Raw genomic sequence first — 56,196 nt, forward strand, 5'->3', positions numbered from 1 at the left:
CCCGACCATGTCCCCGACCTCCGGAGCGTTCCGCAGCGCGCACGCCGCCTCCAGGCGCGGCGCGTTCTCCGGCTGGAGGTGGACGGCGACGTGGGTGCCGCGGAAGGTGCGGGCGGCGACCGTGCAGCGCAGGCCGGCGTCGGCGGGCACGATCCTGACCCCGGCGGGCCGCACGAGCACGGTCCGCGTGCCCTGGGGGGCGTCCTCGGGGACCGGCACCTTGCCCCAGGGGGTGGCGGCGGCCTGCCCGGTGACGGTCGCCTCCACCACGTTGTCGAAGCCGAGGAAACGGGCCACGAAGGCGTCCGCGGGCCGCTGCCACACCTGGAGCGGCGTCCCCTCCTGGGCGATCCGCCCGTCCCGCATCACCACCACCCGGTCGGCGAGCGCGAAGGCCTCCGCCTGGTCGTGCGTCACGGCGAGCACGGTGGTGCCCAACAGGCCGAACAGCTCACGCAGTTCCACCACCAGCCGCTCCCGCAGCGACCGGTCGAGCTGGCCGAGCGGCTCGTCCAGCATCAGCAGCCGGGGCCGGGGGGCGAGGGCGCGGGCCAGCGCCACCCGCTGCTGCTCGCCGCCGGAGAGCGCGGCGACGGACCGACGGGCGGCCCCCGGCAGCCCGACCAGCTCCAGCAACTCCCGTACGTCCTGCTGCTGCCGGGACCGCGACGCCCCGCGCATCCGCGGCCCGAAGGCGATGTTCCCGGCCACGTCCCGCTGCGGGAACAGCTGGTGGTCCTGGAACATCAGCCCGACCTCGCGCTTGTGCGCGGGCACCCCGGACTGGTCGCGTCCGTCCAGCTCCACCCGTCCGGCGTCCAGCCGCTGCAGGCCGGCGACCGCGCGCAGCAGCGTCGACTTGCCGCTGCCGCTGGGCCCCAGCACGCACACGACCTCGTGCTCGGCGACGTCCAGGTCGACGGCGTCGAGCACGGCCCGCCCGCCGAAGCGGACGGTCGCGTCCCGCAGACTCAGCAGCATCCCTAGAACTCCCCGCTCCGGTCGGTCCGCAGCCGCTCCAGCACCACGAGCGCCACGGCGCACACCACCATCAGAATCGTCGACAGGGCCATCGCCTGCCCGTAGTTCAGGTCCCCGGGGCGCCCCAGCAGCCGCGCCACGGCGACCGGCAGCGTCGGGTTGTCGGGCCGGGCGATGAACACGGTCGCCCCGAACTCCCCCAGCGACACCGCGAAGGCGAACCCGGCGGCGATCAGCAGCGCCCGCCGCACCATCGGCAGGTCGACCTCCCGCCACACCCGCCACGGCGACGCCCCGAGCACCGCCGCCGCCTCCCGCAGCCGTACGTCCACCGCCCGCAGCACCGGCAGCATGGTCCGTACGACGAAGGGGACGCCGACCAGCGCCTGGGCGAGCGGCACCAGGATCCAGGAGGATCTGAGGTCCAGCGGCGGCTCGTCCAGTGCGATCAGGAACCCGAAGCCGACCGTCACGGCGGACACGCCGAGCGGCAGCATCAGCAGGGCGTCGAAGCCACGCACCAGGCGGCCCGTGTCGCGCCGGGTCAGCGCGGCCGCCGCCAGACCGCCGATGAGCACGGCGACGGCGGTGGAGGCGACGGCGTACTGCAGGGAGTTGCCGACCGCCTCGATCGGCGGGACGAGGAAGGTGCCGCCGTCCTCGTGGGTCAGCGCCCGGTAGTACGTGAGGCCGCCGGCGCCGAACGACCGCTGGACCAGCACGGCGAGCGGCAGCACGACGAGGACGGCGACGGTGACGAGCACACCCGCCAGCAGCGCCCACTGCCCGGCCCCGCGCGGCCGGCGCGCGGTGCGGGCCGCGTCCACCAGCCGCAGGGCGCTCTCGCGCCGCCGTACCGTCCAGGCGTGCACGGCGAGGATGGCGCAGACCGCCGCGAACTGGATCAGGGTCAGCACGGCGGCCGTGGACAGGTCGAACACGTGCGAGGTCTGCCGGTAGATCTCCACCTCCAGGGTGGAGAAGGCGGGCCCGCCGAGGATCTGGACGACGCCGAAGGAGGTGAAGGTGAACAGGAACACCATCAGCGCGGCGGCGGCCACGGCGGGCGCGAGCGCCGGCAGGGTGACCCGCCGCCAGGCCCGCAACGGGGAGGCGCCGAGCATCCGCGCCGCCTCCTCCTGGCGCGGGTCGAGCTGCGCCCACAGCCCGCCGACGGTGCGCACGACGACGGCGTAGTTGAAGAAGACGTGCGCGAGCAGGATGGCCCACACCGTGGTGTCCAGCCGTACGCCCCACAGCTCGTCGAGCAGCCCGCCCCGCCCGACGAGCGCCAGGAACGCCGTGCCCACCACGACCGTCGGCAGCACGAACGGCACGGTCACCACGGCCCGCAGCAGTTGCTTGCCGGGGAAGTCGAGGCGGGCGAAGACATAGGCGCCGGGCAGGGCGATCAGCAGGGTGAGCGCGGTGGACGCGAGGGCCTGCCATGTGGTGAACCACAGCACGTGCCGGACGTCGGGCTGGGCCAGGACGTCCCCGATCCGCCCGAACCGCCAGACGCCGTCGACCTGGAGTCCGCGCGCGACGATCGCGGCGACGGGGTAGGCGAAGAAGACCGCGAAGAACGCGACGGGGCCGGCCATCAGGGCCAGCCGCGCCGCGCTCCCGCGCCACCGGGTGCCGGCGGACCGGGCGGCCTTGGTCACTTCGGTCACTTCGGTCACTTCAGGAGGAGCGAGGTCCACGACTTGACCCACTGGTCACGGTTGTCGGCGATCTTCTTCGGGTCCAGGGTCTGCGGGTTCTTGGCCTGCGGGCCGTACTTCACGAACTCCGGCGGGACCTGGGCCGCCTCCCGCACCGGGTAGACGAACATGTTCAGCGGCATGTCGTCCTGGAACTTCTTGCTGACCAGGAAGTCCAGCAGCGCCTTGCCGCCCTCGGGGTTCCGCGCGTTGCTCAGCAGGCCCGCGTACTCGACCTGGCGGAAGCAGGTGCCGGTGGCGACGCCCGTGGGAGCGGTGGCCGGCTTCGGGTCGGCGTAGATCACCTCGGCGGGCGGCGAGGAGGCGTAGGAGACGACGAGCGGGCGGTCGCCCTTCGCCTTCTTGCCGCCGGACGAACCGGAGAACTCCTCGTTGTACGCCTGCTCCCAGCTGTCGACGACCTTGACGCCGTTCGCCTTCAGCTTCTTCCAGTAGTCCTGCCAGCCGTCGTCGCCGTACTCGGCGGCGGTGCCCAGCAGGAAGCCGAGACCGGGCGAGGAGCTGCCGGCGTCCTCGGTGACGAGGAGGTTCTTGTACGCGGGCTCGGCGAGGTCGTCGAAGGAGTCGGGCGGGGTCAGCTTGTGCTCGCTGAAGTACGCCTTGTCGTAGTTGACGCAGATGTCACCGGTGTCGACGGGCGTGACCCGGTGCTTGTCCTGGTCGACCCGGTACTCGGGGAGGATCATGTCGGAGCCCTTGGGCTCGTACGACTGGAACAGCCCGTTGTCGAGCGCCCGCGACAGCAGCGTGTTGTCGACGCCGAAGAAGACGTCGCCCTGCGGGTTGTCCTTGGTGAGGACGGCCTTGTTGACGGCCTGCCCGGCGTCGCCGTCCTTCAGGACCCTGACCTTGTAGCCGGAGCTCTTCTCGAAGTCCGCGATGACGTTCTTGGACGCGGCCCACGAGTCGTGGCTGACGAGGGTCACGGTCTTGTCGGACCCCTCGTTCTGGCCGTCGGACGACGATCCGCAGGCGGCCAGGCCGCCGACCAGACCGAGCCCGACGACCAGGACACTGGCCTTCTTGGTGATGCTCACGGAATTCCTCCTGGGTCACCAGGAGAAGACGCGGCCCTGCCCGGGATCCCTGGCGAGGGATCCCGGGCAGGGCGCAACAGCTCGAGTGATGACCGATCTCCCTACCCAGAATGACCTGGGCCAGGTTCGGAGGGTCTGCGGCCGGTGCCGCACTCTCAGCGCTGTGGCGCTCCCCTGTCGGAATATGAAGATGTCGGAATACGAAGATGTACGCCGGTCAGATTACCGCTCGCTCGCGGCGAGCTGACCACACGCCCCGTCGATCTCCTGCCCACGGGTGTCCCGGATGGTCACCGGCACACCGTGCGCCGCGATGGCCTCCACGAACGCCTTCTCGTCCTCGGGCCGCGATGCGGTCCACTTCGAGCCCGGCGTCGGGTTGAGCGGGATGAGGTTGACGTGCACCGGCTTGCCCTTGAGCAGCCGTCCGAGCCGGTCGCCGCGCCACGCCTGGTCGTTGATGTCGCGGATCAGCGCGTACTCGATGGACAGCCGGCGCCCGGACTTCGCCGCGTACCCGAAGCCGGCGTCGAGGACCTCGCGCACCTTCCACCGCGTGTTCACGGGGACGAGGGTGTCGCGCAGTTCGTCGTCGGGGGCGTGCAGGGAGATGGCGAGGCGGCACTTGAAGCCCTCGTCGGCGAACCGGTGGATCGCCGGGACCAGACCGACCGTGGAGACGGTGATGCCGCGCTGGGACAGCCCCAGCCCGTCGGGCTCGGGGTCGGTGAGGCGGCGGATGGCTCCGACGACCCGGTTGTAGTTGGCGAGGGGCTCGCCCATGCCCATGAACACGATGTTGCTCAGCCGCGCGGGGCCACCGGGGACCTCGCCGTCCCTGAGCGCCCGCATGCCGTCGACGATCTGGTGCACGATCTCGGCGGTGGACAGGTTCCGGTCCAGTCCGGCCTGCCCGGTGGCGCAGAAGGGGCAGTTCATGCCGCAGCCCGCCTGGGAGCTGATGCACATGGTCACCCGGTCCGGGTAGCGCATGAGCACGGACTCGACGAGCGTCCCGTCGAACAGCTTCCACAGCGTCTTGCGGGTGGTGCCCTGGTCGGTCGACAGGTGCCGGACGACCGACATCAGGTCGGGCAGCAGCGCGTCCCGGAGTCCCTGGCGCGAACCGGCGGGGATGTCGGTCCACTGCTCGGGGTCGTGGGCGTAGCGCGCGAAGTAGTGCTGCGAGAGCTGCTTCGCGCGGAACGGCTTCTCACCGATCGCGGCGACGGCCTCCTTGCGCTCGGCGGGCGACAGGTCGGCGAGATGCCGCGGCGGCTTCTTGGCTCCGCGCGGGGCGACGAAGGTCAGCTCACCGGGGACGGGACGGGCCACTGTCGGACAACTCCTCATGACGACGGGCCTGTGGCAACCCCGCGTCGGCGGGGACAACGGCAGGACCATGCCGAAGCCAGGAGACCTCACTGGAACATCCCCGCGTCGGCGGAGACGATGAAAGGGCCCGCGGCCATACGCCGCGAGCCCTTCCAGACTACCCGACCGCCGTCAACCCGCCCCGACGAAGATCACCAACAACAGCCACACCACCGGCGCCGTCGGCAGGAGCGAGTCCAGGCGGTCCATGATGCCGCCGTGGCCCGGCAGCAGCGTGCCCATGTCCTTGATGCCCAGGTCCCGCTTGATCATGGACTCGCCGAGGTCGCCCAGCGTGGCGCTGGCCGCGACCGCGAGGCCGAGCAGCAGGCCCTGCCACCAGGAACCGCCGTCGATCAGGAACTGCATGCACAGCGCGCCCACCGCCATCGCGAAGGCGACCGCTCCGAGCAGACCCTCGCGGGTCTTGCCGGGGCTGATGCGCGGGGCGAGCTTGGTCCGGCCGAAACGCCAGCCGACCGCGTACGCGCCGGTGTCGCTGACGACCGTCAGCAGCAGGAAGGTCAGGACGCGCCAAGGGCCGTCGTCGGCCGCCAGCATCATGGCGACGAACGTGGCCAGGAACGGCACGTAGAAGGCGGCGAACAGGCCCGCCGTGACGTCCTTGAGGTAGTCCTCCGGCGGTTCGGTCATCCGCCAGACGAGGACCGCCAGCGCCGTGAGCGCCATGGCGACCCACGCGCCCTCGGCGCCGCGCACGTACCCGGCGACGACCATCGCCGCGCCGCCGACCGCGAGCGGCACGAGGGGCGCCTTGATGCCCTTGCGCTCCTGGAGCCGCGTGGTCAGCTCCCACAGGCCCACCACGACGGCTATGGCGATGACCCCGACGAAGACGGCCTTGACGAAGAACAGCGACGCGACGATCACCGCGCCGAGCCCGACGCCGACCCCTATCGCGGCACCCAGGTCGCGCCCCGCGCTCTTCTTCTGCGGCTGGGGCTGCGGCTGCGGCTGCGCCGGCTGCTGGGCGTCGGGCATGGGCTCCGGATTCTGCGGCACAGCCGCATACGGCTGCGCCGACGGGGTCTCGCCGCGGTACGTGTCGTCGCGCAGCGGCTCGTCTCGGACCAGGGGGCCGCTCAGCCGAGCGGCCCCCTGGTCGTCATCCTGGTCTCCGCCGTGTTCGGGTACGTCGGGCACGATGGGCATGGGGCGAGTCTGCTGCGCGTTGTGCGCATCGTACGCGGGACCCGCCGGGGCCGCCCCCTGGACAGGTCCCCGGTCGGACGGCCCCCAGTGCCCGGCTTGTGGCGGCGCTCCCCAGGAAGAGTCGTTCATCAGACCTCGAGCAGTTCGGCTTCCTTGTGCTTCAGGAGCTCGTCCACCTGGGCGACGTACTTGGCGGTGGTGTCGTCGAGCTCCTTCTCCGCACGGCGGCCCTCGTCCTCGCCGACCTCGCCGTCCTTGACCAGCTTGTCGATGGCGTCCTTGGCCTTGCGGCGCACGGAGCGGATGGACACCTTGGCGTCCTCGCCCTTGCCCTTGGCGACCTTGATGTACTCGCGGCGGCGCTCCTCGGTGAGCTCGGGGAACACCACCCGGATGATGTTGCCGTCGTTGCTCGGGTTGACGCCCAGGTCGGAGTCGCGGATCGCCTGCTCGATGTTGCGCAGGGCGCTCTTGTCGAACGGCGTCACCACGGCCATGCGCGGCTCGGGCACGGAGAACGAGGCCAGCTGGTTGATCGGCGTCGGTGCGCCGTAGTAGTCGGCCACGATCTTGTTGAACATCGCCGGGTGCGCACGGCCGGTGCGGATCGCGGCGAAGTCCTCCTTGGCGACCACGACGGCCTTCTCCATCTTCTCCTCGGCCTCGAGGAGGGTCTCTTCGATCACCACTTGCTCCTGCGTGTCTTGAGTAGGCCCGGCTGCGCTTCTGTCTGAGCTGCGGCCGGCTGCGTCGCGTCTTCTTCCTGCACGGTTCCCGACCGGCGGGACATTGTCCATCCCCCGGCCCGGCCCCGTCCCGTCCGTCCCCCGGACAGGTGGCGTCCGCGGACAGGGGTGGTTCTCCGGTCAGTCCCGGCTGTCCTGGACTCCCACAAGTGTGCCGATCTTCTCACCCTTGACGGCGCGGGCGATATTGCCCTCCTTCAGAAGCTCGAAGACGACGATCGGGAGGCTGTTGTCGCGGCAGAGCGTGATGGCCGTGGCGTCGGCGACCTTCAGGTCACGGGTGATGACCTCGCCGTAGCCGAGCGCGTCGAACTTCACGGCGTCCGGGTTGGTCTTCGGGTCGGAGTCGTAGACACCGTCCACGCCGTTCTTGCCCATGAGCAGCGCCTCGGCGTCGATCTCGAGGGCGCGCTGGGCGGCGGTGGTGTCGGTGGAGAAGTACGGCATGCCCATACCGGCACCGAAGATGACCACGCGACCCTTCTCCAGGTGGCGCACGGCGCGCAGCGGGATGTACGGCTCGGCGACCTGGCCCATGGTGATGGCGGTCTGCACGCGGCAGTCGACGCCCTCCTTCTCCAGGAAGTCCTGGAGGGCCAGGCAGTTCATCACGGTGCCGAGCATGCCCATGTAGTCGGAGCGGGCGCGGTCCATGCCGCGCTGCTGGAGTTCGGCGCCGCGGAAGAAGTTGCCGCCGCCGATGACGACGGCGATCTGGGCGCCGTCGCGCACGACGGCCGCGATCTCACGTGCGATCTTGTGCACCACGTCGGGGTCGACGCCCAGGCCCCCACCGCCGGAGAAGGCCTCTCCGGACAGCTTCAGCATGAAGCGGCCGCGTACTTTGCCGTCGTCGCTCTTCTCGGCCTTGGTGGTCATGGGGATCTCGCCTCTTCTACGTGGGTCACACACACGAAGAAGGCCATTGCCGGTGGGGGCGTGTTTCGCATCCCGTACGCGGCAATGGCCTCCTCGTCAGATCTGCTGTCGTCCGCCGCCACGCGCGTGTGCGCGGTGGCGGACGGCAACGGCGCGGACGACTGCTGTCGACCCTACCGGGGTCGTGCGTCCGTCGCGGTACGGACTCAGATGCCGACCTTGATGCGCGTGAAGCGCTTCAGGGTGACACCGGCCTCGTCCAGCACCTTCTGGACGGACTTCTTGTTGTCGAGCGCGTAGGGCTGGCCCAGCAGCGTGGCGTCCTTGAAGAAGCCGTTGAGGCGACCCTCGACGATCTTCGGCAGGGCGGCCTCGGGCTTGCCCTCGGCGCGGGTGGTCTCCTCGGCGACGCGGCGCTCGGACTCGACGACCTCGGCCGGGACGTCCTCCTTGGAGAGGTACTTCGGCGCGAAGGCGGCGATGTGCTGGGCGACGCCCTTGGCGATCTCGGCGTTCGGCTTGTCCAGCTCGACGAGGACACCGATCTGCGGGGGCAGGTCGGGCATCGTGCGGTGCATGTACGCGGTCACGTAGCCGCCGGAGAACTGCGCGAAGCGGTCCAGGACGATCTTCTCGCCCAGGTTGGCGTTGGCCTCGTCCACGAACGCCTGGACGGTCTTGCCGGGCTCGATCTCGGAGGCGAGCAGCGCCTCGAGGTCGGCCGGGGCGGCCTTGGCGACGTGCTCGGCGATGGCCGTGGCGACGTTCTGGAACTTCTCGCCCTTGGCGACGAAGTCCGTCTCGCACTTCAGCTCGACGAGGACACCCGAGGTGTTGTCGTCGGCGATGATCGATACGACGGCGCCGTTCTCGGCAGAGCGGCCCTCGCGCTTGGCGACGCCCTTCTGACCCTTGATGCGGAGCGCCTCGACGGCCTTCTCGACGTTGCCCTCGGCCTCGTCCAGCGCCTTCTTGCAGTCCATCATGCCGGCGCCGGTGAGCTCACGAAGCTTCTTGACGTCGGCGGCGGTGTAGTTCGCCATGATTCCGGAATCTCTCTCGAAGTCTGAAGATCTACGGGCCGGACGGCGGGGACTGGTGTGGTCCCCGCCGTCCGGCACCCGAAGGTGGTGAGGGGTCAGGCCTGCTCGGCGTCCGCGGCGGGGGCCTCGGCCGGAGCCTCGGCGGCAGCCTCGGCCGGGGCCTCAGCGGGGGCCTCGGCAGCGGCCTCGGCGGGCTTCTCGGCCTCGTCGGCCTTCTTCTCACCCTCGAGCAGGTCGCGCTCCCACGCGGCCAGCGGCTCGCCGGCGGCCTTGTCGCCCTTGCCCTCGGTGGCGGCACCGGAGCGGGCGATGAGGCCCTCGGCGACGGCGTCGGCGATCACACGGGTGAGGAGGGTGACGGAGCGGATCGCGTCGTCGTTGCCCGGGATCTTGTAGTCGACCTCGTCGGGGTCGCAGTTGGTGTCGAGGATGGCGACGACCGGGATGTTGAGCTTCCGGGCCTCGCCGACCGCGATGTGCTCCTTCTTGGTGTCCACGATCCAGACGGCGCTGGGCACCTTGGACATCTCGCGGATACCGCCGAGGGTCTTCTCCAGCTTGGCCTTCTCACGGGAGAGGACCAGCAGCTCCTTCTTGGTGAGGCCGGAGGCGGCCACGTCCTCGAAGTCGATCTGCTCGAGCTCCTTGAGGCGCTGCAGGCGCTTGTAGACGGTCGAGAAGTTGGTGAGCATGCCGCCCAGCCAGCGCTGGTTGACGTAGGGCATGCCGACGCGGGTGGCCTGCTCGGCGATGGCCTCCTGCGCCTGCTTCTTCGTGCCGACGAACATGACCGTGCCGCCGTGGGCGACGGTCTCCTTGACGAACTCGTAGGCGCGGTCGATGTACGACAGCGACTGGAGCAGGTCGATGATGTAGATGCCGTTGCGCTCGGTGAAGATGAAGCGCTTCATCTTCGGGTTCCAGCGACGGGTCTGGTGACCGAAGTGGACGCCGCTCTCCAGCAGCTCCCGCATCGTGACGACGGCCATGGCCGTATCTCCTTGAGTTCTCGGTTGTGCCGCGGAAGCCGGACGGCTCCCACGCCTGACGCCCGCGATGCGCCGTGCCACTGGGGACCGAGGGGCGCTGGCACGAGCCTGGGGGGCTTCGTGTCGGGGCGTGCGAAGTCGACCCGGTCACCCGGGTCGCCATCAGAAGTGTACGGGACCGGAGGGGCGCCGGGTGACGCGGCTGTCCACAACCGGCGAGTGGTCCACAGGCCCGAACGGTGGCCGGCGCCGGTGCGGGACGGTTCCCGTATGCGAGCGAGGCGATGTGCGGGTGTGTGTGCGTGGGTGGCGGTGCTGTCGGCCGTCCTGGTCCCGGGGCCGCCGAGACCGGAGCGGCCGGCATCGCCGGTGGCGCCGGTGGCGGTCGCGGTCGCCGCGGCGGGGCCGGGGCGGGAGCCGGGCCCGGCGGTGCCGGCCGTGGCCCGGTTCTGGCCGGTCGGCTCACGGCCCGCGGTCCTGCGGGGCTGGGAGCCTCCGTCGACGCCGTACGGACCGGGGCACCGCGGCGTGGATCTCGCCGCGCCGGCCGGAGCCCCGGTGCGGGCGGTGGCCGCGGGGAGGGTGTCCTTCGCCCGGCGGGTCGCGGGCAGGGGCGTCGTCTCGCTGGAGCTGACGGGAACGGGTGACCCGCCGCTGCGGACGACGTACGAGCCGGTGCGGGCGTCGGTCCGCAAGGGCGACGAGATCACCGCGGGCGAGCCGCTGGGCACGGTGGAACCGTCGGGGACCCACTGCTCGGCGTGTCTGCACTGGGGTGCACTGAGGGGGGACGTCTATCTGGACCCGCTCGCGCTGCTGCCGCCGTGGCTGCTCGGCACCGGTCCGTCGAGGCTGCTGCCGGTGCTGGGAGTCCCCCTTCCCGCCGAGCCGCGGCCATAGGCGCCTCCCCGTGCCCGAACGGGGCCGGAAGGAACCCCGAGGGAAGTACGGGCGTGCGCCGCGGCCCCTCCGAGGCGACTCCGTGACACCGGGCCGTCCACCCGGCCGGGGGACACGGCACCGGGCACCCGGTACGCGCTGCGGCCTCTTCGAAAGCCCCACGGCGCCGGGCCGTGCAGCGGCCGGGAGACGCGGCACGCGCCGCGATCCCTCCGCGGCCCCCGCGACGCCGGGCCGCGCACCCGGCTCCGGGACATGGCGCCCGTCACTCGCCGGGGCCTCGACGGTCAGCCCTGGACGCCTCGCAACGCCATGGAGACGGCCGCCTCCGTGACCACCTCCGGCTCCTCGGCCGCCCCGAGCTCGATCCGCCGCACCGCCGCGTCCACGACTCCCTGGAGCAGCATCGCCGCCAGCCGCGGCTGCTCGTGCCCCATCTCGCCCAGCGCCTCGACGATCATCGCGACCAGACCGCCGTGCGCCGCCCGGATCTTCTCGCGGGCCCCGGCGTCCAGTTCACTCGCGGAGATGGCCACCACGGCCCGGTGCCGCCGGTCCCCGACCAGGTCGAGCTGCCGGCGTACATACGCCTCGACCTTGCCCTCGGGTGTCGCCTCGCGCTCCATCGCCGCCTCGACCTCCGCGGCCCAGACGGGGAAGTCGACGGCGCACAGCTCCTCGACGACCGCGGCCCGCGACCGGAAGTACTCGTAGACGGACGAACGGGCGAGCCCCGTCCGCTCGGCGAGGGCGGGGAAGGTCAACGCCTCCGTCCCACCGTCGGACAGCAGGGAGCGGGCCGCGTCCAGCAGGGCGGCACGCTGCATCGACCGGTGCTCGGCCACGGAGGCCGCTCGAATCCTTGGCACGTCACCACTTTACGGAGGCGTTCGCCCGTACGGGAGTCGCCCACCCGGCCGCGGGACGGCCACCCCGGCCACCGGCGCGGCCGCTCGGGGGTCGTCGGGGCAGGTCAGCGGCCGAATGCCGCCAGCTTCGCCCGCAGCTGCAGTACGGACTTGGTGTGGATCTGGCTGACCCGGCTCTCGGTCACGCCCAGCACGTTGCCGATCTCGGCGAGGGTGAGTCCCTCGTAGTAGTACAGGGTGACGACGGTCTTCTCCCGTTCGGGCAGCGTGTTGATCGCCCGCGCCAGGAACCGCCGCAGCTCCCGGTCCTCGGCGATCTCCACCGGGTTGTCGGCGGCGGTGTCCTCCAGTGTGTCCATGAGGCTGAGCCGGTCCCCGCCCTCGCCCCCGGCGTGCAGCAGCTCCTCCAGGGCCACGACGTTGGCCAGTGACAACTGGCTGAAGACCGCGTGGAGGTCCTCCACCGCGATCCCCATCTCACCGGCCACCTCGCTCTCCGACGGGGTCCGCCGCAGCCGGGCCTCCAGCGTCGCGTACGCGCGCTCCACGCTCCGCGCCTTCTGCCGCACGGACCGCGGGATCCAGTCCAGCGCGCGCAGCTCGTCGATCATCGCGCCCCGGATCCGGGTGATCGCGTACGTCTCGAACTTGATCTCCCGGTCGACGTCGAACTTCTCGATGGCGTCGATCAGTCCGAACACCCCGGAGGAGACGAAGTCCGCCTGCTCGACGTTGGGCGGGAGCCCCACGCTCACCCGGCCCGCCACGTACTTCACCAGGGGCGAGTAGTGCAGGATCAGCTGTTCCCGCAGCCGCTCGTCCCCCGTCGCCTTGTACGACCGCCACAGCTCGTCGAGCGTCGAGGGGGCGGGCGGTCGCACGCTGCCACCGTCGCGGGCGGCTGGGGGGAGCGCCGCCCGGTCGGACCCGGAGGTGTGCTGGGGCATTCGTCGCCTTGTGCCGTTCTGCCGTGATGTCGTGTGCCTGGGGTGAGGCCACCGGCCTGCTGTCCGGTTGTCGCCTGTTGTCGCCTGTCTGCGTGGGGGGCACCGTGAGCGTAGCGTGACTGGGCTGTCGCGGTGCGCGAAGAGCGGTCGGGGGGTCGTACGCAGATACGTTCCGCTGGGCATCCTGCAGAGGGGACGCCGATCGCTCATCGTGAACATTCGAATCCCCCAACTGCGGGAATCCCCAAGGACTTAGGGCTTCCCCCGGACGGCCGAACACCCTCGGTCAGCACGGGCTCCGGCCGCCGCGGACCGAGATCATCGCCTGGCGTGTCAACTTCCAGCCGTCGCCGTGTCGTTCGACGTAACCGAGTGCTCGAAGCTCGTACAGTCTCGCGACCGCGTCGTCCTGTGTGGTCTGTGCGCGGCGCGCGACGTCGGCCGCCACCGCCGTTCCGCGCGCCGGGAGCCCGGCCAGCACCTGCCGGGTCCGGGGTTCCAGCAGGTCGGTGGGCAGCACCGGACCTCGCCGGTCCGGGGCCAGTTCGCCCATGTCACCGACCAGTTCGACGACCTCCGCGGCGTCGGTGACGAGTACGGCGTCGCCGCGCAGCAGCTCGTGCACTCCCGCGGAGAGCCCGCTGGTGGCCGGCCCGGGCACTCCCATGGTGTGCCGGCCCAGACGCTGCGCCGCCCGTGCCGTGGCCAGCGAGCCACTGCGGAGGGCGGCCTCGACGACGACGGTGCCCCGAGTGAGCGCGGCGATCACGCGGTTGCGCAGGACGAATCTGCTCGGTGTCGGGTGATCACCCGGCGGCAGCTCCCCGACGACCAGTCCCTGCTCCGCGATCCTGGTGATCAGCCCCGTGTGCCCGGGCGGGTAGGGGCGGTCGACGCCGCAGGCGAGGACGGCCGCGGTGGCGCCGCCCGCGCCGAGGGCGCCCCGGTGGGCGGCGCCGTCGACGCCGTAGGCTCCGCCGGACACCACGACCCAGCCGCGTTCGGCGAGGCCGGCGGCGAGGGTGGCCGCCATGTGGGCGCCGTACTCGGTGCAGGCGCGGGCGCCCACGACCGCCACCGACCGCAGCGCCCACACGCGCAGGCTGGGCCGGCCGCGCACCCACAGTCCGAGGGGCCGGGCGTCCCCCAGGTCGTCGAGCTGCCGGGGCCACTCGGCGTCGCCGGGCGCCACGAACCGCACCCCGGCCGCCTGCGCGACGGCGAGGTCCCCGCGCGGGTCGGCCCGGCCGGCCCGGGCGCAGAGCCCGGCCCACCGTTTTCCGCTCACCCCCGGCAGGGCGCGTCCGCCCTCCCTCAGCCGCCGCACCACTTCCGCGACCCCGCGCTCCCGCACCCATCGTCCACCGGTCTCGTCGCCGGGCTCGATGACCCGCGTGAGGAAGACCCGCCCGAGCAGCTCGCCCTCCGCGGTCTCGTCACCGACCCGCTCCTCCTGGCCCACGCCGCTCTCACCGTCCCCCGCGCTCGCGCCACCGTCTCCGGTCACGCCGCCGGCCGTGTCGCCGATCCCGATGCGGTCGCCCTTCCCCGCCGGGCGACCGCCGCCGGTCACGGGGGTGTCCCCCACGAGGCCGTGACCGGCGCCCGCGTCACCGTTCCCGGTCACGCCGTCCCCCTCCTGGCCGCCCCGGTCGCTCCCGGCCGCGCCCTCTCCCCCGTTCACGTCAGTGCCCCCAGCTCCATGGGAACGCCGCGCGGCACCCCCGTGCGGAGCTGGAGTGCCAGGGCGACGTCCCGCGCGTCGGGCCGGTCGTGGCCGACGAGGTCCGCGACGGTCCAGGCGACGCGCAGGACCCGGTCGAGGCCCCGCGCCGTGAGCACGCCCCGTTCGAGGCAGCGTTCGGCGTCGTCCAGCGCGCCGGGCGCGGCGTACCAGCGGCTGCGCAGCTCGCGTCCGGGCACCTCGCTGTTCGAGCGCCACGGGGTGCCGGCGAGGCGGGCGGCGGCCCGTTCGCGCGCCCCCCGCACCCGGTCGGCGACCGTCGCGGTGGAGTCTCCCCGGCTGCCGTCCCCCGCGAGCTCCCTGCGCGTGACCCGGTCCACCTCGACGCGGAGGTCGACCCGGTCGAGCAGTGGTCCGGACAGCCTGGCCTGGTAGCGGCGGACCGACGAGGGCGAGCACTCGCACAGGTCCTCCTTCTGCGAGAAGCGTCCGCACGGACAGGGGTTGGCGGCCAGCACCATCAGAAAGCGCGCCGGGAACCGCACCACGCCCGCGCTCCGCGCGATGACGACGTGTCCGGCCTCCAGCGGCTGGCGCAGCGCGTCGAGGGCATGGCTGCTGAACTCGGGAGTCTCGTCCAGGAAGAGGACTCCACGATGGGCGAGCGACACGGCGCCGGGCCGGCCCACGCCGGGGCCGCCGCCGACGAGGGCCTGCATCGTGGCGGAGTGGTGCGGCGCGCAGTAGGGAGCGACGTCGATGAGGGGTTTGCCCGGCGGCAGCAGGCCCGCCACCGAGTGCACCGCGGTGACCTCCAGCGACTCCGCCCGGCCCAGCCGGGGCAGGATGGCGGGCAGCCGCTCGGCGAGCATGGTCTTCCCGGCGCCGGGCGGCCCCTCCAGGAAGAGGTGGTGTCCGCCGGCCGCGGCGACCTCCACCGCCGTGCGGGCCGAGGTCTGACCGACGACGTCGGCGAGGTCGTGGCCGTGGTCGTGCTGGGCCGCGCCCATGCTGTGCATCCCCGTGGCCGCGCCCGTGCCGGGCATGCGCAGGCCGGCCATGAGCGGGTCGGGGCCGCCCTGCCGGTCCTGCTCCTCCTCCGGCACGGGTTCGTCGGAGAGGACGGCGATCAGCTGGCGCAGACTGCGCACGCCGAGGACGGAGACATCGGGGACCAGGGACGCCTCGGCGGCGGCGCACTCGGGCACGACCACCTGCTCGTACCCGGCCTCCGCCGCGGCCAGGACCGCCGGCAGGATGCCGCGCACCGGTCGCACCCGTCCGTCCAGGCCCAGTTCCCCGATCATCAGGATGTCGGCCAGCACCCGCGGGTCGATGCGCTCGGCGGCACCGAGCACGGCCGCGGCGACCGCCAGGTCGAACCCGCTGCCGCTCTTGGGCACCGACGCCGGACTGAGCCCCACCGTCAGCTTCTTCTGCGGCCACTCCGCACCCGAGTTCACCACCGCCGCCCGGACCCGGTCCCGGCTCTCCGTCAGGCTCTTGTCCGGCAGCCCCACCAGCGTGAACGCCGCCACGCCCGGTTCGAGGTCGGCCTGGACCTCGACCACCACGCCTTCGACGCCGACCAGCGCCACGGAGCACGTACGCGCGAACCCCATCACGCCACCCCCCGCGCGTGCTCGACGACGGGCGCGCCACGCCGTGGCAGGAGCACGCCCACCAGGTCGATGCGGACGCCCCCGGGCGGGGCTCCCCCGTGGGTCTGGATCCAGCGGTCGGCGAGCCGGCGCAGCCGCTCCGCCTTGTCGGGGGTCACCGCGGCCATCGGGTGTTCGAACACGCCGCCCCTGCGGGTCTTGACCTCGCAGACGACCAGGACGTCCCCGTCCCGCGCGACGATGTCGATCTCGCCCGCCCTGCCGCAGCGCCAGTTGCGTTCCAGGACGGTCAGTCCGGTCTCACCCAGCCGGCGGGCGGCGAGCGTCTCGCCGTACTTGCCCAGCGCACCTCGTGCGTTCATGTCGGCACCACCTCCGGCGCCAACGATCACGCAGACGGGCCGATCCCGTCGCTCACGGTGAACTACTCACCGGTTGTGGAAAACTCCGTCACCCGCCCGGAAGCTCCAGGTCGCTCTTGTTCAGCTCCTCGATGTTCACGTCCTTGAACGTCAACACCCGTACCTGCTTCACGAAGCGCGCCGGGCGGTACATGTCCCACACCCAGGCGTCGGCCATGGAGACCTCGAAGAACACCTCACCCTGGACCGAGTGCACCTGCATCTCGTAGTCGTTGGTGAGGTAGAAACGCCGCTCGGTCTCGATCACGTATTTGAACAGACCGACGACATCGCGGTACTCCCGGTAGAGCTTGAGCTCCATCTCGGTCTCGTACTTCTCGAGGTCCTCGGCGCTCATGGCATGTTCCCCTTCAGCCGTGCGATCTCCCCATTGTGCGCCAGCCCCGTGCTCCCCTAGACGATTTCGGTGTCCAGGATCACCGGTCCGGCCGGGGGGCCCTCGTCGAGCAGCGTGCGCAGCAGCTCGGCGAGTCTGGTCGGATACACCGTCTCACGTGCGTGGGCCAGTTCCCGACACGTCCACCAGCGCGCTCCGGCGACACTGCGCCGTTCCAGTTCGGTCAGGCCCGCGGCCTCGGTCGTGGTCTGGGCGGTGCGGGCCAGGTAGTACCACTCGTCCTGGTCCCAGCGGCGGCCCGCGAACGGGAAGGAGCACCGGCGCCGCCACAGCACGGGGCCGAGTTCGATCTCGGTGATGCCGGTCTCCTCCTCGAGTTCCCGCCGGGCGGCCTCCTCGCGGGTCTCGTCGCCCTCCACACCTCCGCCCGGGGTGAACCACCAGTCGTCGGCCGGGTCGTCCGGTTCGTGGCCGTGGAGCAGCAGGATGCGGTCCTCGGGGTCGAGCAGCACCACCCGGGCGACCCGGCGCAGGCCACCCTCGCGGGCGCCCTCCCCCGCCGGCGTCTCAGCGGCCACCGGCGGGCTCCTTCCGGGTCCGGGAGGCGGCGGCCCGTTCGGCGATCGGGCCGTAGGCGGCGCCGCCGAGGATGAGGACGGCCCCGGCGATCACCAGCGCGACGACCGTGCGCAGCGGGCCCGGCGAGGAGATGCCTCCCAGCGCCTCGAAGCCCGTCGGCCGTACGAGCATGCCGTTCATCGGCCACACGACGGCGTCCACGCGGGCGTCCACGGCGTCGCGCGACACGGTGCCGCCGGCCGCGTCGGTGAGGTGGGCGGTGGAGTCCACGGAGTTGTCGCGCTCGTCGCCGAGCAGGAACAGGCGCCCCTCGGGGACGGTCACGGTCGGGAAGTTGCTGATCTCGGCAGGCGTACCGGCCGGCAGGTAGGGCTCGTCGATCACCTTGCCGTTGACCTTGAGCCTGCCCTTCTGGCAGCAGGCGACGGTGTCCCCGCCGACGGCCACCACACGCTTGACCATGGGGGCGTCGGCCCAGGTCGCGTCCTTGAAGACGACGACGTCGCCGCGGCGGACGTCCGTGCCGTCGATCCGCTGCGCGAGCACCCGGTCACCGGCGTGGATCGTCGGCGTCATGGAGCCGGTCGGCACGGTGTAGGGCCGGTATACCACCGCCCCCCAGGCGAACCCGCCGAGGAACAGCACCAGGCCCAGCGCCACGGCGATGCCGGACAGCCGCTGCCCGGTCCTGCCGCCCGCCGGGGCCTTCTTCGCGCCACCGCGGTGCGGGGCCGTACGTGTCGTGCTCTCGCCACCCATGGATCCGCACCCTACCGGGCAGTACCCGAACGGGGCAGTCCCTTCCGGCACCGGAGACCGCCGGCCCGGAAGGACGCGCTCCGGGGGGGGCGCTTCAGCGGGTGTCGGCGGGGGCGGTCCTCCTGCGGCGCCACCAGACGACCGGGGCGACACCGGCGAGGGCGAGGCCCTGGGGTGCGGCCGCGAGCGCGGCGGCGGCCGACGGCGGGTTCTTCAGGCCGTCCTGGTCGAAGGTCTCCGGAACCGGCAGGGTGTCCCAGTGGTTGACCGGCCAGGCGACCACGATGGCGCGGCCGACGACCTCCTTCACGGGGACCATGCCGCCGTGCTTGTCCGACTGGTTGTAGCGGGAGTCCGCGGAGTTCTGCCGGTGGTCGCCCATGACCCAGAGGGAGCCCTCGGGGACCTTCACCTTGAACCGGCCGCCCTGGTCGTCGTCGCTGCACGGCGTGTTGCCGGGGTAGACGTACGGCTCGTCGAGCGCCATGCCGTTGACCTTGAGCGGGCCCGTGCCGTTGCACTCGACCGTGTCGCCGCCGACTCCGATGACGCGCTTGATCAGGTCCTTCTCGTCCGCGGACGGCATCAGGCCGATCCAGCTGAGAACCGTCTGCAGTGCGTTCGGCTGGGGCGTCGGCTCGCCCGCCAGCCACTGGTCGGGGTCGTGGAAGACCACGACCTCCCCGCGCTCGGGCTCCGAGCCGAACCACGGGGTGAGCTTGTCGACCAGGACCCGGTCACCCTCCGTGAGGGTGTTCTGCATCGATGCGGACGGGATCGAGAACGCCTGCACCAGGAAGGTCTTGATCAGCAACGCGAGTACCAGCGCGATGCCGATGAGGATCGGCAGTTCCTTCCAGAAGGAACGCTGCTTCTTGGCCGCGGGACGCTCCGTGGGCGGGGTTCCGCCCACTCCTTCGTCCTCGGTCCCGTTCTGTTCGTCCGTCACTCTGCCGCCCTCGGCCGTCCCGGAGTCGCTCGCGAAGGCCTGGGGTCCGTCCGCGGACGGACCGGCCGCTTCCGTGGGGCGTTCCGGATGTTCCTCGCCGTCGTGACCGGACCGTGCGCCAACCGCCACATCCCCCACGCCAACTCCTTACTCTCTGCCACCGCCTGCCCCGTACACGGCGCAGGCCCACCACTCCCATAACGAGCGGGAGTTCCGCAGGGGTCGGGAGTTGAATCTTCGCGTTCGGATCGTCGGGGGCAACCCTATGCGACAGCACCGGCGCAGCGGCCGAACCGGAGGCCGAGTCGGGCACGGACGCGTACGTTCCCGGCTCGTCCAGAGTGGTCCAGTGGCCGAACGGCCAGGCGATCACCATGGCCCGCCCCACCACCTCGTCCTCGGAGACCGTGCCGTGGTCGGTGTCCTGGTGGACGCGGGAGTCGGCGGAGTTGGAGCGGTGGTCGCCCATCACCCACAGCCGCCCCTCGGGGACGGTGACGTCGAACGGCGTCGTGGAGGGGACGTCGCCGGGATACAGGTAGTCCTCGTTCAGGGGAACGCCGTTGACGGTGATCCGTCCCTGGGTGTCGCAGCACTTGACGTGGTCCCCGCCCACCCCGACGACCCGCTTGATGAGGTCCTTCTCGTCGTCGGAGGGCAGCAGGCCGATGAAGGCGAGGCCCTCCTTGACCTGCTTGACGACGACGGGGTCGTGCTTCTTGGCGGTCTGCTCGCCCTGGAGCCAGCCACCGGGGTCGCGGAAGACGACGACGTCCCCGCGCTCCGGCCTGGAGCCGAACCAGGGGGTGAATTTGTCGACCATGACGCGGTCGCCGATCCGGATCGTCTGCTCCATCGAGCCCGACGGGATGACGAAGGCCTGGACGAGGAAGGTCTTCAGGACCAGCGCGATGAGAACGGCGACGCCGATGAGGAGCGGTATCTCCTTGACGGCACCGCGTCTGCGGCGCCGCTTGACCTTGCGCTGGAGCTTGCGCCGCTCGGCACGGGTCCGGCCGCCGGCCGGAGCGACGGCGCGCCGGGACCCGGTGGGCAGGAGGTCCTCCGTGGGGCTGCTGGGCGTCCCGCGCGGCTTGCCCCGGCTACCCATCGGCGCCCTCGGCGGCCGGCGCCGGTGCGGGCACGCGCGTGTAGGCGTCCGGACGGCCGAGGTGGGTGGCGTGACCGAAGGGCCAGACGATCCAGTCGGCGCGGCCGATCACCTCGCCCACCGGGACCATGCCGCCGCCCGGCGAGCCCAGGTGGTCGCGCGAGTCGCTGGAGTCGTCGCGGTGGTCACCGAGGACGAACAGGGTTCCGTCGGGTACGACGACGTCGAAGGGCACCGCGGACGGTCGGTCACCGGGGTACAGGAACGCCGACTCGTCGACCGGACGGTCGTTCACCTCGACCCTCCCCTCCTTGTCGCAGCACACCACGTGGTCCCCGCCCACGCCGACAACGCGTTTGATGTAGTCGCCGTGCCCGAACAGACCGGTGCCGTCGAACACGACGATGTCGCCCCGCTGCGGCCGGCCACCGAAACGGTACGCCAACTTGTTGACGAGAACCCGGTCACCGATTCTCAGTCCGCGCTCCATGGAACCGCTGGGGATCTGGAACGGCCGCAGCACGAAGGTGCTGAGCAGCAGCAGGGACATCAGGAGGACGAGGAGGGTCACGGTGATCCGTCCGCCCGGCACCCAGTCGGCGATCCACGCCGAGAACGCGGAACGCGACCGTCCCTCCGGTCCCTCCGTGTCCGAGGGGTGCTCGGCGTCGGAAGGGCGGGAGGAGCGGTCGCGCTCCGTGGGCTGTGCTTCGGTGTCCATCGGAGCCAGATGTTATCCGGCTCCGCCATGGACCTCGGAGTGCGCTCAGCTCTCGCGCTTCTCCTTGATCTTCGCGGCCTTGCCGCGCAGCTCGCGCAGGTAGTACAGCTTGGCGCGACGGACGTCACCGCGGGTGACGAGCTCGATCTTCTCCACGATCGGGGTGTGCACCGGGAAGGTGCGCTCGACGCCGACGGAGAAGGAGACCTTGCGGACCGTGAAGGTCTCGCGCACGCCGGCACCCTGGCGGCGGATGACCACGCCCTTGAACTGCTGCACACGGGAGCGGTTGCCCTCGATGACGCGGACGTGCACGTTGACGGTGTCGCCGGGGCGGAAGGCCGGGACGTCGCTGCGCAGCGACGCGGCGTCGACGGTGTCGAGCAGGTGAGACATTTCGTCTGCTTTCCTCGCTGATGCCACAGGTCATCAACGGAAACTAGGTGTGTCGGAATCAGGGCTGTGCGGGTCGGGACGGGCGTCGTGTCCCCCTGTGGCAGGGGCGCGCTCCGGACGGACGCACAACAGCGCCCTATTGTTCCACGCCCGGCGTCCTGCGCCAAAATCGGCCGTACGGTTCCCCGTCCGGGTCGGGTTCCCAGCCCAGGATGGAGAGCATCTCGCGGTCCTTCTTGTCGAAGGTCGCCGGCTCGCACCGCTCGATCAGGTCGGGCCGGTTGGCCGTGGTGCGCCGCAGGGCCTCGTCGCGGCGCCAGCGGGCGATCTTCCCGTGGTGGCCGCTGAGCAGCACGTCCGGGATGCCGCGCCCGCGCCACAGGGGCGGCTTGGTGTGGACGGGGCCCTCCAGGAGGTTGGCCATGGCGCCGGGGGCGAAGGAGTCGTCCCGGTGGGACTCGGCGTTGCCCAGGACGCCGGGCAGCAGCCGGGCCACGGCCTCGGTGACGACCAGTACGGCCGCCTCGCCGCCGGCGAGGACGTAGTCGCCGATGGACACCTCGTACACCGGCATCCGGGTCGCGTACTCGTCGACGACGCGGCGGTCGATGCCCTCGTAGCGGGCGGGCGTGAAGATCAGCCAGGGGCGCTCGGAGAGCTGGACGGCGAGTTCCTGGGTGAAGGGCCGGCCGCTGGGCGTCGGCACGATGAGGGCGGGCTCGCCGGAGCCCGCCTCGTAGCCGTCGGCCAGGACGGAGTCCAGCGCGTCGCCCCACGGCTCGGTCTTCATCACCATGCCGGGGCCGCCGCCGTACGGGGTGTCGTCGACGGTGTTGTGCCGGTCGTAGGTCCAGTCGCGCAGGTCGTGCACGTGGACGTCGAGCTGTCCGCGCGCGCGTGCCTTGCCGACGAGGGAGACGTTCAGCGGTTCCAGGTACTCGGGGAAGATCGTGACGACGTCGAGCCTCATGCGCCGGCGTCCTCGTCACGGGAGGAGGCGATCTCCGCACGGTCGTCGATCAGTCCCGGCGGCGGGTCGATGACCGCGCGCTGCTCCTCGAGGTCGATCTCGGTGACGATCTCGGACACGAACGGCACGTAGACCTCGCTGCCGTCGGGGCGCTCCACGACGAACAGGTCCTGGGTGGGCAGGTGGGAGATCTCGGTGATGCGGCCCACCTCCTCGCCGTCCTCGGTCACCACGTCGAGGTCGATCAGCTGGTGGTCGTAGTACTCGTCCTCCTCCTCGGGCAGCTCGTCGGGGTCGACGTCGGCGATGAGGAGGGTGTTGCGCAGCGCCTCGGCGGCGGTGCGGTCACCGACGCCGGCGAAGCGCAGCAGGAGGCGGCCGCTGTGGACCCGGCCGGCCTCGATGGTGAGCGGTCCGACGGAGGCGGGGTCGGTGGTGAGTACGGCACCGGGCCCGAGCCGCAGTTCCGGCTCGTCGGTGCGGACCTCGACGGTGACCTCGCCCTTGATCCCGTGGGCGCGGCCGATGCGCGCGACTACCAGCTGCACTGTGCTTGATCTCCTGTCATACGACTGCGGGCCGGGGACGGCCCAGTGGCCTTCCCCGGCCCGAGCCGGTGCTGCGTTGCGAAGCGTCAGCGGACGTGGTCCACGTCGACGAGGTCGACGCGGACACCGCGGCCGCCGATGGCGCCCACGACGGTGCGCAGAGCGCGTGCGGTGCGGCCGTTGCGGCCGATCACCTTGCCGAGGTCGTCCGGGTGGACCCGGACCTCGAGCACGCGTCCGCGGCGCAGGTCGCGCGAGGCGACCTGTACATCGTCAGGGTTGTCGACGATGCCCTTCACGAGGTGCTCGAGAGCCTCCTCGAGCATGCTCAGGCCTCGGTCGGCTCAGACGAGGAAGACTCAGCCGCGGCCTCGTCCTTCTTGTCGGCCTTCTTCTTCGGGGTGATGGCCTCACCCTTGCCCTGGTCGTCGCCGCCGAGCGCCTCGAAGGACGGACGGGCCGGCTTCTCGGCCGGCTGCAGCAGCGGCGCCGGGGCGGGCTCGCCCTTGAACTTCTGCCAGTCGCCGGTCTTCTTCAGGATGGCGAGCACGGGCTCGGTCGGCTGGGCGCCGACACCGAGCCAGTACGCCACACGCTCGGCGTCGACCTCCATCACCGACGGGTTGTACGTCGGGTGGTACTTGCCGATCTCCTCGATGGCCCGGCCGTCACGGCGGGTACGGGAGTCGGCGACGACGATGCGGTAGTGAGGCGAACGGATCTTGCCCAGACGCTTCAGCTTGATCTTGACTGCCACGGGAGTGGGTTCTCCTGGATTGACGTGGTTGGGCACGGCGAGAGAGCCGCGTGGGGTTGCGGTACCCGAGTGCCCGACGGACGCGTCAGCCGGAGGAGAGAGGGGTCCTGTTCGGCTGTCGAGTACAGCTGGCCATTCTGCCATACGCCGCCGCCCCTCCCGACCGGGGGCACCGCTCCACGGTCCGGCCGCCACGAGCGGCCGGACCGTCAGCCCGCCGCCGCGCCCACCGCCTCCGGGATGCGGAACGGCTTGCCGCAACCGCCGCACACGATCGGGGCCTGGGCCAGGACGGACGGGACGACGCGCACGTTGCGGCCGCAGTCGCAGACCGCCTTCACCCGCACCCCGCCTCCGGAGGAACCGTGGCGGGCGGCCGGACCGCGGAAGCTGCGGGCCGAGTCGGTCGCGGTGGCGGCGGTGTGGGCCTTCAGCGCGCGCTGGAGGCGTTCGATCGTCGGGCGGTAGCGGCGCTTCGCCTCGGGGGTGAGCGTGACCAGGGAGAAACCGCTGCTGGGATGCGGCTCCTCGGGATGGTCCAGGCCCAGCTCCTCGGCGATCGCGAGGAATCGTCGGTTGTGGTAGCGGCCGGCGCGGGAGGTGTCGCGCACTCCGCGCGCGGCGGCGATGCCGTGGACTGCCTCGTGAAGCAGTCGCTCGAAGGAGAGCTCGTGCCCGCAGGCGGACGACGACTCTCCGATCAGGGACTCTGGCGCGGCAAGATCGGGCAGCTCGGAGTGGTACCGCTGAATGTCGGCCCACGCCTGCGCCAGCTCTGCGGCGAGAACAGGTGGTGTCGTGCTCACGTAATGACAACGAGCCGGGGTGCCGCTGTGTTCCTATTCCGGGGCATCCCAAATAATTTGCACGTACCCGTCAGTTGCCGCTGATGCGTCCTGACGAGGGCGGGTGCGCTGATCTGCGGAGAAGCCTCGCAGCTCGTACCAAGCTGGTGCGTAGTCCGGCGTACGCGCCGGCGCGTAGCCTCGTCCGCGCGCCGGGGTGCGTGGGGCTCGCAAAGGCGCAAGGGGCGTTTCGGCCGCCGTCGGAACGGAAGGACGCCACCTGGGCGGGCGTGCCGACGGGCGTGACGTTACCGGGTCGACCGCCGGCGTGCGGCACCGCCCCGCCCCGCCACCGTTCCCGGCCCCGAAGAGCGCTCGCGCGGCCCGTAGGCCCTGGCCGAAACGGCCTCTCCGGCACCGCCGCCACCCGCTGTCATCGCCGACCGACACGATCAGGCCATCCGCCGCAGACCCCGGGAAGGGGCCACCGGCCGTACTTCACGGCGGGCGCACATTGCCGGGAAGTGAAATCTCGCCACTCGGGCGGACATCGGGCAAACCGGCCCTCTCTACCACTGGACGCCACGGCGAGCCCGGAGTTACCTGACATACGGGGGGAGTGCGAGCGCACTGCACGGGGGCCATGGAATCGGGCACATCGGCAACAGTCGGCGATTGGGGCACTTTCCTATGACACCTACGCTCGTGCGGCAGCACTCATCCCACGCGAGGGCGACGCCCGGCGTGGACCTGGATGCACGCGCGCGTGACTGGTCCGAGATACAGGAGCGGATGCTCGTACCGCTCTACGAGGCCGTCTACGAGCGACTGGACGTCGGCGGCGGCACACGGCTGCTGGGACTGGGCTGCGGTTCCGGGCTGGCCCTGCTGATGGCCGCCTCGCGGGGCGCGGCCGTGACCGGCGTCGACTCCGGCTCGCCGGAGCGTCTGGCCCTCGCACGGCAGCGGCTGCTGCCCGAGGCACCCGGGACACGGGACGCGCGCACGGGCGCGGACACCCGGATCGTCGACGGGGACCCCCGCGACGCCCGGGATCCGTCGGCGCCCGCGTTCACCCTGGTGACCGCCTTCGAACCCATCGGATGCCTCGCGGGCGACTCGGAGGGCCTGGGCGAGCTGCTGACGGAGGCGACGCCGCTCGCCGCGCGGGGAGCGGCCGTGGTGCTGGCCGGCTGGGGCCCGCCGGAGCGGTGCGCCACGACGTCCGTGCTGCGGGTGGCCACCAAGCTGGCGGATCCGGTGCGCAGCGCGGGCAGCTGGCGCCCGGCCCTGCGCGACGACCTGGAGGAGGTCGCCCACCGGGCCGGACTCGCGCCGGACGGCTCCGGCCGCGTGGCGTGCGCGTTCGGGTACGCCGACATCGACAGCGCGGTGCGCGGGCTGCTGTCGACGGGACTGTTCGACGCGGCGATCGCCGCCACCGGCCAGGAGCAGGTCGACAAGGAACTGACCGAGGCCCTGCACCCCCACCGGCGGCCGGACGGGACGGTGTGGATGCCGAACGTGTTCCGGTACCTCGTCGCCCGCACGCGCTGACCTCCGGGCGCATCGCGTCCCCGCCCCCACCGCGGTCCTCGCCGTGCGCGGGGGCGGGAAGGCTCAGGCCTGCGGGCCGTCCTTCGTCAGCCGGGTGATCCCGGCGATCCGGTAGGCGTCCGCCTCGTCCAGCGTCTCGTTGGCCAGCAGCGCCTCGGCGAGGGCGTCGAGCTGCCCGCGGTGGTCGCGCAGCTTGCGGACGGCCTCCGCGTAGCACTCGTCGACGACCCGGCGCATCTCGGCGTCGATGGCGTCCAGGGTGCCCGGGGCGGCGGCCAGCCCGTAGGCCTGCTGGGCGTCGCCGGGCAGGGCGGACAGCCGGCCGACCAGTTCGCTCATGCCCCAGCGGCCGACCATGCCGCGCGCGATCCGGGTGACCTGTTCGAGGTCGCTCTCCGAACCGGTGGTGATCACGTCGTACACGACGTGCTCGGCCGCCATGCCGCCGAGCGCACCGATGATCCGGCCCCGCAGGTACTCCTCCGTGTACGCGTACTTGTCGGCGTCCGGCGTGGACAGCGTCACGCCGAGCGCCCGTCCGCGCGGCACGATGGTGATCTTGCGTACGGGGTCGGCGCCAGGCTGCAGCATGCCGAGCAGGGCGTGCCCGCTCTCGTGGTAGGCGGTGCGCCGGCGTTCCTCCTCGGGCATCACCAGGGGGCGTTCGGCCCCGAGCTGGACCTTCTCCAGGGCCTCGGAGAGGTTCGCCTGCGTCACCCGGTCCTGTTTCCGCTTGACCGCGAGGAGGGCCGCCTCGTTGGCGAGGTTGGCCAGTTCGGCACCCGTCATCCCCGGCGTCGTACGGGCGACCTGGGCGAGGTCGACGTCCGGGGCGAGCGGGATCTCACGGGTGTGGATCTCCAGGATGGCCTCCCTGCCGCCCCGGTCGGGGGGCGAGACGCTCACCACCCGGTCGAAGCGGCCCGGACGGGTCAGGGCCGGGTCCAGGATGTCGGCGCGGTTGGTGGCGGCGATGACGATGACGCCCTCGGAGCCCGAGAAACCGTCCATCTCGGTGAGGATCTGGTTCAGGGTCTGCTCGCGCTCGTCGTGGCCGCCCATGCCGGAGCCGCCGCCCCGGGCCCGGCCGATGGTGTCGATCTCGTCGATGAAGATGATCGACGGCGCCACCTTCCGGGCCTCGGCGAACAGCTCCCGCACCCGGGAGGCGCCCACGCCCACGATCATCTCGATGAACTCGGACGCGGACGCCGAGAAGAACGGCACCCCCGCCTCACCGGCCACCGCACGCGCGAGCAGCGTCTTCCCGGTGCCGGGCGGGCCGGTCAGCAGGACGCCCCGGGGCATCTTGGCGCCCATCCGGCGGTAGGCCCCGGGGTTCTTCAGGAAGTCGACGACGTCGTTGAGCTCGCCCTCGACCTCGTCGATGCCGGCCACGTCCGCGAAGGTGGTGCGCGGCTCGCCCGCCTCCAGCTCGACCGGCTTGGGCGGCGCCTTGCGGCCGAGCATGCCGCCCGCGCCGCCCAGCGCCCCGCGCATCCGCCGCGCGATGACGACCCACAGGACGACCAGGATCAGCATCGGGGCCAGCGAGATCAGCAGGTTGGCCAGGAAGCTGCGCTGCTGGACGACCGGCTCGGCGGTGACGGTCACCTTGTGCTCGGTCAGCTCCGCCCAGAGCCGGTCGTCGGCGAAGGTCGGCCGCTCGGTCGTGAACTTGGTGTACGTCCCGCCGCCCTCGGGATTGTCCCGGGCCTTCTTCAGCTGGCCCTGGATCGCGTCGCCCTTGGCGTAGATCTTGCTGACGTTGCCCTCGCCGACCTGCTTGCTGAACTCGGTGTACGAGATCGTCGGCTCGTCGCCCTCGTTGAAGAACGACAGCACCAGGTTGGCGATGAGGAAGACGACCAGCGCGGCGAGGACCAGGTTCCACCAGCCGCCGCGCCACCGCCGTCCGCCGGACGGCGGTTTCGGCGGCTCGTCGGGCGTGCCCTCGGTGCGCCAGGGCGGCTCGGGGGCCTTGCGCGGCGGAGAGGGGTTGGTCATACCGGGACGTTACGACAGGAAAGCCGCGCGGGCATGTGCGTGTACGACGCCGGGGGCGCCCCCCTGTTGCAAGAGGGGGGCGCCCCCGGTGACGTACGGCGCGGCGGGCGCCGGGCGGAGTCGGCGTCAGCCCATGAACTTCTTGAACTCGTCCGGCAGCTCGAAGTCCTGCGCGCCCTGCTGCGGCAGCCCCAGGGCGTTTCCGCCCTGCGCGGCGGCGGCACGCCGGGCGGCCTCCTCCTGCTCCTGCTGCTTGCGCTTCATCGGGTTGCCGGAGCGCTGCTTGCCCTTGGCCTTCTTCTGCTGCTTCTTCTGCCGGCCGGGACCGCCGCCCATGCCCGGGATGCCCGGCATACCGGGCATCCCGCCGCCCTGAGCCATGCGGGACATCATCTTGCGGGCCTCGAAGAACCGCTCGACCAGGCCCTTCACCGCGCTGACGTCGACACCGGAACCCTTGGCGATACGGGCGCGGCGCGAGCCGTTGATGATCGTCGGGTCCTGGCGCTCGGCCGGGGTCATCGACTTGATGATGGCGGCCGTGCGGTCGACGTCCCGCTCGTCGAGGTTGTTGATCTGGTCCTTGATCTGCCCCATACCGGGCAGCATGCCGAGCAGCTTGGAGATGCTGCCCATCTTCCTGACCTGCTCCATCTGGGCCAGGAAGTCGTCCAGGGTGAAGTCCTGGCCCTTCTTGGACGCCAGCTTGGAGGCCATCTTCTCGGCCTCTTCCTGGCTGAACGTCTTCTCCGCCTGCTCGATCAGGGTGAGCAGGTCACCCATGTCGAGGATGCGGGAGGCCATCCGGTCCGGGTGGAAGGCGTCGAAGTCGTCGAGTTTCTCGCCGTTGGAGGCGAACATGATCGGCTTGCCGGTCACCGAGGCGATCGACAGGGCCGCACCACCGCGGGCGTCGCCGTCGAGCTTGGACAGCACCACGCCGTCGAAGCCGACGCCGTCGCGGAAGGCCTCGGCGGTGTTGACGGCGTCCTGGCCGATCATCGCGTCGACGACGAAGAGGATCTCGTCGGGCGAGACGGCGTCGCGGATGTCCGCGGCCTGCTGCATCAGCTCCTGGTCGATGCCGAGACGGCCGGCGGTGTCCACGATCACGATGTCGTGGACCTTGGCCTTGGCGAACTCGACGGAGTCCTGGGCGACCTTGACCGGGTCGCCGACGCCGTTGCCCGGCTCGGGCGCGTACACCGCGACGCCGGCGCGCTCGGCGACGACGCTCAGCTGGTTGACGGCGTTGGGGCGCTGGAGGTCACAGGCGACGAGGAGGGGCGAGTGGCCCTGGTCCTTGAGCCACTTGCCGAGCTTGCCCGCGAGGGTGGTCTTACCGGCACCCTGCAGACCCGCGAGCATGATCACGGTCGGCGGCTGCTTGGCGAAGCGCAGGCGGCGGGTCTCGCCACCGAGGATGGTGACCAGTTCCTCGTTGACGATCTTGAGGACCTGCTGGGCCGGGTTGAGCGCCTTGGAGACCTCGGAGCCCAGCGAGCGCTCCTTGACCTGCTTGATGAAGGAACGCACGACGGGCAGGGCCACATCGGCCTCGAGGAGCGCGATGCGGATCTCGCGAGCCGTGGCGTCGATGTCCGCCTCGGAGAGCCGTCCCTTGCCCCGCAGGTTCTTGAAAGTCGCTGAGAGGCGATCGGAGAGAGTGTCGAACACGGCGGCGTCGGTCCTCGGGGTCGGGGGCGGTCTGAGCGTCTTCCAGGGTATCTGCCTCCGCAAGCCATTCGTCCCCGCCCGCCGCATTCCCGCGGGTGGGGACGGCGGCCGTCACCCCCGCAGCACCTCCTCCAGCAGCCGCGCCACGTCCCCCGCCACCTCCCCCGGCAGCCGCTCCCCCTGCGGACCGGTGACGTAGAACGCGTCGACGGCGTTCGACCCCAGGGTCGACACGTGCGCGCTGCGCACCCGCACCCCCGCCCCCTCCAGCGCCCGCCCGATGCGGAACAGCAGGCCGGGCGCGTCCTGGGCGCGGACCTCGATCACCGTGGCGTGGCGGGACGCGGCCGGTTCGACGGTCACCCGGGGCGGGGGCGGGACCACGCCCCGGCGGCGCGGGTAGGCGGCGTCCCGCTCGGCGAGACGGGCAGCGACGTCCAGGGTGCCGTCCAGGGCGCGGACCAGGTCGGCGCGCAGCCGGGCGGCCTGGGGCAGGGAGCCGTACTCGGCGGCGACCCGCCAGGCCAGCAGCAGGACGGAGCCCTCGACGCCGTCCGGCAGCGGCACGGAGCGCAGCTCGGCCGCGCGGACGGTCAGGCGGTGCACGGCCAGGACGCCGGCGACGGCGGGGAGCACGCCCGCCTGGTCGGGTACGGCGATGAGCAGCTCCACCCCGAGGGGCTCCTGCTCCTCGGCCGACGGCTCGGCCTGTGCCCGCAGGGTCAGCACCGGCCCGCCCGTGCGGAACGCCTCGACGGCGAGCCGCTCCTGCTCGGCGGTGGGCGCGGGGACCTCGGGTTCCTCCAGCGGGCCCCCGGCGAGGACCGTCGAGACGCGTTTGACCAGGTCGGCGACGAGCGATGCGCGCCAGGCCGACCAGGCGGCCGGCCCGGTGGCCAGCGCGTCCGCCTCGGTCAGGGCATGCAGCAGCTCCAGGGTGCCCTGGGCGCCGACCGCCTCGGCGACCGCGCGGACGGTGGCCGGGTCGTCCAGATCGCGCCGGGTGGCGGTCTCGACGAGCAGCAGGTGGTGGCGTACGAGGTCGGCGAGGACGGCGGTGTCCGCGTGGTCGAAGCCGATGCGGGCGGCCACGTCCCGGGCGATGGTCTCGCCGGCCACGGAGTGGTCGCCGGGCCAGCCCTTGCCGATGTCGTGCAGCAGGGCGGCGACCAGCAGCAGGTCGGGCCGGTGCACGCGGCGGGTGAACGCGGAGGCGCGGACGGCGGTCTCGATGAGGTGCCGGTCGACGGTCCACAGGTGCACGGCGTTGCGCTGCGGGCGGCAACGGACCCGCTCCCAGTCGGGCAACAGCCGGGTGACCAGCCCCTCGGCCTCCAGCGCCTCCCAGACCGCTACGGTGGGCCGGCCGGAGCCCAGCAGGGTGACGAGCTGTTCGCGCGCCTCCGCGGGCCAGGGGGCGGGCAGCGGGCGCGCGGTGGCCGCCAGGCGCCGTACGGCGTGCGGGGAGAGCGGCAGCCCTGCCTGTGCGGCGGCGGCCGCGGCGCGCAGCGGGAGCACGGGGTCGCGTTCGGGTCGTGCGGTGCGGGCGAGCACCACCTCGCCGTCCTGCTCGACGACGCCCTCGGCGAGCGGGGACCGCTCGGCGACCTGCTTGCCACCGCCCAGCAGGGCGCGCAGCCTCGGCCGCACGGAGCGCGACCGGATCACGCGCCCCACCTCCCGCCAGGTGACGTCACCGGCGTACGAGATGACACGCGCCGCCTCGTAGACCTGCCGCAGCAGGGCGTCGGCGTCCAGCAGGCCCAGTTCGGCGGCCACCTGGTCCTGCTCCTGGAGGGCCAGCCGGTCGGTCGCCCGGCCCGTCGCCAGGTGGAGCGCGTCGCGTACGTCGAGCAGGCGGCGCCGGGCGTCGGCGAGGCCCTCGCGCGGGGCGTCGGCGAGCCAGGACGCGGCGACGGCGCGCAGGGCGGTGGCGTCGCGCAGGCCGCCGCGGGCCTCCTTGAGGTCGGGTTCGAGCAGGTACTGCAGCTCGCCCTGGCGTTCGGCGCGCTCGGCGCACAGTTCCCGCAGTTCGGGCAGGCGCCGGGGGGCCTGGTTGCGCCAGTCGGCGAGGACGGCGGTGCGCAGGGAGGCGGTCAGTCCCAGGTCGCCCGCGAGATGGCGGGCGTCCAGCAGGCCCAGCTGGACCTTCAGGTCCTCGCCCGCCGTCCTCCGGGCCTCCTGGGGGGTGCGCACGGAGTGGTCGAGGGCGAGGCCGAGGTCCCAGACGGGGTACCAGAGGCGGTCGGCGAGGGCGGCGACCGCCTTGTCGTCGCCGCCGTCGTGCAGCAGGAGCAGGTCCAGGTCGCTGCGCGGGGACAGCTCGCCGCGTCCGTAGCCGCCGACCGCGACGAGCGACACCCCCGCGTGGCCCTCGGCGCCCGCGTCGAAGAGGCCCGCCAGCCAGTCGTCGGTCAGTCGGGCGAGGGCCGCACGGCGCGGCGGCCCGGACCGCGTCCCCTCGGTGAGGAGACGCAGCCGGGCCGCCGCGTAACCGCCGGGTCCCGAGTCCTCTGCTTCGTCCGTCAGCTCCGTACGCGTCACCCGGCGGCTCCTGTTCCCTCGTCCTGGTTCAGAGCGCGTCGGGGCCGCGCTCGCCGGTGCGGACCCGTACGGCCGTGTCGACGGGGACCGACCAGACCTTCCCGTCGCCGATCTTGCCGGTGCGGGCGGCCTTGACGACGACCTCGATCAGCTGATCGGCCTCGTCGTCCTCGACCAGTACCTCGATGCGGATCTTGGGTACCAGGTCGACGGTGTACTCGGCGCCGCGGTAGACCTCGGTGTGGCCGCGCTGCCGGCCGTAGCCGCTGGCCTCGGTGACGGTGAGGCCGTGGACTCCGAAGGCCTGGAGGGCCTCCTTGATCTCGTCGAGCCGGTGCGGCTTGACGACGGCGGTGATGAGCTTCATGCGTCCACCTTCTTGCTCGGGGCCTGCGCGGCCGGTGCGGCGGTCCGGGCGGCACCGCCGCCGGCGCCGCTGAAGTCGTATGCGGTCTCGGCGTGCTCGGCCTGGTCGATGCCGGTCACCTCGTCGTCCTCGGACACCCGCATACCCATCGTCCTGTCCAGGGCGAACGCCAGGACCGCGGAGACGACCAGGGAGTAGGCGAGGACGGCGAAGACACCGGCGCACTGCTTCCAGAACTGGTCCAGCCCGCCCCCGTAGAACAGGCCCTGGACGTCGGACTGGCCCTTGCCGCTGGCGAAGAGGCCGACGAGCAGGGAGCCGGCGATGCCGCCGACGAGGTGGACGCCGACGACGTCGAGGGAGTCGTCGTAGCCGAACGTGTACTTCAGACCGACGGCCATGGCGCACAGCACACCGGCGATGGCGCCGACGGCGATCGCGCCGAGCGGGGAGACGGCGCCGCCGGCCGGGGTGATGGCGACCAGGCCCGCGACGGCGCCGGAGGCGGCGCCCAGCGTCGTGAAGGCGCCGTGGCGGATCTTCTCGTAGGCGAGCCAGGCCAGCATGGCCGCGCCGGTGGCGACCTGGGTGTTGACGAACATCAGCGCGCCGACGCCGTCGTCGTTGCCGAGCCAGGAGCCGGCGTTGAAGCCGAACCAGCCGAACCACAGCAGGCCCGCGCCGAGCATGACCAGCGGCAGGCTGTGCGGGCGCATCGGGTCCTTCTTGAAACCGACCCGCTTGCCGATGACGAGGATCACGCCGAGCGCCGCGGCACCGGCGTTGATGTGCACGGCGGTGCCGCCGGCGAAGTCGATCACACCCAGTTCGAAGGCCCAGCCGCCCGCGCCCCAGACCCAGTGGGCGACCGGGAAGTAGACGACCGTGGCCCACAGGGTGATGAACAGCGCCCAGGCCGTGAACTTGACGCGGTCCGCGAGGGCGCCGCTGATGAGCGCGGGCGTGAGGACGGCGAACATCATCTGGAAGACCAGGAAGACGAAGACGGGGATGGTGTAGCCGTCCCACAGCTCGGTCAGCCCGATGTCGCTGAGGCCGACCCAGTCGGAGTTCCAGCCGACGAGGCTCCCGGAGTCGGTGCCGAAGGCCATGGAGAAGCCGTACAGCACCCACAGCACGGTGACGATGCCGAGGCTGATGAAGCTCATCATCAGCATGTTCAGGGTGCTCTTGACGCGGACCATGCCCCCGTAGAAGAAGGCCAGAGCCGGGGTCATGAGCATCACCAGGGCGGTGCAGATGAGCATGAAGCCCGTGTTGGCGGCGGAGAGCTGTGTCTCCGCGGCGAGCGTGATGGCTGGAGCCATCGGCGTCTCCTCGTCGTTGTACGGCCCCGTGCGGGCGAAGCCTGGGCGGCAATGAGGGGTGGGCCGGTTATGCGCCACGAGATTGGCGCAGCGCCGTTTCGCCGGGTGCCCCACGTTGTTTCGCCGCCGTGACGAAGACGCCGTAGGTGTTACGCGTGAGTGAACGGCCGGTTCGCGGACCGGGTCGCCGATACCGTGACGCGGCCTTCCCGAGGATGTCCGCGACCGTCAATCGAGCACCCCCACGGCGAGCAACCACGTCCGCGAGAGCGGCGCCGGTTCAGGCGCAAAAAGGGGTCCGGCCGCGGCGGCCTTCCGAGTGACCTGGCATGGGGGAGCCGAGTCGGACAGTTCGGGAGGGCCGGCCGCGGCCGGGATCTGTGGGCGGTCAGACCGCTTCGGCGGTCTCGGGCAGTTCGACGGCGAGCCGCGCGGTGAGGTCCGTGACCTCGGCCAGGTCGCCGAAATCGCGTACGGCCGTGTCGACGGTCTTGCGGATGCGGGTGTTGACGCGTTCGGAGCGGACCTTCTTGGCTATGGCCATGGCCTCGGTGGCGAGGACCGTGCTCTGCTCCGGCTCGCGCCGCAGCAGGTGCACGGTGGCCATGCCGATCAGGTTGAGCGCGTAGGAACGCTGGTGTTCCTCGTCCTTGGCGAAGAGCTCCACGGCCCGCCGCATCAGCGGCTCGGCCAGGGAGGCGTAGGTGGGGCTGCGGCCGGCGACGTAGGCGAGGTCGCGGAAGGAGTGGCTGTTCTCCCCGTGCAGCTCGGCCTCGGAGAAGAAGCGAATCCAGTCGGGGTCCGGCTCGTCCCACTCGTCGGCCTCGGCGAAGGTCTCCTCGGCCATGCGCACCGCCCGCTTGCAGCGGCCGGGCTGGCCCATGTTGGCGTAGGCGCGGGCCTCCATCGCGTACAGCATCGCCTGGGTGCGCGGGCTCGCGCAGTCCCGGCTGCCGTACTGCGCGAGGTGGATGAGTTCCAGGGCGTCGTCGGGCCGGCCGAGGTGGATCATCTGGCGGCTCATGCTGGAGAGGATGTACGAGCCGAGCGGCCGGTCACCGGCCTCCTTGGCGGCGTGCAGGGCGAGGACGAAGTACTTCTGCGCGGTGGGCTGGAGTCCGACGTCGTACGACATCCAGCCGGCCAGTTCGGCGAGTTCGGCGGCGACCTTGAAGAGTTTGGCGCGGGTGGTCTCCGCCTGGGGTTCCTGGAGGAGGTCGGTCACCTCGTGCAGCTGGCCGACGACCGCCTTGCGGCGCAGGCCGCCGCCGCACTGGGCGTCCCAGCGGCGGAACATCACGGCGGTGGACTCCAGCAGCTCCAGCTCCGGCCGGGACAGCCGGCCGCGCGCACGCGTGGCCGGCTCGGGCTCGCGCACGGACGGGCCGGCCGGCGGCGAGGGGACCAGCCAGCGCTGCATGGGCTCGATGAGGGACGGGCCGGCGGAGAGGGCCAGCGAGCTCCCGAGGAAGCCGCGCCGCGCCAGCATCAGGTCGCTGCGCGAGAACTCGCTGAGCAGGGCCACGGTCTGCGGGCCCGTCCAGGGCAGGTCGACGCCGGTCGCGGAGGGCGACGGGCGGGTGGTGCGCAGGCCCAGGTCCTCGACGGAGACGACGACGCCGAAGCGTTCGGAGAACAGCTCGGACAGGATCCGGGGGATCGGTTCGCGCGGGTTCTCGCCGTCGAGCCAGCGGCGTACGCGCGAGGTGTCCGTGGAGATGTGGTTGGCGCCCAGCTGGCGGGCCCGGCGGTTGACCTGCCGGGCGAGCTCGCCCTTGGACCAGCCGCTGCGGGCGAACCACGAGGTGAGCAGCTCGTTGGGGCGCTTGTCAGCGTGCGTCGCGCTGCCCGCGCTCGTGCCGCCTTCGCCGTTGCCGCTCACTGGAACGCCCCCATCCCTGAGACCATCTGTCGCCGAGTGCGCCAAGCCTTATCAGAATGCCGGTGGCCCGGACCCTCCGTTCGGCGTACGCCACCCTTCGAACGGAAAGCCGAGTTGCCTCCGGCATATCCACAAGTGCACGCACCCCAAGGCTCCATGCACACAAAGTAATCCTACGATCACTGGCTCTGCCATGGCGATTCGGGAATCGCCACCATTCGCCACCCCTTCGGATGAACTCCCGGTGACCTGCGCACGATTCACTTGACACAGGACGACCGGGAGACAGCGCAACGGGGCTCGCCGGGGCGTGCGCCGCCGGGCGCACCACCCGCAGCGCCTCCGGGCGCCGTCTGAACCGCGTCGGACCGGGGAGTGGGAAACACAGGGGAAACAGAGAGTCACGCATTACGTCCGTTGCGTAACCGTCGCTGCGTCGGACCCGTTGGAGGGGGCATGGGCTTCACGATCGGCATCGGGACCAGTCGGGGCACGCGCGACGTCCGGCCCGTCACACGCCGCCGCGGCCGCGCGTCGGAGGCCACCGCGGTGGCCGAGTTCACGGGGCTGTGGGGCTGGGACGTGGTGCCGGGGGCGCGGGCCGCCGCCGGCGCCTGCTCCTGCGGCCGGCGCGGCTGCCCGGCACCGGGCGCGCATCCGCTGGACTTCGCGCCCGAGCTGCCGGCCGGATCGACGCTGGACGAGGCGAGCGCGGCCTGGGCCGAGTTCCCGGGCGCCGCGGTGATGCTGCCCGTGGGGCGGACGTTCGACGTGGTCGAGGTGGCCGAGGCCGCCGGGCGCCGGGCGCTGGCGCGGCTGGAGCGCATGGGCCTGCCCCTCGGCCCGGTCGCGGCGACCCCCGAGGGCCGCGCCCACTTCTTCGTCGCCCCCGGCGCCGCCGCCGAGCTGCCCCGGCTGCTCTACCGCATGGGCTGGGACGATCCGGCCGCGCTCGACCTGCGCGGGCTCGGCCCCGGTACGCATGTCACGGCCCCGCCCTCGGACCGCGGCGGACTCGGGCCGGTGCGCTGGCTGCGTCCGCCGGCCCTCGACTCGGCGACGAGACCGCCCGCGGCCCGGCTGCTGCTGGGGACGCTGGCGTACGTGGCCCACCGGTCACGGGCGTAGGCCGGCGGCCGTCCGGCCCCGGCACCCGCCCGGCACGGCGAAGCGCCCGTCCCCCGACTGCACCTCGGGGGCGGGCGCTTCTTCGTGCGCGTACCGGCGCGGGGCCGGCGGGGCGTCACTCGCCGATGAGCGCGTCCACGAACGCAGCGGGCTCGAACGGCGCCAGGTCGTCGGGGCCCTCACCGAGCCCGATCAGCTTGACCGGCACACCCAGCTCACGCTGCACGGCGACGACGATGCCGCCCTTGGCCGTGCCGTCCAGCTTGGTGAGGACGATGCCTGTGATGTTGACGACCTCGGCGAAGACGCGGGCCTGGATCAGGCCGTTCTGGCCGGTGGTGGCGTCGAGAACCAGCAGCACCTCGTCCAGCGGGGCCTGCTTCTCCACCACGCGCTTGACCTTGCCGAGCTCGTCCATGAGCCCGGTCTTGGTGTGCAGGCGGCCGGCGGTGTCGATGAGCACCACGTCGGCGCCGACGTCCTTGCCCTCCTTGACCGCGTCGAAGGCGACGGAGGCGGGGTCGCCGCCCTCCGGGCCCCGCACGGTGTGGGCGCCGACCCGCTCGCCCCAGGTCTGCAGCTGGTCGGCGGCGGCGGCGCGGAAGGTGTCGGCGGCGCCGAGGACGACGCTGCGGCCGTCGGCGACCAGGACCCGGGCGAGCTTGCCGGTGGTGGTGGTCTTGCCGGTGCCGTTGACGCCGACGACCATCACGATGCCGGGCTTGCCGGTGGCGGGTTCGGTCTTGACCTCGCGGTCCATGTCGGGGCCGACCAGCGTGATCAGCTCCTCGCGCAGCAGGCCGCGCAGCTCCTCGGGTGTGCGGGTGCCGAGCACCCTCACCCGCTCGCGCAGCCGCTCGACCAGCTCCTGGGTGGGCTGCACGCCGACGTCGGCCGTGATCAGCGTGTCCTCGATCTCCTCCCAGGTGTCCTCGTCGAGGTGCTCGCGGGAGAGCAGGGTCAGCAGACCCTTGCCGAGGGCGTTCTGCGAGCGGGAGAGGCGGGCACGGAGCCGGACCAGACGGCCGGCGGTGGGCTCGGGGACCTCGATCTGAGGGATCTCGAGCTCTTCGACGACGGGCGGTTCCTCGACACCGACGGGAGCGGTGCCGCCGTCCGGGAGGTCGACCTCCTCTATCGTCCGGCGCGGTTCGTCGTGGGGCGTCTCGGCCTCGTCGCCGACGTGCGGCTCGGCCGGAGGGGCGGTGATGTCGGGCGTCGAGGGAGGTGGCGGAGGCAGCTGCTTCTTGCGGCGACTGCCCACGACCAGCCCGCCGAGCGCGCCGATCACGACCACGGCGATGACTACAGCAAGGATGACGATTTCCATAACAGCCCCAGTATGCGTGACCCCTGCCCCGGCCCTTTGTTGCTCAGCGGGGCAGGCGTGCCCCGGCCGGGGCACGCCTGCCCCGCACCTGGCTCATGGCCGGTGGGAGGCCCGTCCAGGCGGAGTCACCACCCGTCCGGTATCAGCGTGCGCTGATGCCCGAAGGACCGGGTCGAAGGGCGCCGAGGCGCACCCGGGGCGTGGCACGGCCCATGCGGTGGACCGTGCCACGCCTTCCCGTGAGGATCCGGCACGGAGCGTCACTCGTGGCTTCCTCCGAAGGACAAAGGCCGCTGGATGGAAGGAGTCGGATCAAAGTACGATGGAGGAGGCCGCTTCAACGCGCGTAGAGTCCCGAACGCACCCTCTTCCCCACGATCGAGGCACGGACCCCCCACATGAGCAAGACCGCCGAGACAGAAGGCGCCCTGGAAACCCGTGGCATCGAGCAGGTGCCCGACCAGGAGCGCACCGCCCGGACCCGCGAGCTCTTCCCGACCTGGGTCGGCGCCAACATCAGCGTGCTGCTGCTCACCATGGGCGCGAGCCTCGTCGTGGCGTACCGCCTCAGCTTCTGGCAGGCCCTGGTCGTCGCGGCCGTCGCGCCCGTGGTGTCGTACGGCCTGGTCGGCCTGATCGGCATCGCCGGCAAGCGCGGCGGCGCCCCCGGCATGGCGCTGTCCCGGGCGGTCTTCGGTCAGCGGGGCAATCTGCTGCCCGGGGCGTTGATCTGGGTCGCCCGCTGGGGCTGGGAGACGATCAACGCGGTGACCGGCGCCTACGCGGTGCTGACCGTGCTGGACATCGTGTTCGGCGTCAAGGCCAACAGCGTGCTGGACATCGTGACGCTGCTCGTCTTCGTCGTCGCCACGTTCGCGATCTCCGGGCTGGGCATCAACGCGGTGCAGAAGTGCAACAAGTACGCGGCGTACCTCTTCGGCGTCTTCTCGGTGCTGGTGCTGGGCTACCTGGTCGTCGACACCGACTGGTCCGCGGTCTTCGACCGGTCCGCCGGTTCGGTCGCCGCGATGATCACCGGTGTGGGGCTGATCGCGGCGGGCGGCGTGAGCTGGATCCCGTCCGCGCCGGACTTCACGCGGTACCTGCCGCGCACCGCCTCCTCCAAGGGCATCGTGGGCGTGACGATCGGCGGCGCCGGCATCGTCGTGCTGCCCATGGTGCTGATGGGGATGGTGATGGCGGTCTCGACGCCGGACCTGGCCTCCGCCAGCGACCCGGTCTCCTTCCTCGGCGAGATCCTGCCGACCTGGATAGCGGTGCCGTACCTGCTGATCGCGCTGATCGGCATGCTGCTGATCAACTCCATGTCGATGTACTCGGCCGGCTTCACCGCGCAGACCCTCGGCTTCAAGGTCCCGCGGCACTGGGCGGTCTCGGTGAACGCCGTGATCTCGCTGGTCTTCGGCGGCGTGCTGATGCTGGTGGCGACCAGCTTCATGGGCTCCTTCATCGCCTTCCTGTCGCTGCTCGCGGTCGCCTTCTCCGCCTGGGTCGGCGTCTTCGGGGCGGACATGCTGCGCCGCGGGGAGTACGACGGCGAGGCCCTGGCCGACACCGGCCGCACCAGCGCCTACTGGTACCGGGGCGGCTTCTCCCCCGCCGCCGTCGCCGCCTGGGCGGTGGGCCTGGCCGCGGGCCTGATGTTCACGACGTCCGACTGGTTCACGGGCCCGCTCGCCGCGAACAACGTCATCGGCGAGTACGGCCTCGGCTGGGTCGCCACGGTGGTGATCTCCGGTCTGCTGTACGCGGTGCTGCCGAAGCCGGCGGTGGTCGTCCCGGCGGCCTCCGCCGAGCGGGCCGAGCAGCCCGAGCCGCTGAGCGTCTGACACCGCTCCCCACCCGCGTCCCCCTTCGCCCGGCCCGGCGGAGGGGGACGTTCGCGTCACCGGCGGATCATCGGTCTCCGGCCGGCCGGCGGGTGCGCCGCGTGCGGCCGACCGGGGTCCGGCCGGCACCGGCCGACGAGCGCGCCGCGCGTAGCCGACCGGGCGGTGGGCACGTCCGGCGGGTGCGCCGCGCACAGCTCACCCGGGCCGGCCGGCGCGACCGCCCGGGGCCGGTAAGCGCGGTCGGCCGAGGCTCGTGGCGGTCGCCGTCGTCCCCACCGACGGGCCAGGCGGGTCTCCGTTCCCTCTCCCCCGCCCACGGACCCGGTGGCCCGTCCCGGGTACCGCACCCCGCACCGAACCCGGACGATCCCCTCCCGTCCGCCCCGCCCCGGGCCCGGGAAGTGCCTCCCCTTCGCCGAGCGCCAGGCCGGACAGCACTTTCCCGTCCCCCCGATGCGCCCGGCCCGAGCGGCTCCTCCCCGCCGGGCCCCGCGCGGTCCCACCCGTGCCGGCCGGGAGCGGTCCGGCCGGAGACGCGGCACCGCGCCTTCGCGGTGGCCGGCCGCTCGTCCGGTTGCGTGCGCCCCGTCCGGTGCCGGTCCTGAAAACGCCGCCGCCCCCGTCCGGAGGTGACCGGACGGGGGCGGCGGCACGGTACGGGGAGAGGGCAGCGGGGTCTTGGCCCTTCTCCCCGAGTTCGGGGAGGGCTGTCAGCCCATCTCCTCCAGGGCCTTGCCCTTCGTCTCCTTCACGAACTTCAGCACGAACGGGATGGAGAGCGCGGCGAAGATCGTGTAGATCACGTACGTACCGGACAGGTTCCAGTCGGCCAGCGACGGGAAGCTCGCGGTGATCGCCCAGTTGGCGATCCACTGCGCGGACGCGGCCACACCCAGGGCGGCGGCGCGGATCCGGTTCGGGAACATCTCGCCGAGGAAGACCCAGACGACCACGCCCCAGGACAGGGCGAAGAAGAGGACGAACAGGTGGGCGGCGATCAGGGCGACCCAGCCCTGGGTCGCCGGGAGCTTGCCGTCGACCAGGTCGTAGGAGAAGGCCCAGGCCTCCAGCGCCAGGCCGATCACCATGCCGACCGAGCCGACGATCGCGAGCGGCTTGCGGCCGACGCGGTCCACGAAGATCATCGCGATCACGGTGCCGACGATGTTGATGATCGACGTCGTGAACGAGTAGAAGAACGACTGCGACGGGTCGACGCCGACCGACTGCCACAGCGTCGAGGAGTAGTAGAACGCGACGTTGATGCCGACGAACTGCTGGAAGACCGACAGGCCGATGCCGATCCAGACGATCGGCTTGAAGAAGAAGCTGCCGCCGAGCAGGTCCTTGAAGGACGACTTCTCCTCGCGGTGCATGGCGTGCTCGATCTCGGCGATGCGCGCGTCGAAGTCCACGTCCTTGCCCTCGACCTCCGCGAGGATCTGCTTGGCACGCTCGCGCTTGCCCACGGAGACCAGGAAGCGCGGGGACTCCGGGATGGCGAAGGACAGCAGGCCGTAGAGGACGGCCGGGACGACCATGACGCCGAGCATGACCTGCCAGGCCTCCAGGCCCATCAGCTCACCGCGCTGGTCACCGCCGGCGGCGTTCAGCAGTCCCCAGTTGACCAGCTGCGACACGGCGATGCCGACGACGATCGCGGCCTGCTGGAAGGAGCCGAGCCGGCCGCGGTAGGCGGGCGGGGAGACCTCGGCGATGTAGGCGGGGCCGATCACCGAGGCCATGCCGATGGCGAAGCCGCCGATGACGCGCCACATGGCGAGGTCCCACAGCGCGAAGGGCAGGGCCGAGCCGATGGCGCTGACCGTGAACAGGACGGCGGCGATCTGCATGCAGCGGATGCGGCCGATGCGGTCGGCGATGCGTCCGGCGGTCGCGGCGCCGATGGCGCAGCCGATCAGCGCGATGGCGATGACCTGGGCCAGCAGTGCGGAGCCGACGTCGTAGCGGTCCCGGATGGCCTCGACGGCGCCGTTGATGACGGAACTGTCGTAGCCGAAGAGGAAACCGCCCATCGCGGCCGCCGCCGCGATGAAGATGACGTGCCCGAGATGATCGGGGTGAGCCGTTCTGGCTCCTGGATTGGGTGCCTGCGCTGTGCTGGCCACGTGTACTCCTCGGGCTTCCGGCAACGCTGCCGGGGCGGTTCGCCTTCGAGGTACCACCGAAGGGACCTGAAGGTAAAAGCAACGTTGCAGAGACTATGCCTTCAAGTTTCGAAGTCAATAGGGGGAGAGCTGTGAGGTATCCGACGCACTTAACGTCAATGCGTTCAAGAGTTGAAGTTCAAAAGTCCGGCTTGCGCCGTTCTATGCAGGCTGACGCAGGCGCTGACCGATGACCTTCGACACACCGTCGCCCTGCATGGAGACGCCGTACAGTGCGTCGGCGATCTCCATCGTCCGCTTCTGGTGCGTGATGACGATCAGCTGCGATGCCTCCTGCAGCTCCTGCATGATCCGGATCAGCCGCTGCAGGTTGGTGTCGTCGAGCGCCGCCTCGACCTCGTCCATCACGTAGAACGGGCTGGGCCGCGCCTTGAAGATCGACACGAGCAGCGCCACGGCGGTCAGCGAGCGCTCCCCGCCCGAGAGCAGCGAGAGCCGCTTGACCTTCTTGCCCGGTGGCCGTGCCTCGACGTCCACACCCGTGGTGAGCATGTTGTCGGGGTCGGTCAGCACCAGGCGCCCCTCGCCGCCGGGGAAGAGCCGGCCGAACACGCCCTCGAACTCCCGGGCCGTGTCCCGGAAGGCCTCCGTGAAGACCTGCTCGACGCGTTCGTCGACCTCCTTGACGACCTGGAGCAGGTCGGCGCGGGTCTTCTTCAGGTCCTCGAGCTGCTCGCCGAGGAACTGGTGCCGCTCCTCCAGCGCCGCGAACTCCTCCAGGGCCAGCGGATTGACCTTGCCGAGCTGCTGGTACGCCCGTTCGGCCGCCTTCAGCCGCTTCTCCTGCTCGGCCCGCACGAAGGGCCGAGGGCGGTTGCGCGGGTGCTTCGGATCCTCCGGGAGCTGCTCGCCCTCGGCGGGGGGCGAGGGCGGCACCAGTTGATGCGGCCCGTACTCGGCTTCGAGTCCCGCCGGTTCCACACCGAGTTCCTCCAGCGCCTTGGTCTCCAGCTGCTCGATGCGCAGCCGCTTCTCGGCGCCGAGTACCTCGCCCCGGTGAACTGAATCCGTCAACTTGTCGAGCTCGGCCTTGAGGTCGCGTCCGGCGGTGCGCGCGGCGGCCAGTTCCTGCTCGCGGCGGGCCTTGGCGGCCTCCGCGGCGGCGCGCTCCTCGTCGGCGCGGACCAGGGAGACCTCGACGTGCGCCAGCAGCTGCCGGGCGCCCGCGGCGACGGCCGCCGCGACGGCCGCCTCGTGCCGCAGCCGGGCCCGCCGCCGTTCGGCACGCGCGCGTGCCTCGCGTTCGGCGCGGGCGGCCCGGTCGAGGGAGTCGGCGCGTCCGGCGAGCGCCTTGACCCGCTCCTCGTGCGTACGGGCCTGCAGGCGGGCCTCCATCTCGGTCTGCCGCGCGTTGGCGCCGTCGGCAGCGAGCCGGTCGCGGACGGAGGTGTCGGGTTCCTCCACCCCTCCTTCCCCGAAAGGGGCACTCTCCTCCGCGACGGCGAGCCGCTCGGCCAGTTCCTCGGCCTCCATGAGCGCCCTGTCCAGCGCCTCCTGCGCCCGCTGCGCCGCGGCGGCGGAGCGCTCGGCCTCGCCGACCGCGCCCCGCGCCTGTCCGGCGAGCCGCCCCAGCTGCTGGGCGACGGACGACTTCTCCCGGTCGGCGGCGCGGAGCCGCTCCCCCAGTTCCTCGACGAGCGCGGCGCACTCCCGGCGCCGTTCGACGGCCGCCTGCTGCGCCTCGGCCAGCTCCGCGCACCGCACGTCCAGCTCCGCCAGCTCGGCCGCGGCCTCGTCCACGGACGCCTGCACCTCCAGCAGGCTGGGCGCCCCGGCGGACCCGCCCTGCGCGAAGTGGGCCCCCAGCAGGTCGCCCTCGGCGGTGACGGCGGTCAGCCCGGGACGGGCGCGGACGAGGTCCTCGGCCTCCTCCAGGGTGCCGACGACGACGATCCCGCGCAGCAGCCGCCGTACGGCGGGCATCAGGTCGCCGGGGCCCCGGACGAGGTCGGCGGCGTACGGCGGCCCGTCGCCGCGCGGCTCGTGCGACACGTCGTCGGGGGCACCGGTGAGCAGCAGCGAGGCGCGGCCCGCGTCCTGCTTGCGCAGGTACCGGATGGCGTCGGCGGCGGCCTCCGGGGACGTCGTCACGAGGGCGTCGGCGGCGGCCGCGAAGGCGGCGGCGAGGGCGACCTCGTGGCCCGGCACCACGGTGAGCAGTCCGGCGGCGGGGCCGAGGAGCCCGTCGAGGCCGTCCCGTGCGGCGAGCAGGGCACCGGTGCCGTCCTTGCGGCGCAGGCCCAGGGCGAGGGCGTCGTGGCGGGCCTGCGTCGCCGCGCGCTCGCGCTCCGCCGCGGTGGCCGCCTCGCGGGCGGCGTTCCGGGCGGCCTCCGCCTCGGCCAGCCGGCGCTTGGCGGCCTCGTGCCGCTCGGCGAGTTCCTGGTCGCCGGCGTCGAGTCCGTCGACCTCGGCCCGGAGCGCCTCGTACTCCTCCTGGGCGGCGGCGGCCCGCTGCCGGGACTCGTCCCGGGCAGCGGCCAGCCGTTCGATCTCCGCCTGGGCGGCGGCGGCGCGGGAACGGGCCGCGGCGACCTGGCCGCTGAGCCGGGCGAGCCCCTCCCGGTGGTCGGCGATGGCGCGGGCGGCGTCCTTGAGGCGGCGCTCCTCCAGGGCCAGTTCACGTTCGAGGTCGGCGCGGTGGGCGACCGTGTCCTCCAAGGCGCGCTCGGCCGCTTCCAGGGCCGCTTCGAGCTCGGCCTCCTGTTCGCGCACCCGGGCGGCCTCGCGCTCCAGGTCCTCCGGGTCCCGGCCGCGCCGCTCCTCGGGGGGCGTGGAGGTGGCGCTCTTCACGCGGGCGTCGGCCAGCGAGATCGTGCCGCGCACCCGCTCGGCGAACTGGGACAGCTCGTACCAGGTCTGCTGGGCGCGTTGCAGGCGCGGGGTGAGCCGGCGGACCTCGTCCTCCAGGTCCGCCTCACGGCGCAGGGCCTTGGCCAGCTCCCGTTCGACGCTCTCCTTGCGTTCCTTCAGGGCCGTCTCGTCGGCGATCTCGGCCCGGAGCGCCTCGCGCAGCCGTACGAGGTCGTCGGCGAGGAGCCTGAGCCGGGCGTCGCGCAGGTCGGCCTGGATGACGGCGGCCCTTCTCGCCACCGCCGCCTGCCGGCCCAGCGGCTTGAGCTGGCGCCGCAGTTCGTCGGTGAGGTCCTGCACGCGCGCGAGGTTGGCCTGCATGGCGTCCAGTTTCCGGAGCGCCTTCTCCTTGCGCTTGCGGTGCTTGAGGACACCCGCGGCCTCCTCGATGAAGGCGCGGCGGCCGGTGGGGTCGGCGTGCAGGACGGAGTCGAGCTGGCCCTGGCCGACGATGACGTGCATCTCGCGGCCGATGCCGGAGTCGGAGAGCAGTTCCTGGATGTCGAGCAGGCGGCAGGTGTCGCCGTTGATCTGGTACTCGCTGCCGCCGTTGCGGAACATGATCCGCGTGATGGTGACCTCGGCGTACTCGATGGGCAGGGCGCCGTCGGAGTTGTCGATGGTGAGGGACACCTCGGCGCGGCCCAGTGGCGGACGGCCGGTGGTGCCGGCGAAGATGACGTCCTCCATCTTGCCGCCGCGCAGGGACTTGGCTCCCTGTTCGCCCATCACCCAGCTGAGCGCGTCCACGACGTTGGACTTGCCCGATCCGTTGGGGCCGACGACGCAGGTGATGCCGGGCTCGAACCGGAGCGTGGTCGCCGAGGCGAACGACTTGAACCCGCGGAGGGTCAGGGCCTTCAGGTGCACGCCGTCGGACTCTACCTTTCGGGGATGTCCCACTCCATGAACCGGTGGACCAGCGCGGTTTCACAGGTGCACATGCAGGGCACATCAGACGTTGAAGAGGGTGAAAGGATGCACGGGGAAGGGCCGGGCCGGGCGGGAGCCACGGACGAGACGGACCGAGAGGGACAAGGCGGAGAAAGAAAGAAGGGACGCCGAAGCGTCCCTTGCAACTCAGACGACTGAGCGGTTGTGCAGGCGGCCCAACCACTGCTGTGCCGTCGTGGAGCGATGCAGTGATCAGGTGAGCGCAGGCTCCGCCTGGTGTGCGTCAACGCTCTCCATGATCCTGTCGTGAGAAGCGGCAGCCGCCAACGCGTCCTTCTCCGCCTGGATTCGTCCGAGCTCGGATTCCAGGTCCTGGACGCGCTGCTGGAGCCGTCGCATCTCGGCGAGGAGTCGAGGGTCGGAGCCGCCGACGTAACCGAGAAGCGCCTTTGCCATGATGGATGGTCCTCCACAATGAGTGACCGACCGAAGCGGTGTGGGTCGTGAGGGATTCGCACCCGCGGTGCTTGGCACTCTTCAGTTTTTACTGCCGTTCAACCATGCCAAACAGCTAAGGTGCGCGGGGCTTTCAGCGTCTCACCAAAAAGTTTGACGGTCAACACGATCACGCCCCGTATTGACGGGTGCCCGGGGCGCGCGGCCGGGAAACGGCGGCGCGGCAACTCCTGCGGGCCCCTGGGGGGCGTGGCGATCATCCTGGATGGGGAGCCTGCCACGAAGGCGGCGTTCTCCGCAACCACCTGCCCGTTTTCCTTCCCGCGCCCTCTCGGCGCACCCCCGTACCGGGTGCCGACTGGGCTCCGCGCGCCGCCGCGTCAGCGGATGGCGAAGCCGTCGTAGCCGCCGCGGGGTGTGTCCCAGATCTCGGTGACGCCGTCCACGCGTCCGGGCGTGTCGCCGCCCCGCAGCCAGTCGAGGAGCCCCTCGCACCGCTCGCGCGGGCCTTCCGCGACCACCTGGACACGCCCGTCGGCCAGATTGAGAGCAAAACCACTCATGCCACCGAGTTCCAGCGCCCTGGCCCGCGTGAACCAGCGGAAACCCACCCCCTGGACCTGTCCGCGAACCCACGCGACCAGCCGTACATCCTCGCTCATGAATGCAACCTAACCAGTCAATGTCACACCGGGCACTTCACCCCCTTGTGTCGTGCGGTACCGTCCCCACCCAATGAACCCCATCTGAAACTCACCCGAACGTGTGAGTTCTGGGGTGAATGCCAGGACACGTCGACCGCGAGGACGAGGAAGGCCAGGACATGGGACGCCACCGACGCTCCGCCGCCGGCCGCGCCGCCGCCGGCCACGCCACCGAGGGTCACCGGACGGACGGCTCCGCGGGGCAGGGCGGGCTCCCGTCGGCCCCGGGCCCGGGCGACCGCCCCACGATGGGCACCGCGCCCTACCTGAACCCCGAGGCGTACGCCGAGGCCTGCGCGAAGAGCGACGCCTATCTGTTCGGGCCGGACGGCCGGGACGCCGAGGACCGCCCGGGCGTGAGCCGTACGGTCCCCTTCCCCGGTGAGGGCTTCACCCCCGACGACGGTCCCCGGCGCGCGCGGTCACGGCGCCGCCGGAAGAAGAGGGCCGTCACGCCGGTCCGCACGGGACTGCTCGGCGTCTCCGCCGCGGTCGCGCTCGGCGCGGTCGCCGTGGCCACGGGTGCGGTCCCCGGCCTCGACAACTACCGCTTCGGCCGTGTCGGCGGCGGTGACCGGGTGCAGTCGGCCGACGACCCGGCCAACGACCCGGCCGGGCAGGGCGGCGCCTACGGCAGCGCGGACACCGGCCTCGACGGCGGCGCGTCCGCGAGCCGTGGCACGGGCCGCTCCGTCCCGCCCTCCGCCACCGCGTCCTCCTCTTCCTCCTCGGCCTCCCCTTCCCCGTCGGCATCGGCGTCGACGTCCGCGGCGCCGACCGGTACGCCGTCGGAGGCGGACGAGCCGGAGGCCTCCACGCCCAGCCGGAAACGGCAGCCCACGCCGTCGCGCACGGCCACGCAGGCTCCGGGGCAGAAGACCGGCTCTCCCGTCGGCACCCTGTCCGAGCAGGCCGCGGCCGAGGCCCAGGTGCTCGAGCTCGTCAACGACGAGCGGGCCGAGGCGGGCTGCAGCCCGGTGGCCGCGAACAGCGCGCTGCGCGAACTGGCCGAGGACTTCAGTCGGGCCATGGCCACACAGGACTTCTTCGATCACACCGACCCCGCCGGCGCCACTCCCTGGGACCGGGCCGAGGCGGCGGGGATAAGCAGCCTCGGGGGCGAGAACATAGCCCGCGGACAAGCCGACGCCCAGGCCGTGATGGACTCCTGGATGGACAGCCCGGGGCACAAGGCCAACATCCTGAACTGCGACTTCCGGACCCTGGGCGTCGGCGTCCACTTCGGCCCGGGCGGCCCCTGGTGGACACAGGACTTCGGCTACTGAGATAACCGCAGGTCAGAGGGCTAGGCACCCTCGTGGGCCGTGTCCGGGCCGTCAACGGCGGGTTCCCCCTCCGAGAAGACGCGGTCCACGGCGGCCCGGGTCCGACTACCGCTCGACGGCATCAGGTGCGTGTACGTCCGCAGCGTGAAGCCGGGGTCATGGTGGCCCAGGTACTCGCTGAGAGCCTTGATGCTCTCCCCCGCATCCAGCAGCACCGAGGCGTAGAAGTGCCGCAGCGCGTGCATGCCGTTGTCCCGCCCGGTCTCGACACCCGCGGCCCGAAGCGCCGGCCGCCACACGCGGTCGTTGAAGCGGTTCCGGTCCAGCGGCAGCCCCATGGGGCTGGTGAAGATGAGCGACGCCGTGACGGGCGGACCATCGGGGGTCTTCCACGGCAGTGTGACCTTCGTAGCCGGATTGCGCTTGAGGTGAGCGGCCAGTGCGAAGGCGACGGACTCGGGCAGAGGAACGTCACGCTCCTTGCCGCCCTTCGGCGGAGCGAACACCGGCCGATGCAGCCTCAGGAGCTTGACCTGCCGCACGACGTGCACCACTCCCCCGAGGAAGTCGACGTCTTCCACGGCCAGGCCGAAGACCTCACCTTGGCGCAGGCCGCACCCGGCAGCGACGTTGACGAGCGCCTGGTACCGGTCCGGCAACACCGAGCGCACGGTCATGATTCGTTCGGCAGGCCACGGCTTGACCTTGCGAGGCTCCAGACGTGGCGCCCGCACGGAGCGAGCACTGCACGGATTGACTCGGATGATCCGGTCTTCCACGGCAGCGGTGAAGACCGTGGAGACGTGCGCGAAGATCCCTCGCCTGTATCCGGCAGAGAGTCCACGGTCCTCCAGAGTGCGCAGCCAGAGGCGCAGGTGCGACGGGGTGAACGACTTGAGCGGTCGTGCTCCCAGATAGGGGATCGCGTGCAGTCGCAGGCGGCTCTCCACCGACTCACGGGTCAGCGGGTCCGTGACCTGCGTGGCCATCCACTGCGTGGCGTACTGCTCGAACGTGACCTTGCCAGCGTCCGGGTCGACGTAGTCGCCGCGCGACATGTCGGCCTCGATGTTGGCGAGCCACTGTTCCGCCTTGCGCTTCTGCTTGTCCGGGAAGCTCTTGGACTTCTCGGAGCCGTCGGGGCCGATGTACCGGGCGCGGTAGCGCAGGCCGACGCCGAAGCGGTCGGTCTTGACCTTGACGGTCTTGCCGTCGGCGTCGGTCTCGACCTTGTACCAGCGGTCTTGGACGTGTCCGGCCATCAGGCGGCCCTTTCCATCTGGGACTCGACCCAGACGCGAACGTCTTCGGGGTCGAAGCGGAGGTGCCGGCCGACGCGGAAGCCCCGCGGGCCGGTCTGCTTGCGGCGCCACTGGTAGACCGTCTCGACGGGGACGCCGAGGAGGTCGGCCAGGTCGACGGGGGTCAGGTAGCGGTCGGGCAGCGAGCGCTTCATGCCCACACCTCCATGTCGTCCATGTCGTGCAGGTCAGCGAGTGCTTCGCGTGCCGTCTCACGGTTCAGGCGCAGGTCCCGGGCGATGCTGGCGGCGAGCCAGGATTCGCCGGGGGAATGGCCCTGTCCGGCGTAGGTCCAGTGGGCGAGGACGAGCGTGGTGCCGTCCGTGTCGTCGAGGTCTTCGGAGAGCCCGCGTTCGCGGCGTTCCTGCCGGGCGCGGTAGTCGGCCCGGGTCTGGCGGAGGGCGCCGAGGGTGGTGGAGTAGCGGCGGGACTTGGTGGAGAAGTGGCCGCGGAAGCCGAGCATGTGAGCCCACCGGGCCAGCAGCCGGTCCGGGTAGGCGTCATCGAGCGCCCAGCACGCTTCGATCAGCCGTCGCGTGTGCGCGGGCAAGCTCAGCTTGTCGAGTTCGGCCAGCTCCCCGATGCGGCGGTCGATGGTGCCGGTCGTCTCGGCCGCCTTCGTGGCGTACTTGGCGACGTAGGAGGCGACAGCCTGTTCGGTCAGTTCCTCGTGCCCGAGGGCGCCGATGGGCTGCACGTCGACCTGCTCGCCCCAGCGCAGCACGCGGGCGGGGAAGGCGCCGGCCGACGGAACCGGCACGGCGACGCGGGCGGCGGCGGCCCGGATCGCAGCATCCAGGAGCGCGACGGTGGCCCAGGCCGGGGGCGCAGTGTCGGGGCCGTCCGGGCCGTCGAGGCGCACCACGGCGTGGAAGTGGACGGAGCCGCGTTTCTGGAATTCGGCGACCTTGCCGAAGGAGACCCGGCACACCTCCCGCAGGGCGGCCTGGGTGATGCCCGCGCGGGCGGCGATCTCCCGGCGCAGGTAGATGGTGAAGCGACGCCACAGGTCCCCGGCGAAGTTGTTGAACAGCACCGCCCCCGCGTAGTCGTACCGCTCCGGGTCCAGAGCCGTGCCCAGGACCGGGTCCGTCTCGGCGTGCTGGACGCCGCAGCGGCAGCGGCCCGAGGAGGGCCGGTTGTGAACCGGGCCGAAGGAGGGGGCGGTGAGGGTGGCGAAGACCCGCGGATGGTCCCGCACGGTGGCGGGTACGTCCTTGCGTTCGTCGCCGGTGATCCCGGCGCGGATCAGGTGGTAGGTGTCCCCGGCGTAGGTCCAGGCGCAGGCCGGGCAGCGGGAGGCACGGCGGTTGCCGCAGGCCACCCGCAGGCGTCCGCCCGGCTCCTGCTCGGTGGAGTAGGAGTAGAGGACGTCACCGGTCCTGGCGTCGCGGGTGACCGTGGAGCCTTGCAGGTGGATCGGGTTCGAGCAGCCGCCCGTGCGGCGGATCTGCTCGCGCCAGCGGTCGAAGCCCGGCGTGTTGGCGACCCGCAGGAGATCGGCGAGGGTGAGGGGGTCTGTGCCCACGGCCGCCGCCACGTCAGCGACGGCAGCCGTGGGGACGGGAAGGTGCGTCACGCGGCCACCGCCCGCAGGTGAAGGGTGGTGGGCCGGGTCGGGGTGGCGGTGGCGTAGAGGTGATCGAGGGTGGCCAGGTAGCCGCCGACCATCGGAGCCGACCCCAACCGGCGCAGGTGCAGAACCGGGGCCAGAGCCGGGGTGAGCCCGTCGATCGGCGTGGTGACCAGCAGGTCATCATCCGCCCGCATCACATCCGCCCGCAGTCCGGGGTGGGTGGACAGGCGCAGGCCAGGGACCGTCAGCAGCGAGGGGAACACGTCACCCAGTCCGGTGACCGGCCCGGCCGGATTCTCCGGAGTGACGAGGCGGACCCGGACGCCGGCCGATGCCTTGTCGGCCAGCAGCGTCGGCAGGTCCCACACGGCGTCGGCCAAGAACAGCAGGTTGGACACCGCCAGGTCGATGACCGTCGTGGCACCGGCCAGGGTGGAGCGCCACAGGCCGTCGGGGACGGTGGAGCGCATCGGGTAGCAGGCGACGACCTCATCCTGAGCGGTCGGCGTGGAGCGGTGACGCTCGCCGAGCTTGGGCCACAGGTGATAGGCGTCCGCGCCGAGGAACTTGGCGGCGGCTTCCGCGTTGCGGGCGTGCGGGGTCCGGTCCGAGTTCAGCCAGCGGTCGACCGACTTCGGGTCGACGCCGAGGTGATCGGCCAGGCCCTCGATGGTGACGTTCGCGGCGACCATCGCCCCGCGCAGCCGCTCATTCCCGGTGATCGTCGCGGTGCTCATGCGGCCACCACCCCGGTGGGGAGGAGAGCCAGCGGCTTACCCGTCCCCCAGTCGAAGGGCACGGCCACCGGGCAGCGCCCCCGGCCGTGGACCAGAACGCCGATGCCGTTCACGTTGATCCAGTCGAGACCTCCCGACGCGCCGCAGGCCCAGCAGGAAGAAGGAACGACCACAGCGTCTTCGCGGCGGGACAGCGGGGCGGTTAACCGTGCCGGGTGCGAGCCAACAGGCATCACGGGCATGATGGGACTTCCCTTCGAGGGAGCCAGGGGCGGCGGTTCTTCTTGGCGGTTGAGGCGCCGTCCCTGGGCAGGCGTAGTTGGTGCCGGGTCTCACTCATCCGTGCGGTGGTACATCCCTAAGGTTCCCTAGGGCACCTTAGGGTGTCAAGCGGTACGCTAGGGAAGTAGCCACCGATACAAGGGAGCTGACGCAATGTCCGACCAGGCAGACAATCGAGCGCCCTACGCGCAGATTGCCGCCCACTACGCGGAGCTGATCACGTCTGGCGAACTACAGCCGGGCACGCTTCTGCCGAGCATCAAGAACCTCTCGCAGGAGTGGAGCGTCAGCACCGCGACTGCCGAGAAGGCGTTGCGGAAGCTGCGCAATGAGGGCCTTGTCAGGGGCATTCACGGGATCGGGACCGAGGTCCTGGACCGCCCTGCCCCCATGTCCTCAGGGGCTCAGCGTCAGGACCGAGGCCGCCGCACGGGGTCGAGTTGGGGAACCGGTGAACGGTCCGACTCGCACCAGGCCGCAGTGGTGCCGGCGCCCACAGAAGTGGCTCAAGCGCTGGACATCAAGCCCGGCTCGGAGGTGATCCGGCGAAGCCGGGTCTACCGCGACCGGCACGGCATCGTCGCGCACTCCACTTCGTGGATTCCCGTGCGATACGGAGAGCTGATTCCGCAGCTCACGAGCAGTGAGCGACTGACCGGGGGTACGTCGCTGCAACTCATCGCGCAAGCCACCGGCCGACCAATCACACATCGGGTCGACACCGCGTCGGCGCGGCTGCTGACCCCGGAGGACGCGAAGCTCCTGGAGCTGGAGCCCACGAATCCGCCGCAGGAGCCGGTGGTCGTGATGACGGCGAAGTTCATCGACAGCGACGGCACCGTGGTGGAGTACGGCGTAGACCTCGGTGGCCCCGGCCGTACGTGGCAGACAGAATCGGAAGTCACCTCGTGACGGCCACCGGCAGCACTCGCCGGCCGTTCTGCGTCCTCATGGCCGGCCTTCCCGGCTCAGGGAAGACGACCCTGGCTCGCGCACTGACAGCCCGCGGGTTCCTCAGGCTCTGCCCGGACGAGGAGATGTTCCGCCGACACGGGGTGTACGGGGTCGATTTCCCACGCGGCACGTTTCCGACCCTTGAGCGGCCGATCCTCGAAGAGACCGCTATCCAACTCCGTGAGCAGCTCCAGGCCGGGCACGACGTGGTGGTCGACCACGGTTTCTGGACCCCGGAAGACCGCGCCCACTGGCGATCAGTCGCTACCGAAGGTGGCGGAATCTCGGTGGTCGTCTATCTGGAGGCCAGCCACGAAGAACTCTGGTCCCGCGTGAGCAAGCGCAATGCCCGGCACGAGGACGACCCCAACTCGATCTACTTCGCCGAAAGCGACCTGCTCCGCTACCGCAAGCGATTCGTGGCCCCGAAGCCCGACGAACCTCACCTCGTCTACAACGGCGACCCTGAATCTGTGCTGAAGACTCTGCAAGCAGAGAACGACCGCCCGTAGCCGAAAGCTGCAAGCCCGCCAGAACACGAGTTACAGGTTTCTCTACCTCATCAAGGCCCCCGCGCACGGCGCGGGAGCGCGCCGCCTGTACGGCGGGGCCGCCGCCCTGTCTTCGCCAGCGGCGGCCCCGCCCGGCGGCGCGCAGGCGACTGCGGGGGCATGGGATGGGGAAACCCTCTATGGCTGGGGCGGCCGGCTCCACGGCTTTAGGCAGCCACTTTGGGGCGAGCCTCTAAGATCATGGCCCCAACGTCGTGCTTTAACGGGCAGGTCCACAGACTGCCCGACTCGCCGGAAGCTTACGGGGCCATGATCACTCGCCCCAAAGCAGCTCCAGCCCAAAGCCGCTCCACCGACCGCGTGATCACGTGCGACAATCCAAGTGGTTGCTGAGTTGAACTCGACTCCCGAGCCGTTCACGTTCATCGCTGCATGTGTGATCTCCACTGCTGCCACCCGTCTGTCGTCCGCCATCCGGATCGGACTCGCGAAGGGCAAGGTGATCATCATGGATCTTTGGGCCAGGTGTAAGGGCCAGTCGGTGGCCGCCGTGTCGGTGTGGGTGCTCTACCTGTGGATCATGCCCACCGCCACGGAGTCGGGTTGAGCTCAGCAGCCGTGCCCGACGCATTCGGTCAACTGGCGATGTCACGGTCCAGCGCTGTACTCGCATGCTGGAGGAACTCGCGAACGCCTTGTTCCAGCTGCTTGAGCTTCTCAGGGAACTTCGAGGTGTCATAGGCAACGATCGAGTTCTCCACCTCGTCAGAGATGCGAGCGAAGCTCTGCAGTATTCGAAATGGGGCAACGAGGCCACCCGACAACTCCGTCACCCTGGTCACGAACGGTTCAAGTTCAGCCGGTCCGTCCAGGACAACGTGCCGGCCGAAGCGGCTGACGTCGTCAGCAAGCGCAATGGCCTGGTCTACGTAACCGTCCTTGAACTCGCTGTGCTTCAGGTACGAGGTGGGTTTCGTTTCCTCCCCAGACGTCCTCGACCGGTCGAGAAGCCGCCCAAAGTGCACCCAGGGATGCAAGTGATCGTGGAACGCCGCAACGGCGGATGAGAACGCCTCATAGGAGGCTCTCCGTGGCTCCCTGCGCTCACGTAGCGAGTCGTTGCGCATCTGCATCTTGGTTGCTGACCTTGCGGTCCAGCCGGTCACGATCATGCCGATTGTTCCCACTCCCGCGCCCAGCACGGCAGCTATCCCCGCATCCATGACGACCATGATGCCGTCGCCGTAACGTCACTCGGGTGTCTGTTCACTTGAAAGGTGACAGACCCTTTCCCTTCAAATGAGCGAGCAAGGAGTCGAGGCACCCGTCGGCTGTAGTCAGGTCAGCGCGGAAGAACGAGTCATCGCCAAGCGGGCCACCACTGACGATGACCATCCATGCCTTCCTGTGCTCGGTCATGCGGTCACCGTCGACCTTGAGTACGGTCGTGACTCCCCGCTCGGCCAGCCACTCCATCAGCTCAAGCATTTCCACTAGCACCCCTCCAGGGAGATCATCCCCCAGCGAGAGTCTCGGGCCGTCTCCGGGCCGTGCGAGGGCGCACAAGGACGACCAACGCTGACAACCGTTGACGACTCAGCAGCAGGTCACAGCGTTGATCGCTTACAAAGCCGCATGTCAGAGAGGTGCTCCCGCACTTCTTCGGCTACTGAACGACGCGCCGGGGGCACTGTCGTGGAGGGGGCGCGCTCTGCGGGGCGGCGCTGTGCTCACGTACGCTGGTGACATGTCGACCACGCAGGAGCGCGCGGAGGAGCGGGGTCTCCCGTACGACGTCTTCTCCCGGGCCTGTCCCTCGCGCGACACCCTGGAGCACGTCACGGGGCGCTGGGGCGCGTTGACACTCGGCGCGCTGTACGAGGGTTCCTTCCGCTTCAACGAACTGCGGCGCCGTGTCGACGGCGTGAGCGAGAAGATGCTGTCCCAGACCCTGCACGCGCTGGAGCGCGACGGTCTGGTGCACCGCGAGGCCCAGCCGACCAACCCGCCGCGTGTGGACTACGAACTCACCGCGCTGGGACGCGAGGTGGCCGGGCGGCTGATCGCGCTCATCCAGTGCCTGGAGGGGCGCATGGACGAGGTGCTCGCCTCGCGCGAGCGGTACGACGCGCGGGGCTAGGACCGCGGGGTCAGGACACGGCGCGCGGCGGGCGCTGACACTTCGGGCAGAAGTGGCTGGAGCGGTTCATCCACGGCCGGCGGCGCATCGGCGTCGCGCAGCGGCGGCAGGGCAGGCCCTCGCGTCCGTACGCGTCGAGCGAGCGGTCGAAGTAGCCGGACTCCCCGTTGACGTTGACATACAGGCTGTCGAAGCTGGTGCCGCCCACGGCGAGGGCCGCGTTCATCACGTCCCGGACGTGGCCGAGGAGTTCGGCGGTGCGGGGCCGGGTGAGGGTGGCCGTCGGGCGTTCGTAGTGCAGGCGGGAGCGCCACAGGGCCTCGTCCGCGTAGATGTT

Annotated in this window: 52 protein-coding genes, 1 pseudogene and 1 riboswitch (2 of these 54 running past the window's edge); of the genes and pseudogenes, 9 read left to right on the forward strand and 44 right to left on the reverse strand. The window is 71.5% G+C overall.

What is annotated here, in order from left to right:
- The 9 genes from ACIRFH_RS19900 to rpsB all read right to left on the reverse strand — a co-directional run.
- A protein-coding gene (locus ACIRFH_RS19900; protein ID WP_403522309.1) for an ABC transporter ATP-binding protein crosses the window boundary here: on the reverse strand, positions 1-981 show its 5' portion. 39 nt of this gene lie to the left of the window's left edge; only the first 981 of its 1,020 coding nucleotides appear in the window; its start codon is at positions 979-981; the stop codon falls past the left edge of the window.
- A 2-nt stretch (positions 982-983) separates the two neighbouring features.
- Positions 984-2,585, reverse strand: coding sequence for an ABC transporter permease (locus ACIRFH_RS19905; protein ID WP_403522451.1), 1,602 nt, complete (start codon positions 2,583-2,585; stop codon positions 984-986).
- Between the two features lie 77 nt (positions 2,586-2,662).
- On the reverse strand, positions 2,663-3,745 hold the full coding sequence (locus tag ACIRFH_RS19910) for a thiamine ABC transporter substrate binding subunit (RefSeq protein WP_403522311.1): 1,083 nt from the start codon (positions 3,743-3,745) through the stop codon (positions 2,663-2,665).
- Positions 3,746-3,825: 80 nt separating this feature from the next.
- Positions 3,826-3,931: riboswitch (TPP riboswitch) on the reverse strand.
- Between the two features lie 36 nt (positions 3,932-3,967).
- Positions 3,968-5,080, reverse strand: a complete 1,113-nt coding sequence (rlmN, locus tag ACIRFH_RS19915; RefSeq protein ID WP_403522312.1) for a 23S rRNA (adenine(2503)-C(2))-methyltransferase RlmN — start codon at positions 5,078-5,080, stop codon at positions 3,968-3,970.
- A gap of 171 nt (positions 5,081-5,251) precedes the next feature.
- Positions 5,252-6,421: a phosphatidate cytidylyltransferase gene (locus ACIRFH_RS19920; RefSeq protein WP_403522314.1), complete on the reverse strand. Its 1,170-nt coding sequence runs from the start codon at positions 6,419-6,421 to the stop codon at positions 5,252-5,254.
- Entirely contained in the window at positions 6,421-6,978 is a 558-nt protein-coding gene (gene frr / locus ACIRFH_RS19925; RefSeq protein WP_044388432.1) for a ribosome recycling factor, read from the reverse strand. The genes ACIRFH_RS19920 and frr overlap by 1 nt, the downstream gene beginning before the upstream one ends.
- A 180-nt stretch (positions 6,979-7,158) precedes the next feature.
- A complete protein-coding gene (gene pyrH, locus ACIRFH_RS19930) occupies positions 7,159-7,917 on the reverse strand; it encodes a UMP kinase (protein ID WP_403522317.1) in 759 nt (252 codons plus the stop codon).
- Positions 7,918-8,123: 206 nt separating this feature from the next.
- On the reverse strand, positions 8,124-8,960 hold the full coding sequence (tsf, locus tag ACIRFH_RS19935; protein ID WP_403522319.1) for a translation elongation factor Ts: 837 nt from the start codon (positions 8,958-8,960) through the stop codon (positions 8,124-8,126).
- Positions 8,961-9,055: 95 nt separating this feature from the next.
- A complete protein-coding gene (gene rpsB, locus ACIRFH_RS19940) occupies positions 9,056-9,949 on the reverse strand; it encodes a 30S ribosomal protein S2 (RefSeq protein WP_403522321.1) in 894 nt (297 codons plus the stop codon).
- A gap of 270 nt (positions 9,950-10,219) precedes the next feature.
- Between rpsB and ACIRFH_RS19945 the strand changes: the two genes are divergently transcribed.
- A complete protein-coding gene (locus ACIRFH_RS19945; RefSeq protein ID WP_403522323.1) occupies positions 10,220-10,849 on the forward strand; it encodes a murein hydrolase activator EnvC family protein in 630 nt (209 codons plus the stop codon).
- A 287-nt stretch (positions 10,850-11,136) separates the two neighbouring features.
- Here the strand turns inward: ACIRFH_RS19945 and ACIRFH_RS19950 are convergent, their stop codons facing one another.
- The 17 genes and pseudogenes from ACIRFH_RS19950 to ACIRFH_RS20030 all read right to left on the reverse strand — a co-directional run bounded on the left by ACIRFH_RS19950 (position 11,137) and on the right by ACIRFH_RS20030 (position 24,326).
- Entirely contained in the window at positions 11,137-11,694 is a 558-nt protein-coding gene (locus tag ACIRFH_RS19950; protein ID WP_403522454.1) for a TetR/AcrR family transcriptional regulator, read from the reverse strand.
- Between the two features lie 128 nt (positions 11,695-11,822).
- Complete coding sequence (gene whiG, locus ACIRFH_RS19955) at positions 11,823-12,665, reverse strand: RNA polymerase sigma factor WhiG (RefSeq protein WP_403522325.1); 843 nt, start codon at positions 12,663-12,665, stop codon at positions 11,823-11,825.
- A gap of 286 nt (positions 12,666-12,951) precedes the next feature.
- Complete coding sequence (dprA, locus tag ACIRFH_RS19960) at positions 12,952-14,127, reverse strand: DNA-processing protein DprA (RefSeq protein ID WP_403522457.1); 1,176 nt, start codon at positions 14,125-14,127, stop codon at positions 12,952-12,954.
- A 218-nt stretch (positions 14,128-14,345) separates the two neighbouring features.
- Positions 14,346-15,971: a YifB family Mg chelatase-like AAA ATPase gene (locus ACIRFH_RS19965; RefSeq protein ID WP_403522327.1), complete on the reverse strand. Its 1,626-nt coding sequence runs from the start codon at positions 15,969-15,971 to the stop codon at positions 14,346-14,348.
- Positions 15,971-16,333: a YraN family protein gene (locus tag ACIRFH_RS19970; RefSeq protein ID WP_403522328.1), complete on the reverse strand. Its 363-nt coding sequence runs from the start codon at positions 16,331-16,333 to the stop codon at positions 15,971-15,973. Before ACIRFH_RS19970 ends, ACIRFH_RS19965 begins: the two co-directional genes overlap by 1 nt.
- Before the next feature lie 88 nt (positions 16,334-16,421).
- Positions 16,422-16,730, reverse strand: coding sequence for a DUF2469 domain-containing protein (locus tag ACIRFH_RS19975; RefSeq protein WP_003965949.1), 309 nt, complete (start codon positions 16,728-16,730; stop codon positions 16,422-16,424).
- A 56-nt stretch (positions 16,731-16,786) separates the two neighbouring features.
- Positions 16,787-17,308 carry an NUDIX hydrolase gene (locus ACIRFH_RS19980; protein ID WP_403522330.1) on the reverse strand — a complete coding sequence of 174 codons (522 nt, stop codon included), beginning with the start codon at positions 17,306-17,308 and terminating at the stop codon, positions 16,787-16,789.
- A complete protein-coding gene (lepB, locus tag ACIRFH_RS19985) occupies positions 17,298-18,068 on the reverse strand; it encodes a signal peptidase I (RefSeq protein WP_403522332.1) in 771 nt (256 codons plus the stop codon). The genes ACIRFH_RS19980 and lepB (ACIRFH_RS19985) overlap by 11 nt, the downstream gene beginning before the upstream one ends.
- A gap of 94 nt (positions 18,069-18,162) precedes the next feature.
- The gene (gene lepB, locus ACIRFH_RS19990; RefSeq protein ID WP_403522334.1) at positions 18,163-19,155 is read right to left on the reverse strand and encodes a signal peptidase I; all 993 of its coding nucleotides are present in this window, start codon (positions 19,153-19,155) and stop codon (positions 18,163-18,165) included.
- Positions 19,046-20,128, reverse strand: a pseudogene (gene lepB / locus ACIRFH_RS19995) (signal peptidase I); the annotation flags it as partial. The gene lepB (ACIRFH_RS19990) and the pseudogene lepB (ACIRFH_RS19995), both read right to left, overlap by 110 nt.
- Complete coding sequence (lepB, locus tag ACIRFH_RS20000; protein ID WP_403522336.1) at positions 20,121-20,849, reverse strand: signal peptidase I; 729 nt, start codon at positions 20,847-20,849, stop codon at positions 20,121-20,123. The gene lepB (ACIRFH_RS20000) and the pseudogene lepB (ACIRFH_RS19995), both read right to left, overlap by 8 nt.
- 45 nt (positions 20,850-20,894) lie before the next feature.
- The gene (gene rplS / locus ACIRFH_RS20005; protein WP_108015375.1) at positions 20,895-21,245 is read right to left on the reverse strand and encodes a 50S ribosomal protein L19; all 351 of its coding nucleotides are present in this window, start codon (positions 21,243-21,245) and stop codon (positions 20,895-20,897) included.
- Positions 21,246-21,381: 136 nt separating this feature from the next.
- Positions 21,382-22,215: a tRNA (guanosine(37)-N1)-methyltransferase TrmD gene (gene trmD / locus ACIRFH_RS20010; protein WP_403522338.1), complete on the reverse strand. Its 834-nt coding sequence runs from the start codon at positions 22,213-22,215 to the stop codon at positions 21,382-21,384.
- A complete protein-coding gene (gene rimM / locus ACIRFH_RS20015; RefSeq protein WP_403522340.1) occupies positions 22,212-22,763 on the reverse strand; it encodes a ribosome maturation factor RimM in 552 nt (183 codons plus the stop codon). The genes trmD and rimM overlap by 4 nt, the downstream gene beginning before the upstream one ends.
- 86 nt (positions 22,764-22,849) lie before the next feature.
- Entirely contained in the window at positions 22,850-23,089 is a 240-nt protein-coding gene (locus ACIRFH_RS20020) for an RNA-binding protein (RefSeq protein ID WP_005479813.1), read from the reverse strand.
- A gap of 2 nt (positions 23,090-23,091) precedes the next feature.
- Complete coding sequence (rpsP, locus tag ACIRFH_RS20025; protein ID WP_403522342.1) at positions 23,092-23,520, reverse strand: 30S ribosomal protein S16; 429 nt, start codon at positions 23,518-23,520, stop codon at positions 23,092-23,094.
- A gap of 209 nt (positions 23,521-23,729) precedes the next feature.
- On the reverse strand, positions 23,730-24,326 hold the full coding sequence (locus ACIRFH_RS20030) for a hypothetical protein (RefSeq protein WP_403522344.1): 597 nt from the start codon (positions 24,324-24,326) through the stop codon (positions 23,730-23,732).
- Positions 24,327-24,995: 669 nt separating this feature from the next.
- Between ACIRFH_RS20030 and ACIRFH_RS20035 the strand changes: the two genes are divergently transcribed.
- Positions 24,996-25,862 (forward strand): SAM-dependent methyltransferase, encoded by an 867-nt coding sequence (locus ACIRFH_RS20035; RefSeq protein ID WP_403522345.1) that lies wholly within the window; start codon positions 24,996-24,998, stop codon positions 25,860-25,862.
- A 63-nt stretch (positions 25,863-25,925) separates the two neighbouring features.
- Here ACIRFH_RS20035 and ftsH read toward each other — a convergent pair whose 3' ends face one another.
- The 6 genes from ftsH to ACIRFH_RS20065 form a co-directional block, all read right to left on the reverse strand.
- Positions 25,926-27,869 (reverse strand): ATP-dependent zinc metalloprotease FtsH, encoded by a 1,944-nt coding sequence (ftsH, locus tag ACIRFH_RS20040; protein ID WP_403522347.1) that lies wholly within the window; start codon positions 27,867-27,869, stop codon positions 25,926-25,928.
- Positions 27,870-27,995: 126 nt separating this feature from the next.
- Entirely contained in the window at positions 27,996-29,546 is a 1,551-nt protein-coding gene (ffh, locus tag ACIRFH_RS20045; protein WP_403522349.1) for a signal recognition particle protein, read from the reverse strand.
- Positions 29,547-29,657: 111 nt separating this feature from the next.
- The gene (locus tag ACIRFH_RS20050) at positions 29,658-32,090 is read right to left on the reverse strand and encodes a [protein-PII] uridylyltransferase (RefSeq protein WP_403522351.1); all 2,433 of its coding nucleotides are present in this window, start codon (positions 32,088-32,090) and stop codon (positions 29,658-29,660) included.
- A gap of 28 nt (positions 32,091-32,118) precedes the next feature.
- The gene (locus ACIRFH_RS20055; RefSeq protein ID WP_403522353.1) at positions 32,119-32,457 is read right to left on the reverse strand and encodes a P-II family nitrogen regulator; all 339 of its coding nucleotides are present in this window, start codon (positions 32,455-32,457) and stop codon (positions 32,119-32,121) included.
- The gene (locus tag ACIRFH_RS20060) at positions 32,454-33,785 is read right to left on the reverse strand and encodes an ammonium transporter (protein WP_403522355.1); all 1,332 of its coding nucleotides are present in this window, start codon (positions 33,783-33,785) and stop codon (positions 32,454-32,456) included. The genes ACIRFH_RS20055 and ACIRFH_RS20060 overlap by 4 nt, the downstream gene beginning before the upstream one ends.
- Before the next feature lie 388 nt (positions 33,786-34,173).
- Entirely contained in the window at positions 34,174-35,667 is a 1,494-nt protein-coding gene (locus tag ACIRFH_RS20065) for a hypothetical protein (RefSeq protein WP_403522357.1), read from the reverse strand.
- Positions 35,668-36,123: 456 nt separating this feature from the next.
- Between ACIRFH_RS20065 and ACIRFH_RS20070 the strand changes: the two genes are divergently transcribed.
- Positions 36,124-36,795: a bifunctional DNA primase/polymerase gene (locus ACIRFH_RS20070; RefSeq protein WP_403522359.1), complete on the forward strand. Its 672-nt coding sequence runs from the start codon at positions 36,124-36,126 to the stop codon at positions 36,793-36,795.
- Between the two features lie 115 nt (positions 36,796-36,910).
- On the opposite strand, the gene ftsY is transcribed toward ACIRFH_RS20070, so the two are convergent.
- Complete coding sequence (ftsY, locus tag ACIRFH_RS20075; RefSeq protein ID WP_403522361.1) at positions 36,911-38,125, reverse strand: signal recognition particle-docking protein FtsY; 1,215 nt, start codon at positions 38,123-38,125, stop codon at positions 36,911-36,913.
- Between the two features lie 398 nt (positions 38,126-38,523).
- On the opposite strand from ftsY, the gene ACIRFH_RS20080 reads away from it, so the two are divergent.
- Positions 38,524-39,975 (forward strand): cytosine permease, encoded by a 1,452-nt coding sequence (locus ACIRFH_RS20080; protein ID WP_403522363.1) that lies wholly within the window; start codon positions 38,524-38,526, stop codon positions 39,973-39,975.
- 713 nt (positions 39,976-40,688) lie between these two features.
- Here ACIRFH_RS20080 and ACIRFH_RS20085 read toward each other — a convergent pair.
- From ACIRFH_RS20085 to ACIRFH_RS20100, 4 genes are all read right to left on the reverse strand, one after another.
- On the reverse strand, positions 40,689-42,107 hold the full coding sequence (locus tag ACIRFH_RS20085) for a sugar porter family MFS transporter (protein ID WP_403522365.1): 1,419 nt from the start codon (positions 42,105-42,107) through the stop codon (positions 40,689-40,691).
- A 201-nt stretch (positions 42,108-42,308) separates the two neighbouring features.
- Complete coding sequence (gene smc, locus ACIRFH_RS20090) at positions 42,309-45,887, reverse strand: chromosome segregation protein SMC (protein WP_403522367.1); 3,579 nt, start codon at positions 45,885-45,887, stop codon at positions 42,309-42,311.
- A gap of 276 nt (positions 45,888-46,163) precedes the next feature.
- Positions 46,164-46,367: a hypothetical protein gene (locus ACIRFH_RS20095; protein WP_215206985.1), complete on the reverse strand. Its 204-nt coding sequence runs from the start codon at positions 46,365-46,367 to the stop codon at positions 46,164-46,166.
- 380 nt (positions 46,368-46,747) lie between these two features.
- Positions 46,748-47,029, reverse strand: coding sequence for an acylphosphatase (locus ACIRFH_RS20100; RefSeq protein WP_403522369.1), 282 nt, complete (start codon positions 47,027-47,029; stop codon positions 46,748-46,750).
- A gap of 161 nt (positions 47,030-47,190) precedes the next feature.
- On the opposite strand from ACIRFH_RS20100, the gene ACIRFH_RS20105 reads away from it, so the two are divergent.
- The gene (locus ACIRFH_RS20105; RefSeq protein WP_403522371.1) at positions 47,191-48,357 is read left to right on the forward strand and encodes a CAP domain-containing protein; all 1,167 of its coding nucleotides are present in this window, start codon (positions 47,191-47,193) and stop codon (positions 48,355-48,357) included.
- Between the two features lie 20 nt (positions 48,358-48,377).
- Here the strand turns inward: ACIRFH_RS20105 and ACIRFH_RS20110 are convergent, their stop codons facing one another.
- The 4 genes from ACIRFH_RS20110 to ACIRFH_RS20125 are packed head-to-tail and all read right to left on the reverse strand — an operon-like array spanning position 48,378 to position 51,971.
- Positions 48,378-49,619, reverse strand: a complete 1,242-nt coding sequence (locus tag ACIRFH_RS20110; protein WP_403522373.1) for a tyrosine-type recombinase/integrase — start codon at positions 49,617-49,619, stop codon at positions 48,378-48,380.
- On the reverse strand, positions 49,619-49,813 hold the full coding sequence (locus tag ACIRFH_RS20115; protein WP_070390434.1) for a helix-turn-helix domain-containing protein: 195 nt from the start codon (positions 49,811-49,813) through the stop codon (positions 49,619-49,621). Before ACIRFH_RS20115 ends, ACIRFH_RS20110 begins: the two co-directional genes overlap by 1 nt.
- Positions 49,810-51,237 (reverse strand): replication initiator protein RepSA, encoded by a 1,428-nt coding sequence (gene repSA / locus ACIRFH_RS20120; RefSeq protein ID WP_403522376.1) that lies wholly within the window; start codon positions 51,235-51,237, stop codon positions 49,810-49,812. Before repSA ends, ACIRFH_RS20115 begins: the two co-directional genes overlap by 4 nt.
- Positions 51,234-51,971, reverse strand: a complete 738-nt coding sequence (locus tag ACIRFH_RS20125; protein ID WP_403522378.1) for a helix-turn-helix domain-containing protein — start codon at positions 51,969-51,971, stop codon at positions 51,234-51,236. Before ACIRFH_RS20125 ends, repSA begins: the two co-directional genes overlap by 4 nt.
- 435 nt (positions 51,972-52,406) lie before the next feature.
- On the opposite strand from ACIRFH_RS20125, the gene ACIRFH_RS20130 reads away from it, so the two are divergent.
- The 3 genes from ACIRFH_RS20130 to ACIRFH_RS20140 all read left to right on the forward strand — a co-directional run bounded on the left by ACIRFH_RS20130 (position 52,407) and on the right by ACIRFH_RS20140 (position 54,326).
- Positions 52,407-53,165 (forward strand): GntR family transcriptional regulator, encoded by a 759-nt coding sequence (locus ACIRFH_RS20130; protein WP_403522380.1) that lies wholly within the window; start codon positions 52,407-52,409, stop codon positions 53,163-53,165.
- Positions 53,162-53,719: an AAA family ATPase gene (locus tag ACIRFH_RS20135; protein ID WP_403522382.1), complete on the forward strand. Its 558-nt coding sequence runs from the start codon at positions 53,162-53,164 to the stop codon at positions 53,717-53,719. Before ACIRFH_RS20130 ends, ACIRFH_RS20135 begins: the two co-directional genes overlap by 4 nt.
- A gap of 436 nt (positions 53,720-54,155) precedes the next feature.
- Entirely contained in the window at positions 54,156-54,326 is a 171-nt protein-coding gene (locus ACIRFH_RS20140; protein ID WP_403522384.1) for a hypothetical protein, read from the forward strand.
- Between the two features lie 28 nt (positions 54,327-54,354).
- Here ACIRFH_RS20140 and ACIRFH_RS20145 read toward each other — a convergent pair whose 3' ends face one another.
- Together ACIRFH_RS20145 and ACIRFH_RS20150 are read right to left on the reverse strand one after the other, a co-directional pair.
- Positions 54,355-54,942, reverse strand: coding sequence for a hypothetical protein (locus ACIRFH_RS20145; RefSeq protein ID WP_403522386.1), 588 nt, complete (start codon positions 54,940-54,942; stop codon positions 54,355-54,357).
- Positions 54,943-54,985: 43 nt separating this feature from the next.
- On the reverse strand, positions 54,986-55,207 hold the full coding sequence (locus ACIRFH_RS20150; protein WP_403522387.1) for a hypothetical protein: 222 nt from the start codon (positions 55,205-55,207) through the stop codon (positions 54,986-54,988).
- A 259-nt stretch (positions 55,208-55,466) separates the two neighbouring features.
- Here ACIRFH_RS20150 and ACIRFH_RS20155 point away from each other — a divergent pair, with 259 nt between their 5' ends.
- Complete coding sequence (locus ACIRFH_RS20155) at positions 55,467-55,859, forward strand: winged helix-turn-helix transcriptional regulator (RefSeq protein ID WP_403522389.1); 393 nt, start codon at positions 55,467-55,469, stop codon at positions 55,857-55,859.
- A 10-nt stretch (positions 55,860-55,869) separates the two neighbouring features.
- On the opposite strand, the gene mutM is transcribed toward ACIRFH_RS20155, so the two are convergent.
- A protein-coding gene (mutM, locus tag ACIRFH_RS20160) for a bifunctional DNA-formamidopyrimidine glycosylase/DNA-(apurinic or apyrimidinic site) lyase (protein WP_403522391.1) crosses the window boundary here: on the reverse strand, positions 55,870-56,196 show its 3' end. Its footprint extends 534 nt past the window's final position; 327 of the gene's 861 nt are visible here — the last part of the coding sequence; its start codon lies off the right edge, out of view; its stop codon occupies positions 55,870-55,872.

It is taken from the genome of Streptomyces sp. NPDC093586 (assembly GCF_044764905.1).
Lineage (GTDB): Bacteria > Actinomycetota > Actinomycetes > Streptomycetales > Streptomycetaceae > Streptomyces.

Excerpts from the sequence above, each read along its gene's own strand:
- ACIRFH_RS20080 (WP_403522363.1), top strand. The coding sequence starts at position 38,524 with ATGAGCAAGACCGCCGAGACAGAAGGCGCCCTGGAAACCCGTGGCATC.
- ACIRFH_RS19970 (WP_403522328.1), bottom strand. The coding sequence starts at position 16,333 with ATGAACGCACGAGGTGCGCTGGGCAAGTACGGCGAGACGCTCGCCGCC.
- whiG (WP_403522325.1), bottom strand. The coding sequence starts at position 12,665 with ATGCCCCAGCACACCTCCGGGTCCGACCGGGCGGCGCTCCCCCCAGCC.
- ACIRFH_RS20035 (WP_403522345.1), top strand. The coding sequence starts at position 24,996 with ATGACACCTACGCTCGTGCGGCAGCACTCATCCCACGCGAGGGCGACG.
- ACIRFH_RS20115 (WP_070390434.1), bottom strand. The coding sequence starts at position 49,813 with ATGAAGCGCTCGCTGCCCGACCGCTACCTGACCCCCGTCGACCTGGCC.
- ACIRFH_RS20125 (WP_403522378.1), bottom strand. The coding sequence starts at position 51,971 with ATGAGCACCGCGACGATCACCGGGAATGAGCGGCTGCGCGGGGCGATG.
- ACIRFH_RS20105 (WP_403522371.1), top strand. The coding sequence starts at position 47,191 with ATGGGACGCCACCGACGCTCCGCCGCCGGCCGCGCCGCCGCCGGCCAC.
- ftsY (WP_403522361.1), bottom strand. The coding sequence starts at position 38,125 with ATGGAAATCGTCATCCTTGCTGTAGTCATCGCCGTGGTCGTGATCGGC.
- lepB (WP_403522332.1), bottom strand. The coding sequence starts at position 18,068 with ATGGGTGGCGAGAGCACGACACGTACGGCCCCGCACCGCGGTGGCGCG.
- ACIRFH_RS20055 (WP_403522353.1), bottom strand. The coding sequence starts at position 32,457 with ATGAAGCTCATCACCGCCGTCGTCAAGCCGCACCGGCTCGACGAGATC.
- ACIRFH_RS20145 (WP_403522386.1), bottom strand. The coding sequence starts at position 54,942 with ATGGATGCGGGGATAGCTGCCGTGCTGGGCGCGGGAGTGGGAACAATC.
- ACIRFH_RS19905 (WP_403522451.1), bottom strand. The coding sequence starts at position 2,585 with ATGGCCGGCCCCGTCGCGTTCTTCGCGGTCTTCTTCGCCTACCCCGTC.
- ACIRFH_RS20060 (WP_403522355.1), bottom strand. The coding sequence starts at position 33,785 with ATGGCTCCAGCCATCACGCTCGCCGCGGAGACACAGCTCTCCGCCGCC.
- pyrH (WP_403522317.1), bottom strand. The coding sequence starts at position 7,917 with ATGACCACCAAGGCCGAGAAGAGCGACGACGGCAAAGTACGCGGCCGC.
- rpsB (WP_403522321.1), bottom strand. The coding sequence starts at position 9,949 with ATGGCCGTCGTCACGATGCGGGAGCTGCTGGAGAGCGGCGTCCACTTC.
- ACIRFH_RS20070 (WP_403522359.1), top strand. The coding sequence starts at position 36,124 with ATGGGCTTCACGATCGGCATCGGGACCAGTCGGGGCACGCGCGACGTC.
- ACIRFH_RS19920 (WP_403522314.1), bottom strand. The coding sequence starts at position 6,421 with ATGAACGACTCTTCCTGGGGAGCGCCGCCACAAGCCGGGCACTGGGGG.
- lepB (WP_403522336.1), bottom strand. The coding sequence starts at position 20,849 with ATGGACACCGAAGCACAGCCCACGGAGCGCGACCGCTCCTCCCGCCCT.
- rplS (WP_108015375.1), bottom strand. The coding sequence starts at position 21,245 with ATGTCTCACCTGCTCGACACCGTCGACGCCGCGTCGCTGCGCAGCGAC.
- ACIRFH_RS20155 (WP_403522389.1), top strand. The coding sequence starts at position 55,467 with ATGTCGACCACGCAGGAGCGCGCGGAGGAGCGGGGTCTCCCGTACGAC.
- ACIRFH_RS20110 (WP_403522373.1), bottom strand. The coding sequence starts at position 49,619 with ATGGCCGGACACGTCCAAGACCGCTGGTACAAGGTCGAGACCGACGCC.
- ACIRFH_RS19945 (WP_403522323.1), top strand. The coding sequence starts at position 10,220 with ATGCGAGCGAGGCGATGTGCGGGTGTGTGTGCGTGGGTGGCGGTGCTG.
- trmD (WP_403522338.1), bottom strand. The coding sequence starts at position 22,215 with ATGAGGCTCGACGTCGTCACGATCTTCCCCGAGTACCTGGAACCGCTG.
- ftsH (WP_403522347.1), bottom strand. The coding sequence starts at position 27,869 with ATGACCAACCCCTCTCCGCCGCGCAAGGCCCCCGAGCCGCCCTGGCGC.
- ACIRFH_RS19965 (WP_403522327.1), bottom strand. The coding sequence starts at position 15,971 with ATGGGGTTCGCGCGTACGTGCTCCGTGGCGCTGGTCGGCGTCGAAGGC.
- ACIRFH_RS20095 (WP_215206985.1), bottom strand. The coding sequence starts at position 46,367 with ATGGCAAAGGCGCTTCTCGGTTACGTCGGCGGCTCCGACCCTCGACTC.
- ACIRFH_RS20150 (WP_403522387.1), bottom strand. The coding sequence starts at position 55,207 with ATGCTTGAGCTGATGGAGTGGCTGGCCGAGCGGGGAGTCACGACCGTA.
- ACIRFH_RS20100 (WP_403522369.1), bottom strand. The coding sequence starts at position 47,029 with ATGAGCGAGGATGTACGGCTGGTCGCGTGGGTTCGCGGACAGGTCCAG.
- ACIRFH_RS20020 (WP_005479813.1), bottom strand. The coding sequence starts at position 23,089 with ATGCTCGAGGAGGCTCTCGAGCACCTCGTGAAGGGCATCGTCGACAAC.
- ACIRFH_RS20130 (WP_403522380.1), top strand. The coding sequence starts at position 52,407 with ATGTCCGACCAGGCAGACAATCGAGCGCCCTACGCGCAGATTGCCGCC.
- ACIRFH_RS19975 (WP_003965949.1), bottom strand. The coding sequence starts at position 16,730 with ATGAGCGCCGAGGACCTCGAGAAGTACGAGACCGAGATGGAGCTCAAG.
- tsf (WP_403522319.1), bottom strand. The coding sequence starts at position 8,960 with ATGGCGAACTACACCGCCGCCGACGTCAAGAAGCTTCGTGAGCTCACC.